A 57,671-nucleotide genomic window follows, 5' to 3' on the forward strand; every position below is an offset into this window, starting at 1 on the left:
CCTCGGAGACGCTCGCCTCCGGAGCCTGCGGCTCTTCGGCAGGCTCCGGCTCGGGCACGGCCTCGGTCGCCGGCTCGGGCACGGCCTCGGGCGCCGACGCGGTCACCGGCTCGGACGCCGGCTCAGTCACCGGCTCGGCAGTCTGCGTACCCTCCGCCGGCTCCTCCTCCGCCTGTGCGGCCTGAGGGAGCGGCTTCGGGGTGGTCCTGCTGCCGGAGACGAGGGCGTCGGCCAGTGCGATGCCGTCCGCGATGCCGCCGCCGCCCGGCGTGCTGAACAGGCTCTGGTACGACGGGGGTTGGGTGCTCTGGCCGGGGCTCGGCCACTGCTCGCCCTGGACCGGGGGCACGCCGTGGGGCGTGGGTGCGTGGCCCGGGAAACCGGGGTGCGGGGTGTGCAGGTCACCCGGCAGCGGCCACTGCACCGCGGCACCGGGCGCACCGGGCGCGTCGCTCATGCCGGGCGCGCCCGACGGCGCCATGCCCTGCGCGGCGGGATGCGGTCCCACGTGGTACGGACCGACGTGCTGCGGAAGGACCTCCCCCGCGCCGCCGGCCTCGCCGCCGTCACCGGACGTCCCGTCCGGCCCGGCCACCGCGTCCGCCGCGCCGCCCGCCGGCGCGCCGAGCCCGGCGTTGAAGTTCCAGTGGCCGGTGGCCTGCGGGACGTCGGCCGGGGGCTGCTGGGCCTGCTGCGGCTGCTGGGCCTGGTCGGGGGCCTCGTACACCGGGTAACCGCCGTGCGGGCCCTGTCGGTCGTCGCCGACCAGGTACTCGCCGGACTCCTCCAGCACCTCGTCACCGGCGGTGGGGATCGTCCACCGGCCCGCGCCCGCGCCCGCCGCGCCCGCGACCGGCCACTCCACGGTGTCCGGTCCGTCGCTGTCCTTGTCACCGGCACCGCCGTGGCCCGCGGCACCGCCATGGTCCGCGGCACCGCCGTGCCCCGCGGGGCCACCGTGCTCGGCGACGCCGCCGTACGGCATCGCCGCCGGCGCGTCCGCCGCCGGGTCCATGAACGGCATGGTCCACTGCCCGGTCGCCGCGGGGTCCACGCCCGCGCCGACCGTCGGAGCGGCGGCGTACGGCGAGGCCGCCGCACCGGCGCCCGCAGCGCTTCCCGCACCCGCGACACCCGCCGCGTCACCCGCGCCCGCGTCACCGGCGCCCGGCACCGCGCCGTCACCCGCGCCCGGGAAGTGATCCGGCGGGATGTACCCGTGGCCGGGAGCCGCGAGCGGGTCGGCACCCACCTCGCCCTCCGGACCCGCGCCGTACCCGCCGTAACCACCGTGCGCGTCCCCGGCACCATCGGCGGCCTCGGCGCCGCCCTGGGCACCCGCCGCCCCGTGCGCACCGTGCGCGCCCTGCGTCCCGTAGATGGCCGCGCCGTACGCCCCGGAGGCGTAGCCGCCCGCTCCGTAAGCCCCCGACCCGTAGGCCCCGTTCAGCCCGTACGCCTCGAGGTCGTCGGGCAGCTGGACGAAGGCCGTGGCCTCCTGGTCGTACTCGCCCTGCGGCAGCGGCTCCCAGCCCTGTCCGTGCTGGGGCTGACGCGGGGTGTCCCCGTCACTCATGCGCCGGCCTCGCTTCGCTCGGCTCGCTCGGCGGGCACGCATGCCGCATGCGCGCGCCTCTTGTCGGTTCGCTCGCTGCGCTCACTCACGAGAGCGCCCTCCCAAGTGCTCGGCGCGCCAGTGCTGCCACCGTACGGCGCAGGTGCAGGGCGGCGGGGGGCAGGGTGGCCGCCTCCGTACCGTCCTCCGGAGGCGCGGGGTCCGGGATGCAGGCGGCGGCCACGTAGTCCCCGAAGGCGGTCAGCGCTTCGGGGGCCAGGCCGCGGTCGTTGTCCCAGTCGATGAGCGAGGCCACCCACTGCTCGGCGTCCAGCGGGCGCAGCGGCATCATCGCGACCGCGCCGACCGCGCACCGCACGCCCCGGCGTGCGGGATCGAGGACCAGCGCGACGGATGCGGCCGCGCGCCCCGGCCCCGTCCGCCCGGTGGCCTTCAGGAACGTCTGCGGCGCGTGCAGCAGCGGTACCCGTACGAAGCCGACGATCTCGCCGGGGCGCAGCATCTCCATGCCCGCGAGCAGGTGGCTCACCGGGACCTCGCGGCGGGCGCCGCCCGGGCCCGCGATGATCACGGTGGCTTCGAGGGCCGCCAGTACCGGCAGGGTGTCGCCGGTCGGCGCGGCCGTGACGATGTTGCCGCCGAGCGTCCCGGCGTTGCGGATCTGCGGCGGCCCGGCGGCGCGCGCCGCCGCGGCGAGGCCCGGGATCAGGGCCGCGAAGTCGGGGCGCCCCATGCGGGCGAGGGTGAGGCCGGCGCCGAGCAGCGCGTGGCCGTCCTGATACTGCCAGCCGCGGATCTCGCTGATGCGGTTCAGGCCGACCAGCGCCGCCGGGCGCAGCAGCCCGGAATTGACGGCGGCCATCAGATCGGTGCCGCCGGCCACAGGCACGGCGGCGGGCATGGCGGCCAGCGCCGCCACGGCCTCGTCGAGCGAGGCCGGCAACGTCACGGAATGCGACGCCTGCGGTGCGTGCGTGGTCAACCCAGCTGCCCCTTCCCCGGTGTCCCGGCTGTGCTGTTCCGCCTCGCCGTACGGTACGTGCTCACAGCCCGGACGTGGCAACTCTGGCACATCTTCGCAGGCCCACGATGCGAGGGTCCATGAAGGCAGGTTCCGTCACCGACCTGCGCGTTGGCCCTGGTCGGTACCGGCACGTCCCGGACCTCCGAAGAGAGCGTATTGCCACCTTTCTCAAGCTTTCTCGAGCTTTCTCAAGCACCGTGCGTTACCGCACTTACCGCACATGCCGCGCGCTTGACGCCACTTGACGTCTTATGACCGCCCGCAGGCAGGTTCTGCGCGGGTGTTCGACATGCCGAGACGACATACCGGGTCGACATACCGGACCGGCGTACTGGATCGGCATGCCCGCGCCACGGCGTGGGTACACGGTGCCAGGGTCCCGGCCGCACCGCGCCCGCCTTTCGGGGGGCTCACACGTTTGGGGGCGGTCCGTCGATCGGGCGTCCGATGCGCCGCCGCGCGCCGACCTGCCGCAACCCCTGGCTGTGACCTGCCGCGACACCCGGCTGCCACCTGCCGTATCTCCCGACTGCGACCCGCCGTAACTCCTGGCCGCGCAGGCACGGTTACGCACGGCAGTCATCCGCGGCAGCGGCACGCCCCGCCGAGGCCGGCCGCCCGACACGCCACCTGCGGACCACAATCAGCCGCGCGGCACCCCTGCAGGGCTATCCATGAGGCGAGATGTCCGTCTCACCCAACTTTCAGCCCATCGTAAGGAATCCGCCATGCGCGAGAGACGCGTCCGTGCCGTCCTGCTCTCCGTCGCCGCCCTCGGCCTGCTGCCCCTCTCGGCGGCTACGGCGCCGGCCGCCGCCGCACCCCAGCGGGCGCCGGTCGGCGAGGCGAGCATCGTCATCCACCAGGGCACGAGCACCGGCGGCAAGGTGATCGCCGCCGCGAACCTGCACTGCTTCCCCACCGGGGGCAACCACCCGCGCCCCTACGCGGCCTGCCGCGCCCTGACGCGGGCGCACGGCGACTTCCGGGCGCTGGAGCCGGTCCGCCGCGCCTGCCCGATGATCTACCGGCCGGTGACGGTCGTCGCGAAGAGCATCTGGCAGGGCAGCGCCTCGTTCGTCGTACGCGGCTACTCCAACCTCTGCGCGGCCGGCGCCGACAGCGCCGGGGTCTTCGACCTCAGCCGGCGCGCGGACGGCTGACGGCTGACGGCTGACGGCTGACGGCTGACGAAGACGCGCGTACGGCCGACGCGAAGACCGGAACGCCAGAACGCCCGGCCCCTCCCCCATGGGGAGCGGGCCGGGCGTCACCGTACGAAGTGCGGGGCCGGAGGCTACTTCTTGCCGCCGTCCTTGCCGCCCTTGTCCTTGTCGCCACCGGCGCTCATGGACTCGTAGATCTCCTTGCACATGGGGCAGACCGGGTACTTCTTCGGGTCGCGGCCCGGGACCCAGACCTTGCCGCAGAGCGCGACGACGGGCGTGCCGTCCAGCGCGCTCGCCATGATCTTGTCCTTCTGGACGTAATGGGCGAAGCGCTCGTGGTCACCGTCGCCGTTCGACACCTGCGGTGTCGGCTCCACGAGGGTGCCTGTACCTGCCCCGCGCTCGGGCTCAAGAGTGCTCATAACTGCCAAGGGTACTCACGCGCGCGCCGTACCGGGCGCGGCGGCCCGCCCGGACCCCCGGAGGAGGGCCCCGGCGCCGACCGAGGTCACCGCGGCCGCCAACGCCAGACCCGCGTACCCGGCCCGGCGCGTCCGGTAGGCGGAGCACTCGTCGCTGAACTCGATGCGGCGCTCGCCGACGGTCGCGGCGGGCGAGAGGACGGAGCCGCAAGCGTACGTGTAGTCATCGAAGCCGGGGTGGTCGTCCCGGTCGCCCCGTACCTGCGCGGAGGCGAAGCCGACCGGCGCGAAGAGGGCCACCGCGGCCCCCACGCCCAGCAGGATGCCGAGGACCGCGCAGATGCGGTGCGGCGCCATGCGGGTCGAGCGGACGAGGTCCGCCTTCAGCTCGGCCTCGGAGCGGTGCTCCGGGACGTACGGCTCCCGCTGCGGCCTTCCGTGGTGGTACGTCGCCATCGGACTCCCCCGTCGTCGGTCCCCCGCGCGTCGGTGCGGAGCGCCTCATCAGTGCAGTTCAGTGCTGTTCAGTGCAGTTCAGTGCAGTGCAGTTCAGTTCAGTGAAGGGTCGTCCGGATAGGTCGCCACCATCGCCAGTTCGTTGCGCTGGCGGCGGAGGACGGCGCGCCAGAGGTGCTCGGGGGACGGGGAGGAGACGTCGCCCGGCTCGGATTCGACGACGTACCAGGCGCCTTCGACCAGCTCCTCCTCCAGCTGGCCCGGGCCCCAGCCCGCATAGCCGGCGAAGATGCGCAGCGAGCCGAGCTCGGCGGAGAGCAGCTCGGGCGGCGCCTCCAGGTCGACCAGGCCGATCGCGCCGTGCACGCGGCGCCAGCCCAGAGGGCCGTCGCCGTCCGTGTCGGCCCCCTCGACCGCGTCGCCGCCCGCCACCGGGGCGTCGGCGTGCTCACCCGCCTCGCCCGGGACCACCGCGACGCCGAGCGCCGAGTCCAGCGAGACGGGGCCGCCCTGGAAGACCACGCCGGGCTCGCCGGCCAGCTCGGCCCAGGGCTGGAGGATGTCCGCCACGCCGACGGGCGTGGGGCGGTTCAGTACGACGCCGAGCGAGCCCTCCTCGTCGTGGTCGAGGAGCAGCACCACGGCCCGGTCGAAGTTCGGGTCGGCGAGCGCCGGCGTCGCGACGAGCAGCCGGCCGGTGAGCGAGGACACCTCGGTCATGGCGACATGATCCCGCACTTCGGGCCGGCGCGGGGAGGCAATTGCCGCACCCGTATGCACGCACTCCGGCCGGAAGGGATGCGGAGGGGATGCGGAGGGGACGCAGTGCGACCGACCCGGCATCCGGGCCCTCTTTCACATCACGGTGCGTTCCGCCCGATAAACCGTACGTGTTGTGACAAAGCTATTACACGCGCCAGGGCCGCTCGACCCTACGGACTACCCCCGTACCGCCCTTACCATTTCAGCTTGGTCCCTGTCCGTCTCCAGGAACGCGAGATCCATGACCGACGACGTTTTGCTTGTCCACGGCGGCACACCGCTGGAGGGCGAGATCAAGGTCCGCGGCGCGAAGAACCTCGTGCCCAAGGCCATGGTCGCCGCGCTGCTCGGCAGTGAGCCGAGCCGACTGCGCAATGTGCCCGACATCCGCGACGTGCGCGTCGTGCGCGGCCTGCTGCAGCTGCACGGCGTGACCGTACGCCCGGGCGATGAGTCCGGGGAGCTGATCCTCGACCCGTCGCACGTGGAGAGCGCCAACGTCGCGGACATCGACGCCCACGCCGGGTCCTCCCGGATCCCGATCCTCTTCTGCGGCCCGCTGCTGCACCGCCTCGGGCACGCCTTCATCCCGGGCCTGGGCGGCTGCGACATCGGCGGCCGGCCGGTCGACTTCCACTTCGACGTGCTGCGCCAGTTCGGCGCGGTCATCGAGAAGCGGGACGACGGCCAGTACCTGGAGGCCCCGCAGCGGCTGCGCGGCACCAAGATCCGGCTGCCGTACCCGTCCGTCGGCTCGACCGAGCAGGTGCTGCTGACCGCCGTACTGGCGGAGGGCGTCACCGAGCTGTCGAACGCCGCCGTGGAGCCCGAGATCGAGGACCTCATCTGCGTGCTGCAGAAGATGGGCGCGATCATCTCCATGGACACCGACCGGACCATCCGGATCACCGGTGTCGACAAGCTCGGCGGCTACAACCACCGCGCGCTCCCGGACCGCCTGGAGGCGGCCTCGTGGGCGTCGGCGGCGCTGGCCACCGAGGGCAGCGTGTACGTACGCGGCGCCTCGCAGCGCGAGATGATGACCTTCCTGAACACCTACCGCCGGGTCGGTGGCGCGTTCGAGGTCGACGACGCGGGCATCCGCTTCTGGCACCCGGGCGGCCCGCTGAACGCCATCGCCCTGGAGACCGACGTGCACCCCGGTTTCCAGACCGACTGGCAGCAGCCCCTGGTGGTCGCGCTGACCCAGGCGTCCGGCCTGTCCATCGTCCACGAGACGGTGTACGAGTCGCGCCTCGGCTTCACCTCCGCGCTGAACCAGATGGGCGCGCACATCCAGCTCTACCGCGAGTGCCTGGGCGGCTCGGCCTGCCGCTTCGGCCAGCGCAACTTCCTGCACTCGGCGGTCGTCAGCGGCCCCACCAAGCTGCAGGGCGCCGACCTGGTCATCCCCGACCTGCGCGGCGGCTTCTCGTACCTGATCGCGGCGCTGGCGGCACAGGGCACGTCCCGCGTGCACGGCATCGACCTGATCAACCGCGGCTACGAGAACTTCATGGACAAGCTGGTCTCGCTCGGCGCGAACGTCGAGCTGCCGAACGGCTCACTGAGCGCCTGACCGTGGCGTCGGGCCGGTGAACGGCTTCAGTAACGGCTGAAGCGCCTGACGCCGAAGGGCGGGCACCCTTGCCGGGGTGCCCGCCCTTCGGCGTTCTCAGGGCCGTACACGGGCCCTGCCGCGGTACGCACCAGTGCTCGGCACGCACGCGGCGGCCCGTACCCATGCGAAAGGCAGCCATCCGGCCGGGATGGCTGCCTCTCCTGGGATGCGGACCGTGCTCCGTCGTCCCGGGAGCACGGTGCCGGATCACTTGCCCTTGGCGGCTTCCTTGAGCTTGGAGCCCGCGGAGACCTTCACGCTGTAGCCGGCCGGGATCTGGATCGGGTCGCCGGTCTGCGGGTTGCGCGCGGTGCGAGCGGCACGGTGGGTGCGCTCGAAGGTGAGGAAGCCGGGGATGGTGACCTTCTCGTCACCCTTGGCAACGATCTCACCGACGGTCTCGGCGAGCGCGGCCAGAACGGCGTCGGCGTCCTTGCGGGTCACCTCGGCACGGTCGGCCAGAGCGGCCACCAGCTCACTGCGGTTCATGTATTACTCCCGTGTTCTTCTTGCCAATGGGCGTGCCACGCGGCGGAGCCGCATCAGGCACAGCGAAGCCGATGCTGCCAGGGCCCTCGGACAGTCCCCGGACCCGGGTCTGTGGTTCAGACCCTCGCGCCCGGTAACGCATCCTGCCCCCACCTGCGGCGGTAAAGCCAATCCGGCGCCCTGGAGGGTCACACGAAGAGCGCCATCGCTCCGGAAAGGTGACACTCCGGTGACGCTCCGCACCATGTCTCGGGCCCGATCACCGAGTGGCGGCCAGCCATGCGCTGCCCGCCACCCTATGGGGGCCCTGAGGGCCACGTGTCGTGCGACGCGCCGTGCTCAGGCCGTCGTGCCGCCCGTCACGGCCGTGGCGGCGGCGTTCGCGGCGTCCCGGACGGCGCCGGCGACCGCGCCCGCGACCTTGTCGTTGAAGACGCTGGGGATGATGTAGTTCGCGTTCAGCTCGTCCTCCAGGACGACGTCCGCGAGCGCGCCGGCCGCGGCCAGCATCATCTCCTCGTTGACCGTACGCGACTGCGCGTCCAGCAGGCCGCGGAAGACGCCCGGGAAGACCAGCACGTTGTTGATCTGGTTCGGGAAGTCCGAGCGGCCCGTGGCGACGACGGCGGCGGTCTGCCGGGCCTCCGCCGGGTCGACCTCCGGGTCGGGGTTGGCGAGTGCGAAGACGATCGCGCCGTCGGCCATGCGGGACACGTCCTCGGCGGCCAGCACGTTCGGCGCCGAGACGCCGATGAACACGTCGGCGCCGACCACGGCCTGCTTGAGGGTGCCGGTGACGCCCTCGGGGTTGGTGTTGTCGGCGATCCAGCGCAGCGCCGAGTCGGGGTCGGCCGAAACCAGGTCGTCGCGGCCCGCGTGCACCACGCCGTGGATGTCGGCGACGACGGCGTGCTTGACGCCGGCCGCGATCAGCAGCTTGAGGATGGCCGTACCGGCGGCGCCCGCGCCGGACATCACCACGCGCACGTCGCCGATGGCCTTGCCGACCACGCGCAGCGCGTTGGTCAGGGCGGCGAGCACGACGATGGCGGTGCCGTGCTGGTCGTCGTGGAAGACCGGGATGTCCAGGGCCTCGCGCAGCCGCGCCTCGATCTCGAAGCAGCGGGGCGCGGAGATGTCTTCGAGGTTGATGCCCGCGAAGCCGGGGGCGATGGCCTTGACGATCTCCACGATCGCGTCGGAGTCCTGGGTGTCCAGGCAGATCGGCCAGGCGTCGATGCCGGCGAAGCGCTTGAAGAGGGCCGCCTTGCCCTCCATGACCGGCAGCGCGGCCTTCGGGCCGATGTTGCCGAGGCCCAGGACGGCGGAGCCGTCGGTGACCACCGCGACGCTGTTGCGCTTGATGGTCAGGCGGCGGGCGTCCTCGGGGTTGTCGGCGATGGCCTGGCAGACGCGGGCGACGCCGGGCGTGTAGACCATCGAGAGGTCGTCACGGTTGCGGATCGGGTGCTTCGACGACATCTCGATCTTGCCGCCGAGGTGCATCAGGAACGTACGGTCGGAGACCTTGCCGAGCGAGACGCCCTCGATCTCCCGCAGCTTCTGGACGATCTCGTCCGCGTGCGCGGTGGACGTCGCGGCGATGGTGACGTCGATCCGGAGTTTTTCGTGGCCGGAGGCGGTCACGTCGAGGCCGGTGACCGACCCGCCGGAGGACTCCACGGCCGTGGTGAGCTGGCTGACGGCGGTGCCGCTCGCGGGAACTTCCAGTCGCACCGTCATCGAATACGAGACGCTAGGCGCCGTTGCCATGGCCGACTTCCTCTGCTTTCCCTTGTTTCCCTATGCGCTGTCCCAGGAGCTCGGATGCCCTGCGCATCGTTCGATCGTCCCACCTACCAGCCAGTACACGGTAACCAGCCACAAGTTTCGGAAAGACACTTCCACAATACGAGAGCTAGTCAGCTCGGCGGAACCCCCCACTCCTTCGCTTGAAAAACGGCCTGAATAGGGAGGAAATCTGGCGTACCGCCCTTAGTATCTGGCGCGCAGCACCCCAAGACACGCAAGGACGGGCGATATGGCTCAGGGCACCGTGAAGTGGTTCAACTCCGAGAAGGGTTACGGATTCATCGCGCAGGAGGACGGAGGACCGGACGTCTTCGTCCACTACAGCTCGATCAGTGGCGACGGCTTCCGCAATCTGGAGGACACCCAGCGGGTGGAGTTCGAGATCGCCCAGGGCCGCAAGGGACCGCAGGCGGAACAGGTCCGCGTGATCGGCTGAACGCGGAGAAGGCGCCACGGAATTCTCCGCGACGCCTTCTGGTGAAGCCTTAGGTGGCACCGACCCGCCATGCTCGCCTCGCGGCAAGTGGTCGCTCTAAGCGACTATGGTTGGGCCCGGGGGCTTGGATCGGGCCGGTGCCACATACAGGCTAACAAACCTTCTCTGTAAGCGATTCCCGTCGCGGGAGTCCGCCGGAGGTTTGTCGGCCCTCAGTCCCGCAGCAGGTCCGGCACCCCGTCCGCGTCCGGCTCGTCGCGGGCGCCGGAGACCACCGTCAGCCGCTGCGTGGCCCGGGTCAGCGCCACGTACAGCACCCGCAGCCCGGCCGGCGACTCGTCCGCGATCTCGGCGGGCGAGACCACCAGCGTCGCGTCGTACTCCAGCCCCTTGGCCTCCAGCGAGCCCAGCGCCACCACGCGGTCGTCCAGGTCCGCGAGCCAGCCGCGGGCCTCCTCCCGGCGGTCCATCGCGACCACCACGCCGACCGTGCCGTCGACCTCGTCCAGCAGCCGGCGCGCCTCCTCCCGTACGGAATCCCCCAGCCGGTCCCCCGCGACGGCGAACCGCGGCCGCAGGCCCGTGGAGCGCACCGCCTCCGGCGCGACCATGCCCGGCATGGCCAGCGCCAGCACCCGGGCCGCCAGCTCGGCGACCTCGGCGGGATTGCGGTAGTTCACGGTGAGGGTGAAGCGGCGGCGCGGGCGGGTGCCCAGCGCCTCGTCCCGCGCCTCGCCGGCCTCGTCCGGGTCCGGCCACGAGGACTGCGCCGGGTCGCCCACCACCGTCCACGTCGCGTGCCGGCCGCGGCGGCCGACCATCCGCCACTGCATGGGCGTGAGGTCCTGCGCCTCGTCGACGATGACGTGCGCGTAGTCCGTACGCTCCTCCGCGAGCCGCTCGCGGCGGCTGCGCCCCGAGGAATTACGGTCCGCAAAGGTGGTCAGCTCCTCCAGGCCGGTGAGCTGGTCCAGCGGGTCGGCCTCGCGGGGCCGGGCGGGGCGTGCCGGGGCGCCGAGGATCGTCTGCAGCTCGTCCAGGAGCGCGACGTCGTGGACGGACAGCGGGCCCCGGCCCTGCGCGTCCAGGCGGCTCAGCGAGCGGGCCAGCTTCCGTGCCTCGCGGTTCTGGAGCACCCGGCGCGACCAGCGGCCCAGCAGCTTCTCGTCGGTCATCGCGGCCAGCACCCGGCGCGGGGTCAGCTCCGGCCACCAGGCGTTGAGGAAGTCGGCGAAGTCCTGCTCGGTGGTGATGTCCTCGTCGAAGCCGGACCGGGCCTCGGCGGCCAGTTCCGGGTCGCTGTAGCGGCGGTCCCCGCCGGTCTTCGCCCACAGCGCGTCCAGGATCAGCCGGCGGGCCCTCGGGCGCAGCAGGTTGACCGGCGCGGTGCCGCCGAGCACGGCCTGCCGGATGCGGCGCAGCTCGGCGGCGTCCAGCTCGACGCGGGCACCGAAGGCGACGACGCGGAGGCGGTCGGTGGGTACGGCCGGGGCCGCCTCCTCCTCGTCGCCGAAGGCACCGAAGTCACCGAAGGCGAGCTGGCCGTCCGCTTCCCCGGAGGGCGCGCCCTCCGCGGTGAGCTCCAGCGCGCCACGGGCCGCCTTGCGCAGTACCTTCACCATCCGCGAGGAGCCCTTGATGCGGGCCACCTCGGGCGGGTCGTACGCGGTGGCCTCCGCGCCCTCCACCAGCGAGCCCAGCGCGCGGATGGCCACCTGGCCCTCCTCGCCGAGCGAGGGCAGCACGCCCTCGGTGTAGGCGACCAGCAGCGGGGTGGGCGAGACGATGAGGATGCCGCCCGCGTAGCGGCGCCGGTCCTGGTAGAGCAGGTAGGCGGCGCGGTGCAGGGCGACCGCTGTCTTGCCCGTACCGGGGCCGCCCTCGACCTCGGTGACGGAGGCGGCGGGCGCGCGGATCACCAGGTCCTGCTCGGCCTGGATGGAGGCGACGATGTCGCGCATGGAGTGGCTGCGGGCCCGGCCGAGGGCCGCCATCAGCGCGCCGTCGCCGATCGCCGGCAGCTCCTCGCCGTCCAGGGTGGCGGTGACCTCCGGGCGCATCAGGTCGTCCTCGACGCCCAGGACGCGGCGACCCTTGGAGCGGATGACGCGGCGGCGCACCACGCGGCCCGGGGAGACGGGCGTGGCCCGGTAGAACGGCGCGGCGGCCGGCGCCCGCCAGTCGATGACCAGCGGCGTGTAGTCCGCGTCCAGCACGCCGAGGCGGCCGATGTGCAGCGTCTCGGCGATCTCCGCGCGGTGGTCGGCGCCGATCGCGCCGTCGGCGGGCTCGACGGAGGTGTACGCGCCGTCCGGGCCCCGCTTGCCGTCCTTGCCCAGGAGCAGGTCGATGCGGCCGAAGAGGAAGTCCTCGTACTCGGAATTGAGGCGGTGCAGGTGGACGCCGGCCTGGAAGACCTGCGCGTCCCGCTCGGCGAGCGCGCCGGGCGTGCCGACCTGGCCGCGCTTGGCGGCGTCGGCCATCAGGAACTGCGCCTCGTCGATCTTCTCCTCGAGGCGCCGGTACACCCGGTCCAGGTGCGTCTGCTCGCCCGCGATCTCCCGGTCGCGGACGGAGTCGCCGTCCGCGACCGGGTCGCCGTCGGGTACGGAATCCGGCGCGTGCGTGGAATTCTCCGGCGCGTGCGTGGCGTTCTGCGCGGCCACCCAGGCCCCCTTCTGCTGTGCGTAGGGCAGCCGTCAACCGTACGCGAAGCAGGTCGCGGGCGCACCTGCCGGGCGCGTCCGGGAGCCGGTCACACGTCGACGGCGGCCAGCCGCTCGCCGTCGAGGGTGCGGATTTCGAAGCGGTCGATGTCGGCGCTGTGCATGGCGGCGCCGCCGTTGGTGTACAGGGGCTGCCGGCTCCACTTCGTACTGCCGCCCTTGATGCCGTACCCGCCGTACGGCACCGCCCACGTCGTGACGGTCTGCTGTGCGCCGTCCTTGCCGACCGCGACGAGGGAGCAGCGCAGCGGGCCCTTGACGTTGCCGAGGCGGAGGGCGACGGAGGTGCCCCAGGGGCGGTCGGCCATCGTCACGCCGGCGGTGACCTTGGTGACCGGGTCGACCGCGGTGTGCTTGTGGCCGCCGCTGTCGTACATCTGCTCGGCCGGGCTCGCGGTCTGCCGCGGCGGCTGCGGCTCGTCCCCGGTGACGGCCAGGGTGGCGAACGGCCCGCCGACGATCAGCGCGACGGCGGCCGCGACGAGCGCGAGGCGCCGTCCGCGCCTGCGCCGCCGGGCCGCGGCGACCTCGCCGAGCAGGCCGCTCAGGACGCGCCGGGAGGGCGTCGGGACGAGCGTGGCGGCGTCCGGCGGGGCGCCCGTGCCGTCGTCGGCGAGGCCCGCCAGCATCGGCTCCAGGCCGAGCAGGCCGTCCAGCTCGGCGGCGCAGCGGTCGCAGCCCGCGAGGTGTTCCTCGAAGCGGGCGGCGTCGGCGGCGTCCAGGACGCCGAGCGCGTAGGCGCCGGCGTCGGTGTGGGCCGCCGGCTCGGCGGGCGGGTGGGGCCGGTTCACGCCGTCACTCCTCGTTCTTCCAGCGAGAGCTTCAGGGAGCGCAGCGCGTAGAAGACCCGCGACCGTACGGTCCCGGGCGGTACCCGCAGCACCTCCGCCGCCTCGTTGACCGTACGTCCCTTGAAGTACGTCTCGATCAGGGCCTCCCGGTGCGCCGGGCTGAGGTCGGCCAGCGCCTCGGAGATCGTCATCAGGCGCAGCGCGCGGTCGATCTCGTCGGCGGCGGGCAGCGTCTCCAGGGGCGCGGCGTCCACCTCCTGGGGCCGGGCCTGGCGGCTGCGGTGCCCGTCGATGACGATCCGGCGGGCCACGGTGACCAGCCAGGGGCGTACGGAGCCGGTCGCGCGCTGCAGCTGGTCGGCGTTGCGCCAGGCGCGCAGCAGGGTCTCCTGCACCACGTCCTCGGCGCGGTGCCGGTCGCCCGCCACCAGCCGCAGGACGAACGCGAGGAGCGGTCCCGCGTGCTCCTCGTACAGGGCCCGCATGAGCTCTTCGTCGGGCGTCGTCCGGTCGGCCACGACGGCATCCTTGCGCAACGCCACTCCCGGGTCGAGGGGACGGACAGCCTTCCGTACGGGCTGGTCCAGGGGAGTACGGACGCGGGGACTCCGGCGTTCAGCCGGTGACGCGGGAGGTGTTCAGCCGGTGACGCGGGAGGCCGGGCCGAGGGTGGCGCGGCGGCGGTGGCGGGCCACCCGCTCGCGGTTGCCGCACACCTCGCTGGAGCACCAGCGCCGCCGGCGCCCGCGCGAGGTGTCCAGGTAGATCCGCGAGCACGCCTCGCCCTCGCACTGCCGCAGCTGGCCGCGGGCCACCGCGTCGGTCAGCATCCCGACGGCGTCGCGGGCGACCGCGGACATCAGCCCGGCACAGTCCGGCGGGCGCGCCGGGCGGCGCTCCAGTACGCCGTCCGCGCCGCGTACGGCGCGTTCGGGCGGGGGCGGGGCCTCGGCGGTGGCGTTGAGCAGCGCCAGGTCGCGGTCGGCCGCCCGGCCGCGGATCTCGTCGTGCACGATGCGCCGCAGCAGTTCGCGCAGCGCCCGGAAGCGCGCGACCCAGCTGCCGTCGACGGCGTCGAGTGCGCTGCTGCGCGGGACGACGCCCGCGCCGACGAGCCAGGCGCGCAAGTGGTCGGGGCCGAGGAGCCGTTCGGCCGGCGGCTCGCCGGTCGTGGCCACCAGGTCCAGGCAGATCCGCCCGCAGTCGAACCGCAGGTCGTAAGGCGCCGCCATGTGCCTGTCACTCCTTCGGGGACAACGTCTCCCTCCAGAGTGCCCGGCCCGGTGCACGGGCGGAACCCTCGGCACCGTGCCGGCGTGCGAGCCGTCCCCGGCCCGGCCGGGGGCCAACGCCCTTACGCGTCCGCGTACTTCGTCTCCGCGTGCGGGTCCAGGGACAGTCGGTAGCCGCGCTTGACCACCGTCTGGATCAGCTTCGGGGCGCCCAGCGCCACCCGCAGCCGGGCCATCGCCGTCTCCACCGCGTGCTCGTCGCGGCCCGCTCCCGGCAGCGCGCGCAGCAGGTCGCCGCGCGAGACGACCCAGCCGGGCCGCTTCGCCAGCGCACGCAGCAGAGACATGCCGGCGGGCGGCACGGGCCGCAGCTCGCCGTCGATGAGGACCGCGTGCCCGCGGATCTCCACGCGGCGCCCGGCCACCGGCAACGGGCGTACCCTGCCCGGCAGTTCGTGGCAGAGCAGCTGCACCAGCGGGCCCAGCCGGAAGCGCTCCGGCTGGACCGTGGCGATCTCGTGGTTCTCCAGGGGCAGCGCGGTCACCGGGCCGACGCACGCGGGCAGTACGTCGTGCCGCAGCGCGTCCAGCACCTCGCCGTGGACGCCCCGCTCCTCGGCGCGGCGCAGCAGCGACGCGGCGGCCGGTGCGCTGGTGAACGTCACCGCGTCCACCGTGCGCGCCAGGATGGCGTCCAGGAGGCGGTCGACCGGGCCGATGTCCTGCGGCGGCATCCAGCGGTAGACCGGGACGCCGACCACCTCGGCGCCCGCGGCGCGCAGCGACTCCACGAAGCCGGGCAGCGGCTCGCCGTGCAGCTGTACCGCGATCCGCTTGCCGTCCACGCCCTCCTCCAGCAGCCGGTCCAGCACCTCGGCCATGGACTCCGAGGCGGGCGACCACTCCTCGGTGAGGCCGGCCGCGCGGATCGCGCCGCGCACCTTCGGGCCGCGGGCGAGCAGCTCCACGCCGCCCAGCCGCTCCAGCAGCGCCGTGCCCAGGCCCCAGCCCTCGGCGGCCTCCACCCAGCCGCGGAAGCCGATGGCGGTGGTGGCCACGACGATGTCCGGCGCGTCGTCGATGAGCTGCTTGGTGGCGGCCAGCAGCTCCGCGTCGTCGGTGAGCGGCACGATGCGCAGCGCGGGCGCGTGTACGACCTCGGCGCCGCGGCGCTCCAGCAGCGTGCCCAGCTCGGCGGCGCGGCGGGCCGCGGTCACCCCGACCGTGAACCCGGCCAGCGGCAGCCCGCCGCCCCGCTCGGCGCCCTGCTGACGCTGACCGCTGTCGTCCTGTGGGTCGTTTCGCTGTCCCTCGTGCATGTTGGCTCTCGTCCCGCTTCGCAATGTTGTGCGCCGGCTCAACGGCGGCCTGGCCTCACCGGGCTCCGGGGCGCCCGTCCCAGGGCGGGCCCACAGACCGGATGGGTTCCTGATGCTGCCAAGGGTCCGTGACGACCCGGGTTCACCGTTATTTCTCCAGTGTTACGCCCGAGAGGCCCCGGACGTTCCCGCCGGGGCCACTCCTCGGGTACGACCGGTCACACTTCCGCGTATGCCGGGCGCTGCGCTTCTTCGGTGCGCAGGTCCGGCTGCGCCACCGGGCGCCGGAGGTATACGGCCCAGGTCACGGCCAGGCACAGGGCGTAGAAGACGAGGAAGGACACGAAGGCGGGGGTGCCGGAGCCCGCGGTCATGAACGCCTGCCGGAACGCCAGGTTGATGCCCAGCCCGCCGAGCGCGCCGACCGCGCCGATCAGTCCCATCGCCGCGCCCGAGAGGCGCCGCCCGTACGCCGCAGCCGCCTCGTCCGCCAGTCCGCGCGAGACCGCCTTGGCCTGGAAGATCGCCGGGATCATCTTGTACGTGGAGCCGTTGCCGAGCCCGGTCAGCACGAAGAGCGCGATGAATCCGACGAGGAAGACCGGCAGCGACTTCTGTACCGAGGCGACGATCACGACGGCCGTCGCCGCGCCCATGGCGGCGAAGTTCCACAGGGTGATCCGCGCGCCCCCGAAGCGGTCCGCGAGCTTTCCGCCGACCGGCCTGATCAGCGAGCCGAGCAGCGGCCCGATGAAGGTCAGCGAGGCCGCCTGCAGCGGGGTCTGCGCGAACTGGTTCTGCAGCACGAGCCCGAAGGCGAAGCTGTAGCCGATGAAGGACCCGAAGGTGCCGATGTACAGCAGCGACATGATCCAGGTGTGCGGGTCGCGCGCCGCCTCCTTGGCCGCGCCCGTGTCGTTGGTGACCGGCGCCAGGTTGTCCATGAACAGCGCGGCGCACACCGCGGCGAGCACGATCAGCGGGATGTAGACGGCGAGCACGATGCGCGGGTGCGCGGCGCCCGCCGTACCGATGATCAGCAGGCCCAGCAGCTGGATGACGGGCACGCCGATGTTGCCGCCGCCCGCGTTCAGGCCGAGTGCCCAGCCCTTCTTGCGCAGCGGGTAGAAGGAGTTGATGTTGGTCATCGAGGAGGCGAAGTTGCCGCCGCCGACCCCGGTGAGCGCCGCGACCACCATGAAGGTGGTGTACGACGTGCCCGGCGTCATCACGAAGGCCGCGACGACGCTCGGCACCAGGAGCAGCGTCGCGCTCATGATGGTCCAGTTCCGCCCTCCGAAGCGCGCCACGGCGAACGTGTACGGCACCCGGAGCACCCCGCCGACCAGCGTCGGCATCGCGACCAGGAAGAACTTCCCGGCCGGGTCCACGCCGTACTCGGGCCCCATGAAGAGCACCATCACCGACCACAGGCTCCACACGGAGAACCCGATGTGCTCGGACAGCACGGAGAACCACAGGTTCCGCCGCGCGATCCGCTCACCCCCGCTCTGCCAGAACGCCTCGTCCTCGGGGTCCCACTCCTCGATCCACCGCTTGCCCTTGCGTACCGCCGTCATCGCGCCTCCCAGCTCTCGGGGTCTCCCGGTCCGACGCTAGGGACGGCGCGTTTCGCCGCGGTGCCGCCAGGTGTCACCGACGCAATATCGCGCTCACCCGGGACGGCGCGCCACGGTGAGTATCGGCCGGGGCACCCTCCGCGGCGCTCACGCCGCCATCAGTCGGGCGTCCTCGGGCGGCAGCCAGGCGCCCTCGGGGCGGGCCAGCCAGCCGCCGGCCGCGCCCAGCTCACGCGCCGCGGCCAGCAGCGCGTCCAGCCCGGGGTGGCGCAGCCCCCGGCGCCAGACGACCGACACCGGGGACAGCGGTACGGGGTCCACGAGGGGCCGCAGCACCATCCCCGGCGCTTCGATGAACTCGACACTGGCCAGCACGGACCAGCCGCGCTTCCGTACGACGCGGAGGAATTCGGCCGGGCCGTCGATCTCCGGGTACGGCGCCGCCGCCCGGATGCCGCGCCCTTCGAAGAGGCGTGCCGCCAGGCCGGTCCACTCCGCCGTGTGCGCGTTGCCCGCCCCCGTGTACAGCGTCTCCCCCGCGAGCGCGTCCAGGGGCACGGCCGCGCGTGCGGCCAGCGGGTGCTCCTCGGGCAGCAGAACGGCCATCGGCTCGTACCGCACCGGGTGGTGGGCCAGCCGGGACCGCACGCCGCGCGGCAGGCCCGCGATCCGCCCGAAGGACACGTCCAGGCCGCCCGTCAGCAGCCCTTCGGCGGCGCCGGTCAGGCCGCTGTGGAAGCGGGCTGCGAACTCCAGGCCGGGCGCCGCCGCCCGGGCCCGCTCCAGCACCCGGTGCGCGGTGCCCACGGGCGCGCCGACGTCGACGAGCAGCGGGCGCTCGTGGCCGCCGCCTCCGTGGAACGCCGCGGCCAGCTCGTCGTGCGCGGCCAGCACGCGCTGCGCATACGGGAGCAGCCGCTCGCCTTCGGGGGTGAGGCGCACCTGACGAGTGGTGCGCAGGAACAGCACGGTGCCGAGGTCGCGCTCCAGACGGCGGATGTCGCGGCTGAGGGCCTGCTGAGCCACGTACAGGCGGGCGGCGGCACGGGTGAAGTGGAGCTCGTCGGCGACGGCCGTGAAGGCCCGCAGCAGTCGCGGCTCTATGTCGTGAGGCACGCACCCATGGTGACAAAGACGAAGTGGCTGGATGGAGACCGTCCGGCCAACGGATTGACAACGAGAGACGGTGAATGCGTGGTGAAGAGGTGTTGGACGGTCCGGGGCGGCCGGCCCGATCGTGAACGGGTGATCCTCTTCCTCGCCTCCCGGCCTGTGACGGCCCCGCCCGTTCCCGTACGGCCGCGCCGCCGCCCGCCGCGCGGCACCCCGCGGCTGCCGTTCCTCCGCCCGTACGCCCGGATCTTCGCCGTGCCCGGCACCCGGGCCTTCACCGCCGCCAACCTCCTGGCGCGGCTCCCCATGGGCATGTTCAGCGTGAGCGCGGTCCTGATGATCGCGGGGTCGCGCGGCTCGTACGCGCTGGCCGGGGCCGTGACCGCCACCGGGCTCGCGGCGACGGCGGTGGCCGGGCCGTGGACCGCGCGGCTGGTCGACCGGTACGGGCAGGCCAGGATCGCGCCGCCCGCCGCCCTGCTCGCGGTGGCCGGGTCGCTGGCCCTCGTGCTGTGCGTACGGCTCGACGCGCCCGCCTGGACGCTCTTCGCGGCGTACCTCTGCACGGCCACCACGCCCAACACCGGCGGCATGTCCCGCGCCCGCTGGGCGCACCTCTTCCGTACCGACGCGCGCGCCCTGCACACCGCGAACTCCTTCGAACAGGCGGCGGACGAGGCGTGCTTCATGCTCGGCCCGGTGCTCGCGGCCTTCCTGTGCACGGCGCTGTTCCCGGAGGCGGGCACGCTCGCCGGGGCCGGGCTGCTGCTGACCGGCGTGCTGCTGTTCGCCGCGCAGCGCCGTACGGAGCCGCCGCTCGCGCCCTGTACGGACCGCACCCGCTCCCCGTTGCGCCGCCCCGGACTGCCGCCGCTCCTGCTGACCTTCCTGTGCACGGGCGCGGTCTTCGGGTCGCTGGAGGTCGTCACCATCGGGTTCGCCGACGGGCACGGCATACGGGCGGCGGCGGGCGGCATCCTGGCGCTGCAGGCGGCCGGGTCGTGCGCCGCGGGCCTGCTGTACGGGCTGCTGCCGCCCGCCGGACGGCCCGCCGCACGCTTCACGGGCTGTGTGGCGGCCATGGCGGTCCTGATGCTGCTGCCGCTCCTCGGGGCGGCGAGCGGCAGCCCTGCGGTGCTGGCGGGCGCCCTGCTGGTGGCCGGGATGGCGACGGCCCCGACCATGGTCACCGGCATGGGCCGGGTGCAGGCCCTGACGCCCGCCGGCCAGGTCAACGAGGGCCTGACGCTCGCCGTGACGGCCCTGCTGGCCGGCATCGCGACCGGCTCGGCGGCGGGCGGCTGGGCCACGGACCAGCTGGGCCCGGACGGCTCCGGATACGCCGTGCCGGTGGCCGCCGCGGCCCTCGCCCTGACCGTGACGCTCCTGGGCCGCCGCGCCGGGGCGGGGCTCAGCGGTCCAGGCCCCAGCCCCTGCCCATCTCGTACGCGGCGCAGAGATTGACGTCGAGCATGTACGCGCCGGCCGTGCCGCACTGCGCGGGGCCCGTACCGGGGTCCAACGGCTGTCCGTGCCCCATGCCGGTGATCGAGTACGTCTCGGCGGCGACCGCGCCGCCCGCGTCCCGGTACACCGCATGCGGATAGCCGCCCACGGTGTCCGTGCTCTCCGGGGTCTGGTCGGTGCCGCGCACGTTCGTCCACTGCTCGACGAGGTCGGCCATGTTCACCGGCTTCACGGTCGTGTCGGCCGTCCCCTGGAAGACCGTGAGCCGGGGCCAGGGGCCGGTGTAGCCGGGGTTCTGCGCCCGCACCCGGTCGCCCCACTGCGCGGGCGTCTGGGTCGCGCCCACGTACATGCACACGTACGGCGAGCCGGCTGCCTGCGCGCAGCCGTACGGGAGGCCCGCGACGACGCCGCCCGCGGCGTACGTCTCCGGGTACGCGGCCATCATCACCGCCGTCATCCCGCCGCCGGCCGAGAGCCCGGTGACGTACGCCTTGGAGCCGCCCACGTCGGCGAGCTGCCGGGCGGTCATCTGCTGGATGGACGCGGCCTCGCCGTGGCCGCGCTCGATGTCGCCCGCCTGGAACCAGTTGAAGCAGGAGTTGAGGTTGTTGGCGCCGGTCTGGCCCGGGAAGACCACGGAGAAGCCCCAGCGGTCGGCGAGCTCGGTCCAGCCGCTCTGCTTGCCGTAGGCGGTGGCGTTCTGCGTACAGCCGTGCAGCGCGACGACCACGGGGCGGCCGGCGGGCAGCCCCTGCGGGGCGTAGCGGTACATCCGCAGCGCCCCCGGGTTGCTGCCGAAGCCGGTGACTTCCTCGATGGCGCCGGGGGCCGCGTGTGCCGTCGTCGGCGACGGCGGGAAGAGGGCGGCCAGCAGGGCCGCGACCAGGACGCTCAGCGTGCGCTTGGTTGTCTTGTACATGCCCGAGGACGGTAGGAGCGCAGGGCGGCGCCCGATATGGCGCGGGACGCCACATCCGGCGTCCGCACCATGGGACCGACATGACAAAAGCCCCGCTGCCTTACGGCGGCGGGGCTCGTGCCCACATGGGATGAGTGGAGATGGCGGGAATCGAACCCGCGTCCAACGGTGCAGAATCAGGGCTTCTCCGTGTGCAGTCCGCTGCGATTTTCTCGGCCCCGGAGATCACGCGGACAAGTCTCCGACGGGCTCAGTCACTGTTTGATGTCTCCACTCAGCCCCGTGACCGGGCTCAGTGGATAAGACCCCTAGCTGATGCCAGGAACCGGGTCGGGATCATCCCCGGGCTGACACTTCGCAGGTCGCTACTTAGGCAGCGAGGGCGAAGGAATCGCGCTTGGTGTTGGCGATTATTGGTTGCGACATATGGTTAACGAGATCATTGCCGCTTCCTCGACACGCTTCCCCTGCTTCGACATCCGCTGTCGAAACCGATCATCCCCATGTTGTTTTTTCAAAGCCGGACGCTCCGTCTCGCGGAGAGCCCCGCACCCCGTCACCTCGGGGTACATGTGCCATCGTACGGGAACAACATGGCACCGTGCCAGCATATTCCCAGGGGCTTTCGCCGGGCCTTCCGCCCAGGTCAGGCCCCCCGCTCCCGGCGGCGCACCGCCGAGATCACCCGGTCCGCCTCGCGGCGGTCCTGCTGCTCACGCAGGGTCTGCCGCTTGTCGTACTCCTTCTTGCCCTTTGCCAGCGCGATCTCGACCTTCGCACGGCCCTTCAGGAAGTACAGCTGGAGCGGGACGATCGTGTGGCTCGTCTCCTGGGACTTCGCCGCCAGCTTGTCGATCTCCTCGCGGTGCAGCAGCAGCTTCCGCTTGCGGCGTGCCGCGTGGTTGGTCCACGTGCCCTGCGCGTACTCGGGGATGTGCACGTTGTGCAGCCACGCCTCGCCGCCGTCGATCTGGACGAAGCCGTCCACCAGCGAAGACCGACCCTGCCGCAGCGACTTCACCTCCGTGCCCGAGAGCACGAGGCCGCACTCGTAGGTGTCGATGATGAGGTAGTCGTGGCGCGCCTTCTTGTTCTGCGCGATGAGCTTGCGCCCGGCCTCCGCGGCCTGCCGCTTCGCCTTCGTTTTCGCGTTCGCCTTAGCCATAGTGCGGCCATTTTCGCACTACGACCCACCTCCGAGGCCACTCATTACTGTTCTGGCCCGGCTCTCCGCCCGGTCGTCGGCGGGGATGTCGGGGGTGATGCCGCGGCCGTCGACGCCGCGGCCGGACGGCGTGCGGTAATGGCCGACGGTCAGCTCGGCGACCGAGCCGTCCGCGAGCTTGCTGGGCATCTGGACCGAGCCCTTGCCGAAGGTCGGCGAGCCGATCACCACCGCCCGGCCGCGGTCCTGCAGCGCCCCCGCCAGCAGCTCGCCCGCGCTCATCGTGCCGCCGTCGACCAGCACGGCCAGCGGCGACTTCGTGGCCCGGCCGCGGTCGGCGTACAGCGCGCGCTGGCTGCCGCGCACGTCATACGTGGCGACCAGGCCGCCGTCGAGGAACGCGGCGGCCGCGGTGACCGCCTCACCGACCAGGCCGCCGGTGTTGCCGCGCAGGTCCAGCAGAAGGCCCCCGGGCGGCGCCGAGCGGACCGCCTCGCGCACCTCCTCGCCGGTGCCCTTGGCGAACGCCTCGACCTTGATCCGGGTCATGCCCCCGGGCGCCGCGGGCCGCTCGACCGTGACGTTCGCCGTGCGCAGCCGGGCGCGGTGCAGCGTCGCTGACCAGTGCCGGTCCGCGCGCTGGAGCTTCAGCGCGACGGGCGTACCGGGGGCGGCGGCGGCCCGGGTGCGCGGCTCGGCACCGGCGTCGCCGCGCAGCCGCGCCACGACCTCGGTGACCGGGCGGTGCCGGGTGGTGCGGCCGTCGACGGCGAGCAGCGCGTCACCGGGCGCGATGCCGGCCCGGGCCGCGGGGCTGTCGGGGCGGACGCGGGAGACGCGGACATGACCGCCCTCGGCCTGGCGCAGCCACAGGCCGACGCCGACGTACTCGCCGTCGAGCTGCTGTCTGAAGTCCTCGTACTCGCCCGCGGTGTAGACCGTGGACCAGCGGTCGCCGCTGCGGCTGACCACGTCGGCCGCGGCCTGGCTGCCGGACTTGCCGTCCTTGATCGCCTCGCTGGCGGCCCGCTCGACGGCCTCGCGGTCCGCCGTGCCGTCCGCGGCCGACCGGCCGTCGGCGACGGTACGTACCGGTATCCGGTGCTCCGCCCCTTCTCGGCCTTCGCCGCCCCAAGTACCGGCTGCCGCGCCCGTACCGAGCACGCTCGCGAAGACCAACGTCAGGGCCGCCCCGCGGCGGATGCGGCGGGGCCGGACAAAGTGCAATCGGCCCGACATGCCGGTGAGTCTAGGCCAGAAAGAAGCGCCGTACGGGCAGTTGCCCGCACGGCGCTCTTGGCATAACTCACACCTTCAGATACTTGCGGAGCGCGAAAAACGCGGCGAGCGCCGGCATCAGAAGACCGATGAGCAGGACCAATGGGAGCACGGCCACCACGGAGTCCCAGCCGATGAAGTTGATCACCTGGATCTTCTCCGCCAGCCAGTTGTTCACGAGGATGAACTTGCCGCCGACGATCAGGACACAGGCGAACCCGGCGCCGATCAGGCCCGCGATGGCGGCCTCCAGGATGAACGGCATCTGGATGTAGAAGCTGGACGCGCCCACCAGCCGCATGATCCCGGTCTCCCGCCGCCTGCTGAACGCCGACACCCGTACGGTGTTGACGATCAGCAGCAGCGCAACGACCAGCATCAGCCCCATCACGCACAGCGCGGCGATGTTCATGCCGTTGAGCAGGTTGAACAGCGGCTCCACGGTGTCCCGTTGGTCCTGGACCTCCTGGACGCCGGGCCGCTCGCTGAAGGCCGATTTGATGACCGCGAACTTGGTCGGGTCCTTCAGCTTGACCCGGAAGGACTCCGGCAGCTGGTCGGGGGTGACGAGGCCCGCGACGGGCGTGTCGCCGAACTGCTCCTTGTAGTGCTTGTACGCCTGGTCGCTGGACTCGTAACTCACCTTCTCGACGATCGGCAGCCGGTTCAGCTCGGCGCGGATGTCGTTCTTCTGCTGCGTGGTGGCCGCGCCCTTGGCGCAGTTGGCGCCGGAGTCGGCGTCGTTCTTGTTGCAGAAGAAGATGGAGACGTTGACCTTGTCGTACCAGTAGCCCTTCATCGTGCTGACCTGGTCGCGCATCAGCAGCGAGGCGCCGAAGAGGCCGAGCGAGAGAGCCACGGAGACGATGACGGCGAAGGTCATCGTGAGGTTACGGCGGAGACCGACGCCGATCTCCGACAGGACGAACTGGGCGCGCATGGCGTCCTTTCAGTACTGGGGGCCGTACACGCTTAGTGCTGGTAGCCGTACACGCCGCGCGACTGGTCGCGTACGAGCCGGCCCTTTTCTAGTTCCATGACCCGCTTGCGCATCTGGTCGACGATCTGCTGGTCGTGGGTCGCCATGACCACGGTCGTGCCGGTGCGGTTGATCCGGTCCAGCAGCTTCATGATGCCGACGGAGGTCTGCGGGTCGAGGTTGCCGGTCGGCTCGTCGGCGATCAGCAGCATCGGGCGGTTGACGAACGCCCGCGCGATCGCCACGCGCTGCTGCTCACCACCGGACAGCTCGCCCGGCATCCGGTCCTCCTTGCCGCCCAGGCCGACGAGGTCGAGCACCTCGGGGACGGTCTTGCGGATCTGGCCGCGCGGCTTGCCGATGACCTCCAGGGCGAACGCGACGTTCTGCCCGACGGTCTTGTTCGGGAGCAGCCGGAAGTCCTGGAAGACCGTGCCCACCTGGCGCCGCATCTGCGGGACCTTCCAGTTGGACAGCTTTCCGAGGTCCTTGCCCAGTACGTGCACCGCACCGTGGCTGGCCCGCTCCTCGCGCAGGAGCAACCGCAGGAAGGTGGACTTGCCGGAGCCCGACGAGCCCACCAGGAAGACGAACTCGCCTCGTTCGATCTCGAGCGAGACGTCCCTGAGAGCGGGGCGGTTCTGCTTCGGATAAGTCTTGGAGACGTTGTCGAATCGGATCACAGATGCACCACGGTCGACCTGGGTAGGGGCACGGGTTGCCGAGTTGCGGCTCCCGTCGGTGAGCGTGACCATACGCGAACCACGAGGCGCGGCGCAGTCGGCGTCCGGTCTTGGTGCGTTTATTCACGGCACCTACGGGGACAAAACGAACACATTCCGGCTCCCGCCGACGGCCCGCGCGCGGCCTGAACGTGCCGTGCGCTGCGAGGATTCCGGTACGCGCGCCGAGGGGCCGGCGAGCTGGCACAGTAGAAGAGGGAACCAATGCGCCGGCCCGCGCGTTGGAGCTGGTGAGAAGGAGGTCGCATGACGTACGACCGACTGGTGTGCGCCAACTGCGCGGCCCCCGTGAGCGAGGGCCGCTGTCCGGTGTGCCGGGCCAGCAGGGAGCGACTGCAGCAGCAGAGCGGCCTGACCGGGCTCTTCGCGCAGGTCACCCCGGCGACCCTCGTGGTGCTGCTGGTGGCGCTGGTCGCGGTGGGCCTGCTGGCGACGGGTGGGCTGACCCCCGGCTGATCTCGACGAGATCGCATACGGACATCGCATACGGACAGCCGCATACGGACAAGACCGCATACGCAAAGGGGCCCGGCGCGGATTGCGCGCCGGGCCCTTCGCTGTGCGTCATGCCGCTGCGGCACGTTTCACGGTGCCGCGCCGGGGCCTCAGGCCGCGGCGGAACCGCCCTTGTTGATCAGGCGCGGCATCATGCGGAAGCCGATGCCACCGGCGATCATCGTCGCCGCACCGATCAGCAGGAAGGTCGTACCGGACGAACCGGTTTCGGCCAGCTCGCCGCCGGCCTGCTGCTGACCGCCCTTGGGCGTGTCCTGGGCCTGACCGGGCGTGTTGGCGATGTCTTCCTTGGAGTCGCCCGGCTGCTCGATCGGCTTGGTGCCCTCGTTGTCGGTACCGGTGCCGTCGTCGCCGCCGTTGGCGTCGCCGCCAGTGGCGTTGCCGCCGGTGGCGCCGTTGTCGCCGCCGTTGCCGCCGCCGATGCCGTTGTCGCCACCGTTGCCGCCATCGCCGCCGTTGCCGCCACCGATGCCGTTGTCGCCGCCGTTGCCGCCGTTGCCGCCGCCGATGCCGTTGTCGCCACCGTTCTGGCCGCCGTTGTCGTCACCGCCGACCGCGCCACCGTTGTCGTCGCCACCGACCACGCCGCCGTTGTCGTCGCCGCCGACCGCGCCACCGCTGTCGTCACCGCCGATCGCGCCGCCGTCGTCCTCGCCGCCGACCGCGCCACCGCTGTCGTCACCGCCGATCGCGCCGCCGTCGTCCTCGCCGCCGATCAGACCGCCGTCGTCACCACCGGTGTCGCCACCGGCCTGGCCGCCGTCGGACTGGCCACCGTCGGACTGGCCGCCGTCACCGCCGCCGATGAGGCCACCGATGAGACCGCCGATGATGCCGTCGTCCTCCTGGGCCTGAGCGCCCGGCTCGGCGGCCGAAGCGGCGCCCGTCACGGTCAGCGACGCGCCCAGCGCGATCACAGCGCCGGCCGCAACGCGCGCCACGCGCACCCGCGTCTTCTTGGTCATCTGCCTGCTACCCCCAGTAGCTCATGTGTCATTGGGGCATTTCTGTGCGGGGCGACGGCCGATGGGGGTACGCGACTCGCGGCTCCGCTGAGCGGGCGGTTCGCCAGGATCCCCGTTTCACACGCGCCCCAGACATACGCATGCCGCGCTCTACCCTTCCCAGATCCCAACGGACCGTCAAGGTCAAATAAAGAGCGGATGACCGTATTGCAGCGCTTTATGGGGGTCGGCGGCGTACGACTGTAACCAAATCACCACAACAAAAAGCAACCGCCGCCCCACAGGCGACGGTTGCCTCCGATGTCTCGGCCTCGGCCTCGGCCTCGGCTTCGACCTCGGCTTACTTCTCCTGCTCCTGCTGCTTGCGCCAGCGGATGCCGGCCTCCAGGAAGCCGTCGATGTCGCCGTCCAGCACACCCTGCGGGTTGCCGACCTCGAACTCCGTCCGCAGGTCCTTGACCATCTGGTACGGGTGCAGGACGTACGACCGCATCTGGTTGCCCCAGGAGTTGCCGCCGTCGCCCTTGAGCGCGTTCATCTTGGCCTGCTCCTCCTGGCGGCGCCGCTCCAGCAGCTTCGCCTGGAGGACGTTCATGGCGGTGGCCTTGTTCTGGATCTGCGAGCGCTCGTTCTGGCAGGAGACCACGATGCCGGTCGGGAGGTGCGTGAGGCGGACCGCGGAGTCCGTGGTGTTGACGCCCTGGCCGCCGGGGCCCGAGGAGCGGTACACGTCCACCCGCAGGTCGGACTCGTCGATCTCGATGTGGTCGGTCTGCTCGACGACGGGCAGCACCTCGACGCCGGCGAACGACGTCTGGCGGCGGCCCTGGTTGTCGAACGGGGAGATCCGGACCAGGCGGTGCGTGCCCTGCTCCACGGAGAGCGTGCCGTAGGCGTACGGCACGTTGACGGCGAAGGTGGTCGACTTGATGCCGGCCTCTTCGGCGTACGAGGTCTCGTACAGCTCCGTCTTGTAGCCGTGCCGCTCGGCCCAGCGCAGGTACATGCGCTGCAGCTTCTCGGCGAAGTCGGAGGCGTCGACGCCGCCGGCCTCGGCGCGGACGGTGACCACGGCTTCACGGGCGTCGTACTCGCCGGACAGGAGCGTACGCACCTCCAGCTCGTCGACCGCCTTGCGGACCGAGATCAGCTCGGCCTCCGCCTCGGCCTGGGTGTCCTCGTCGGCCTCGTCGGCGGCCAGCTCGAAGAGCACCTCGAGGTCGTCGACGCGGCCTCGCAGGTCCTCGGCCTTGCGCAGCTGCCCCTGGAGGTAGGACAGCCGGCTGGTGACCTTCTGGGCGTTCTCCACGTCGTCCCAGAGGTCGGGGGCCGCTGCCTGCTCCTCGAGCGCAGCGATATCGGCCCTCATCTTGTCGAGGTCCAGGACGGCCTCGATCGACCCCATGGTCGAGGAGAGGGACTTCAGCTCTTCGGATACATCGACGACTGCCACGCCTCCAGCCTAACGGCTGGGTGAGCCGACATGCGCCGGGCCGTCCGAGGCCGGTGGCCCCGTGCGGCGCCGTCGTGGTTGCTCGCGCAGTTCCCCGCGCCCCTTACGGGGCACTCGGCTACGGCACGTCCGGAGCTGTCTGCTCCGTACCGGGGCGGGCGTCGTCGGGGGTGTCGTCGCCGGAAGCCAGCCACGTGCCGATGCCCGCTACGGCCACCAGGCCCGCCGCCGCGAGGCCCAGTCGCACCCGGCGCTTGCGCACCCGGTGCCGGGCCGAGCCCGCACGGCGCTCGCCCGCCGCCCGGGGCGCGCGGGCCGTGCCGTGCGCCCCGCCGGCCAGCTCGTCCGGGCCCGGCACGCGCATGCTCGTGTGCGTCTCCCGGTTGGAGTCCGGGGCCGCGCCGTGGACCAGCGGCACCGCGCCGCGGACCCGGCCGCCCTCCTCGGGCGCCGCCGGGTGGTACGGGCCGTCCTCGCGGACCGCGTCCTGGCCCGCCGCCTCCTCCGCCTCCTCCTCGCTCTCCGGCTCGTCGATGTCCAGCGGCGGGATGCCGGCCAGCGAGGGCTGGATCTCGCGCAGCCGGGCCGCCAGCTCGGGGGCGCGGAGGCGGGAGGCGGGGGCCTTGGCCAGGCACTGGACGAGCAGCTGCCACAGCTCGTCCGGGATGCCGGGCAGCGGCGCGACCCGTTCGGTGACGTGCCGGCGCAGCACCGCGCCGGGGTGCCCGCCGCCGAAGGGGGTGAAGCCGGCGAGCAGCTCGTACAGGACCGTGGCCAGCGCGTACACGTCCACGGACGCGCGGGGCGGGAGGCCCTCGATGATCTCGGGGGCGAGGTAGTCGGGGGTGCCGATGACGCGGGTGGAGCGGGTGCGGCGCGGCGAGTCGACCAGGCGGGCGATGCCGAAGTCGGTGAGCAGGGCGGGGTGCGCGCCGCCCGGGCCGAGCGGGCCCTCCATGTCCAGCAGGACGTTCTCGGGCTTCACGTCGCGGTGCACGATGCGCGCGGCGTGCGCGGCGGCCAGGCCCTCGGCGACGTCGGCCACGATGGCGACCGCGGCCTCCGGGGCCAGCCGGCGCTGGGCGTCCAGCCGGGTGCGCAGATCGGTACCGCGTACGAGGTCCATCACCAGGGCGAGGTCGTTGCCGTCCACGACCAGGTCGCGGACGCCGACCACGCGCGGGTGGTCCAGGCTGAGCAGGGCGGCGCGCTCCTGTACGAAGCGGCCGACCAGCTCCTGGTCGGAGGCGAGGTCTTCGCGCAGCAGCTTGATCGCCACGGCCCCTTCGGGACCGTCGCCCAGCCACACCGTGCCGGCGCTGCCGCGACCGAGGATCTGGTGGGCGGTGTACCGGCTGCCGATCTTCCGTGCCAAGACTGCTCCGACGGGTCTTGTCCGACAGGTGACGGCCCGCGGCGCGGATGCGCGGGGGCCGCGGCCCCGGGGCGCCCCGGGGCCGATGCTGGCGACAAAACTACGCGGACAGCGGCGCTTTCGGCGCCCCGGACGCCGTCAACCGCCACTTCTCCGCCGGAAAAATCTCCCGGATGTCGATAAATCTCCGGCGTCGCCACTCCGGAGGCGGGTGGCGGTTCCCCGGGTCCGTGCGGGAGCGGTGCCTACCGGCCCCCCACCGACTTCGAGGCCTCGCCGATCGTGGACACCCAGTCGGAGACGTCGGACACCCACTGGCTGACCTGGTTCCAGAAGCTGCGGCCCTGGCCGATCCAGTCCTGCAGCGGGGTCAGCTCCCAGATCAGCCAGGCGCCCACCACGATCAGCACGATCATGATCAGACAGCCCTTGAGGCAGCCCAGGCCCGGGATGTGCACCGGGTTGGCGCTGCGCCGGCGCGGCTCGGGCTCGCGGCGGCGCGGCTCCGGGGCGGGCGGCCGCTGCGGTTCGTACCGCTGCGGCGGCGGCTGCCGGCGCTGCGGCTGCTGCTGGTACGGCGGCGGCTGCTGCCGGCCGTACTGCTGCTGCGGGGGCTGCGGCGGCTGCTGCGGCTGCTGCTGGTAGGGCGGGGGCTGCGCGGGCCGCCGCTGGGGGCGGTGGCGCAGCGGGTCGTCTTCCGGGCTCAGGTACTGGACCTGGGTCTGCTCGTTCCGGTCCCGGGCGGCGCGCAGCTGGTTCTCCCAAGGATGCGGACCCTCGGGCTGCTGCGGGTCGCCGCCGGGCGGGCCCGGCGGCACGGGCGGCATGGCGCGCGTCGGGTCGCCGCTGCCCGGGGGCTGCCCGGAGTCGGCGCCGAAACCGGCGGCCGCGGCACCCGCCGCGGCACCGGCAGCGCCCGCAGCCCCGGCCGCGCCCGCGGCGCCTGCTCCCGTGGTCGGCATGACGTTCGTCGCGGCCGACGGGTCGTACTGCCCGCCGCCCGCCCCTGTGGAGGGCAGTACCTGCGTGGGATCGGCGGCGCCGCTGTCGCCGCCGGTCTCGGGGACCGGCGCGGGCGCCGGGTCGGGCGCGAGCAGCGCGGCGACGCCGAGCGCGGCCTCCGCCTCGGCGGGCGAGGCGTGCACACCGATGCCGGCCGCGACCACGCGCAGGCCGCGGGCGAGGTTCTCGGCGCTGGGCCGCTCCTCCGGGCGCTTGCGCAGGCAGCGCTCTATGACGGTCCACAGCGGCTCGGGGACGCTGCCGGGGCGCTGCGGGTCCTCGCTGAGGTGGCGGTGCAGCACTTCGAGCGCGGTCGCGCCGGCGAACGGCGGACGGCCCGTGACCAGCTCGTACAGCAGGATGCCCGCGCCGTAGATGTCGACGGCGGAGGTCTGCGGGCGGCCCTCGGCGGACTCCGGCGCGACGTACGCGGGCGTGCCGACGAACTCCTGCGTGCGGGTCAGGCCCGGGGAGTCCGCGAGGCGGGCGATGCCGAAGTCGGTCAGCATCGGGTGCATCTCGGCGGCGCCCTCGGCCCCGGCGAGCAGTACGTTCGCGGGCTTGAGGTCGCGGTGCACGACGCCGTCGGCGTGGCTGGCGGCCAGCGCGTCGGCGATCTGCGCGGTCAGCAGCGCGGCCGCGACCGGGCTGAACGGGCCGTTCTGCCGCAGATAGCGGTGCAGGTCGGGGCCGTCGACCAGGTCCATGACCAGCGCGAGCAGGTCGCCCTCGACGACCAGGTCGCGGGTGCGGACGATGTTCGGGTGGGTGAGCCGCAGCAGGACGGAGCGCTCGCGCAGGAAGCGCATCACCACGTCGGGGTCGTGCGCCAGCTCCTCCTTGAGGACCTTGATCGCGACCGTCTCGCCGGGCTGTCCGGCCACTGCTGCCTCGGCGCCCGCCGTCTCCCGCTGGCTGGCACGCCAGACGGTGCCCGTGGCGCCGCGTCCGAGCGGCTCCTCGAGCAGGTACTTGCTGCCTACCGGCCGCACGTCATGCGCTCCCTGGTCGTCACTGAGCAGCTGCCTGATCTGCGCTGTCTGTCGGGCTGTGGGGGTTGTGAGGCCGCTCCGGTGGTCCGGGCGGCCCCTTCCGCCCCACCATAGTGCCGTGTTCGGCGGCGGCGGCCGGGCGGATCCCGTGGTCCGGGGCGGTTCCGGCCGGTCGGTCCGGTCGGGACCCGGCGGGGCTCCGGGGGAAGACGCCGGTCGCGCGCGGATGGTTGCCCTCCGGGCCGATCGCTGACCGGTCGCGCGACGATCTTTGGCCGATCATGGGTCGCAAGCAGCCACTTTTGCATACATGAGTGACCGAACAAGATCACTGAAGGACAGTCGCCACGCGTCTTGTCGGTGGCAGGTGCGAGGATGCTCTCCAGCACGGCAGCGGTGGGGACGGGGGCGCTGCGCCGCGGCGTGCGGCGTGCGCATGCACGCGGACTTGGACTTGTACGTGCCGACGTGTCCGGGCGCGGTGGGGGGAGGTACTGGGCCCCGCCGCATTGCCGGGCGGAAGGGACCGTTGACGGCGATGCAGATCCGGCTGACCGTCCTCGGGCCGCGCAGCGGCCACTCCACTCGGGCCTGCGACGTGCTCGTGACGGCCCCTGCCGGGACGGCGCTCGCGGCGGTGGCCAGCGGCCTCGCGGCGGCCGTCGCGGGGGCGGGCGCGGACGTCGGCGGTGGCGGCGCCGGCAGTGGCCCCGTCGTGCTCTACGCGGGCCAGGAGCGGCTGGACGTCCAGCGCGCCGCGCTCGGCGAGCCGCCGCTCATAGACGGTGCGGTCCTCTCCCTCCAGGGCCCCGGCCCGGCCCCGGCGCACGGCCTGCCGGCCGGCCCCGCCCGGCTGCGGGTCGTCTCCGGCCCGGACGCGGGCGGCGTCCATCTGCTGCACGGCGGCCAGATCCGCATCGGCCGCTCCACGGACGCGGACGTGCCGCTGGACGACCCCGACGTCTCCCGGATGCACTGCGCGGTCACGGTGGCGCCGGACGGCGCGGTGACCGTGGCCGACCTCCGCTCGACGAACGGCACCGCCGTCGACGGCGCCGACCTCGACGACCGCCCGGTGCCACTGCCCCCGGGCGCGCTGCTCCGGATCGGCGAGTCGGCGCTCCGCCTGCAGCCCTCCCCCGGCGCCCCCGACCCCGTCCTCGCGGCCAGCCCGGACGGCGAGGGGCATCTGCGCGTCCATCCGGCGGGCGGCGGCGCCGAAGGACAGCGGCCGCCGGCCGCGCACTCCCCGCACGGCGCCCGGGACGCGGCCCCGTCTCCCGCTCCGTACGGCAGCGAGCGGTACGACCACGAAGCGGCCCCCGGGCACGAGCGCGCGGGCGCGGCCGGTGGCGCGCAGCGGGCGGAGTCCGTCAGGCCGGCCGGACAGGAAGCGGCCCCGGCGGGCGACGCGTACGGAGACCGGCCGTCCCCGGCGGCGTACGGCACGGGGGCATACGGCGCCGCGCCGCAGGCCGCCGAGCCCGGCGCGCCGGGCGACTGGCGGGCGACGGGCCCGTATGCCGCCGGGACGCCGGGTGCCGAGGCGTACGCCGCGGGCGCGCGGTCGGCCGAGGTCCACTCCCCCGACGCGCGCGCCACGGGACGGCCCGCGCCGGACCTCCACGCGGCGGAGCAGTACGCGCCGGACCAGTACGCAGCGGACCAGTACGCCTCGGGACACCAGGGCCGGCACCACGGCCGCCAGTACGACCAGGAGTACGACCAGCGGCACGACCAGCCGTACGGCGCCGGAGCGGGCGGCGCGCACGGCCACCCCGCCGACAGCACCGACACCCCGCCCGGCCCGGCGTCCGGCCGCCGCGGCACCCCCGTCCGGGGCACCCCGGCCGCCTTCGCCCCCGTCCCCGATCCCCGTTCCGCCGCCACCCACGGCGGTCAGCAGCCGCTGGCGGCCCCGTACGCACCCGCCGACCGACCGGCCGGGCCCGACGACCTCTCCGCGTCCCGCAAGCCCACCCGCCGCGGCGGGTGGAGTGCGTGGGCGCGGCGGCTGGCCGGCGGGCGCGCCGCCGAGGAGGAGGCGGCGGACGAGGAGGCCGCGCGGCAGGCCGCCGGGTACGCCCCCGGTCCGCGGCCCCCGGCCGATGCGGCCCCCGGCGACCTGCCGGGCGACGGCCGGGCCCCGGCCGCGTACGGCCGCTGGCCGGACGCCGCCACGGTCCTGCTGACCGCGCTCGGCCCCGGCCCCCGCCTGTGGGAGCGCGAGGCCGGGCATCCGGACGCGCTGGCCGTCCGGCTCGGCACCGCCGACCGCGACGGCGGCCGCAGCGCCGTGCCGGTGACCGTCGCGCTGCGCTCGGCCGGCGCGCTCGGCCTGGCCGGGCCGCGCCCCCGGCTCGCCGGGCTGGCCCGGGCCGCGGCCGCCCAGCTCGCGGCGCTGCACGCGCCCGGCACCCTGGAGATCGTGCTGCTCGCCGCCGACCGCGCGCGCGACACGGCGCAGCGCCTGGAGGAGTGGTCCTGGCTCGGCTGGCTGCCGCACGTGCGCCCGGCGCACGGCCAGGACTGCCGGCTGCTGCTGGCGTACGACAAGGACCAGGCGGCGGCGCGCACGGCCGAGCTGGTGCGCCGCCTGGACGACGGGCCGCTCGGCCCCGGCTGGGCGAGCGCCGACCGGTCGGCGGTGGCCGCCGCCGCGGCCCGGCACCACGGCCCGTACACCCTCGTGATCGCCGACGGCGACCCCGGCACGTCCGGGCTGCGGGAGACCGTGGCCCGGCTGGCGGCGGGCGGCCCGTCGGCCGGCATCCATGTGCTCGCGCTGGCCGAGACCCCGGCCGCCTCGCCCGCGTATCCGCTCACGGCGACGTACGAAGCGGCCCGTGCCGCGTCCCCGGCCTTCGGGGAGTGCGGCGCGGTGGCGGTGCTCAGCGGCGACGTGGCCACGGCGCTGCGCGTCGTCCAGCCCGCCGCTCCGCTGACCCCGGCCGGCGGCATCGCCGTCAACGGCGTCCCGCAGAACGGCGCGGGACCGTACGGCGCGGGGGCGAACGGCACGGTCGCGACGGTGGACGCGGTCTCCGCGCCGTGGGCCGAGCGGTTCGCGCGCGCCCTGGCGCCGCTGCGCGAGGCCGACACGGCGCGGGCGGGCCGCAGCACGCGCAGCGCCGCCGTGCCGCTGCCCGACAGCTCCCGGCTGCTGGACGAGCTGGGGCTGGCCCGTGCCACGCCCGCGTCCCTGATGGCCCGCTGGGCGGCCGCCGCCGACAGCGAGGAGCCCGCGGCCGCCGCGGTCCTGGGCGCGGGCCCGCACGGCCCGGTGCACGCGGACCCGGCCGCCGACGGCTGCCACTTCCTGCTGGAGGGCGGCCCGGGCACGGGCAAGACCGAGCTGCTGCGCTCGATCGCCGCCTCGCTGGCCGCCGCCGACCGCCCGGACCTGCTCTCGCTGGTACTGGTCGACGGCGCGGGCACGGAGCGCGGCGACGGCCTGCGGCTGTGCACGGACCTGCCGCACGTCACCGCGCATCTGGCCGCCTCCGACCCGGTGCGGATGCGGGAGTTCGCGCAGGCGCTGGTCTCGGAGCTGAAGCGGCGCGCCGAGATACTGGGCGGTACGGGCTTCGCGGAGTGGCGCGCCAAGCACGTCGCGGCGCCCCGGGTGGTCGGCCCGCGCCGGTCCGCCGAGGGCCGCACGGCAGCGGCCGCGGCCGGTCCCGCAGCGGAGGTCCCCGGCTCCCCCGCTCCCGCCACGCAGGACTCCGGCCTGCTCGACACGCCCGCGACGCACACGCTGCGGCTGCGCCCCCGGGAGCGTACGCAGGGGGCGCCCGGTGCCGAGGGGGCCGAGCGCCCGGCAGCGGCGGGCGACGGGCTCGCGGCCGTACCGCCGATGACCCGGCTGTTCGTGATCGTCGACGACTTCGACGCGCTGGTCGCACCGGCGCTGGGCAGTACGGGGCGGCCTGCGGCCGGGTCGGTCGTGCGGGCGCTGGAGGCGGTCGCCCGGGAGGGCGCCGCGCTCGGCGTGCATCTGATCGCCTCGACCGGCCATCCGGACCGCACGGCGGCCACCGCCACCGCCGAGCGGGCCGGCCTGCGCGCGCGGCTGGGCGCGGAGGGCGACCCGGCCGAGCCGCTGCCCGTCGGGCGCGGGCGGCTGTACCGAGCGGCCGACGGCTCCGCGACCCCGTTCCAGGCCGGCCGGGTCACGGGCCGGATACCCCGGACGTCGACCCTGCGGCCGACAGTCGTGCCCCTGGAATGGCACCGCATGGGCGATCCGCCGGCCCGCCGCCCGCTGCGCGAGCTGGGGAACGGCCCGACCGACCTGGCCCTGCTGGCCAGCGCGCTGCAGAAGGCCGCCCAGTCCCTGCCGTGACCTCGCGTGCGCCGTCGCGTACAACGAATCGGTCGCCGTACGGACAAGGAGAGTCACCCACTGCGATAACGGCCCGGTCACGACGGGGAGTTGTGTTCGAACGCGGTATTGCTCGGGCCTCCCGGCGCCGGTAGGACTGTCGCACGGCGAACGGGAGGGCGACGGATGCGTCACGCAACGCTTCGTACGGCAACGGCACTTGTCGCGGTGGGTGCCCTGGCACTGACCGGCTGCGGTGGCGACAGCGGCAAGAGCGAGGGCAAGGGCGGCGGCGGGAGTGCGCCCACCGTCGAGCTGCCGAAGCTGAACGGGCAGACCCTCCAGGTGACGGCCGTGTGGACCGGACCCGAGCGGGAGAACTTCACCAAGGTCCTCGACGAGTTCGAGAAGCGCACGGGCGCCAAGGTGCAGTTCGTGCCCAGCGGCGACGACATGGCCGGCTTCATCGGCTCCAAGGTCGCCGGCGGCGGCCCGCCGGACGTCGCGATGCTCCAGCAGGTCGGCGTGCTCCAGGAGTTCGCCAAGAAGGGCTGGCTCAAGCCGCTCGGCCCGGCCGCGGAGAAGGAGCTGGGCAAGAACTTCTCCAAGGGCTGGCAGGATCTCGGCAGTTACGGCGGCAAGACCTACGGCGTGTACTACAAGGCCAGCAACAAGTCGCTGGTCTGGTACAACACCCAGGCGTTCGAGAACGCGGGGGTGTCCGAGCCCAAGGACTGGAAGGGCTTCCTGAAGACCGCCAGGACGCTCGCGGACTCCGGCGTCGAGCCGGTCTCGGTCGGCGGCGCCGACGGCTGGACGCTCACCGACTGGTTCGAGAACATCTACCTCTCGCAGGCCGGGCCGGAGAAGTACGACCAGCTCGCCAAGCACGAGATCAAGTGGACCGATCCGTCGGTGAAGCAGGCGCTGACCACGCTCGGCTCGCTCTTCGGCGCCAAGGGGCTGCTCGCGGGCGGCAACGGGGGCGCGCTGCAGACGGCGTTCCCGCAGTCGGTGACGCAGACGTTCAAGGAGCAGCCGAAGGCCGCGATGGTCTCCTCGGCCGACTTCGCCGCCGCCAACATCGGCCAGACCAAGGCGAAGGTCGGTACGGACGCCAAGGTCTTCCCGTTCCCTGCGGTCGGCGCGGGGCACAAGTCGCCGGTGGTGACCGGCGGCGACGTGGCGGTGGCGCTGAAGGACAACAAGGCGTCGCAGGCGCTGCTGACCTTCCTGGCGTCCACGGACGCCGCCCGGATCTGGGCGGCGCAGGGCGGCTTCGTCTCCGCCAACGAGAAGCTGGACCCTGCCGTCTACCCGAACACCGTGTTCCGGGAGATCGCCAAGGCGCTGGTCGCGGCCGGTGACGACTTCCGCTTCGACATGTCCGACCAGGCCCCGGCGTCCTTCGGCGGCAAGCCGGGGCAGGGCGAGTGGAAGGCCCTGCAGGACTTCCTGAAGAACCCGAAGGACGTCGCGGGGACCCAGGCGCAGCTGGAGAAGGACGCCGCCAAGTCGTTCGGGAACTGATGCCATGACCTCCGGAGGCACCGCGGCCGCCGCGCAGGCGTCCGGCAAGGGCGCGAAGAAGCCCGGCAAGAGCGTGACGGGGACGCGCCCGTGGATCGCGGGCGCGTTCCTCCTCCCGGCGCTGCTGCTGCTCGGCGCGCTGGTGGTCTATCCGATCGGGTACTCGGTCTGGCGCAGCTTCTTCGACGCGCCGGGCAGCGGCTTCGTGGGGCTGGACAACTACGCCGAGCTGTTCTCCGACGACCGCATCCGCACGGCGCTGAAGAACAACATCATCTGGGTGGTGGTCGCGCCGACCGTGGCCACGGCGCTGGGCCTGATCTTCGCCGTGCTGACCGAGCGGGTGCGCTGGGGCACCGCGTTCAAGCTGGTCGTCTTCATGCCGATGGCGATCTCCATGCTGGCCGCGGGCATCATCTTCCGGCTGGTGTACGAGCAGGACCCGGAGCGCGGGGTCGCCAACGCGGTGTGGGTGGGCGTGCACGACACCTTCGCCGAGCCCTCGCCGTACCCGGGGGCCAATCCGCGGCCCAACGCGGATCTGCGGCCCGCTGGCGGCGGCGCGTTCATGACGAAGGCGGCGGCCAGGAGCGGCAGTGCCGTGGGCCTGCCGCTGGTGGCCGTGCAGCCGGACGACCTCAAGGGCGCGCAGCGCGCGAAGCCGGCGACGCCGCGTCCCGGGCAGATCACCGGCACCGCGTGGCTGGACTTCACGCGCGGGGGCGGCGGCACCCCGAACAGGATCGACAAGCAGGAGAAGGCGCTGGCCGGCCTGAAGATCGAGGCGGTCAGGGGCGGCAGGGTGGTGGCCACGGCGACCACCGCGGCGGACGGGACGTACGCGCTGCCCGCGCGCGCCGACGGGGCGAAGCTGCGGCTCCCGGCGGCGAACTTCGCCGAGGCGTACAACGGCGTCGACTGGCTCGGCCCGACGCTGGTGACGCCCGCGATCATCGGCAGTTACGTGTGGATGTGGGCGGGCTTCGCGATGGTGCTGATCGCGGCGGGCCTGGCGAGCGTGCCGCGGGAGCTGCTGGAGGCGGCCCGGGTGGACGGCGCGAACGAGTGGCAGGTCTTCCGCCGGGTGACGGTGCCGCTGCTGGCGCCGGTCCTGGTGGTCGTCCTCGTCACGCTGATGATCAACGTACTGAAGATCTTCGACCTCGTGTACATCATCGCGCCGGGCGCCAGCCAGGACGAGGCGAACGTGCTCGCCCTCCAGCTGTACCAGTCGTCCTTCGGCACGGACGTGAACCAGGGCATCGGCAGCGCCATCGCGGTGTTCCTGCTGCTGCTCGTCTCGCCCGTGCTGATCGTCAACATCCGGCGCCTGCGGAAGGAGCGGCAGCGATGACGGCGGTGGCCGACGGCGCGGTACGCGCCCGGCAGTCCCTGGCCGCGCGGATCGCGGCCCGTACCGGCGGCGGCGCGCTGCGGGTCTTCCTGATCCTGGTCGGGCTGTTCTGGCTGATGCCGACGGTCGGGCTGCTGATCTCCTCGCTGCGCGACCCGGCGGACGTCGCGGAGAGCGGCTGGTGGCAGGTGTTCGCCAAGCCGGCGCAGCTGACCTGGTCGGCGTACGGCAATCTGCTGGGCAACGCCAAGATCATGGACTCGCTGTGGACCACCGCGCTGATCACGGTGCCCGCGACGGTCCTGGTGGTGGTCATCGGGTCGCTGGCGGGCTACGCGTTCGCCTGGATGGACTTCCCCGGGCGGGACGTCTGGTTCATGGTCGTGGTGGGGCTGCTGGTCGTCCCGGTGCAGGTCGCGCTGATCCCGGTGGCGAAGCTCTTCGGCGCGGTCGGGCTGTTCGAGACGACGGCCGGGGTGGTGCTCTTCCATACGGCCTTCGGCCTGCCGTTCGCCGTCTTCCTGCTGCGGAACTTCTTCGCCGAGATCCCGCGCGAGCTGCTGGAGGCGGCCCGGCTGGACGGAGCGAGCGAACTGCGGCTGTTCACGCGGGTGGTCATGCCGCTGGGCGGCCCGGCCATCGCGTCGCTGGGCATCTTCCAGTTCCTGTGGGTGTGGAACGACATGCTGATCGCGCTGATCTTCGCGGACAGCGGCAATCCGCCGATCACCGTGGCGCTCCAGCAGGAGGTGCGCCAGTTCGGCAACAACATCGACGTGCTGGCGCCCGGCGCCTTCGTCTCGATGGTCATCCCCCTGGTGGTCTTCTTCGCCTTCCAGCGGCAGTTCGTGTCCGGCGTGATGGCGGGCGCGGTGAAGTAGGAGCGGGAGCCGGCGGCGGCTCACTCGTACGGGTGCGTCTCGTCTGCCACCCGGGGGTAACCGGCCGCCGCGCCGCATGAGGGCGCGGCGGGGCCGGGAACGATCGCTGACCGACAGCGCAGCCGGCCGCCGACTCATGGAAGTGCCCTTGCCACGGTTCAGCGTCATCGTTCCCGCTTATCAGGTCCAGGCGTACCTGCCGGAATGCCTGGAGTCCGTCCTCGGCCAGGAGTGGACGGACTTCGAGCTGATCGCGGTCGACGACGGGTCGCCGGACGGCTGCGGTGCCCTCATCCGCGACGCCGCCCGCCGCGATCACCGGGTACGGCCCGTGCACCTGCCGGCCAACACCGGCCTCGGCCCGGCCCGCAACGCTGGCATCGCCCACGCGCGCGGCGACTACCTCCTCTTCCTCGACGGCGACGACACCCTCACGCCCGGCGCCCTGCGGGCCGTCGCCGACCGGCTGGCCGCGACCGGCGACCCGGACGTGCTGGTCTACGACTACGCCCGCACCACCTGGTCCGGCACCGCGGCCCGCAACCAGTACGCCCACCTGCTCGCCGAGCACGGCCCGCCGGCCTTCCGGCTGGCCGACCGGCCCGCCCTGCTGCGGCTGCTGATGGTGGTGTGGAACAAGGCGTACCGCAGGGACTTCGTGCAGCGGCAGGGGCTCACCTTCCCGCCGGGCTACTACGAGGACACACCCTGGACGTTCCCGGCGCTGGCGACGGCGGAGTCGATCGCGGTACTGGACCGGGTCTGCGTGCACTACCGGCAGCGCCGCCGGGGCTCCATCCTCGGCACCACGGGGCGCGGCCACTTCGACATCTTCGACCAGTACGACCGGGTCTTCGCGTTCCTCGACTCCCGTCCGGAGCTGGCCCGTTGGCGCCCGCTGATGGTGCGCCGGATGACCGACCACCTCACGGCCGTCTACACGGCGCGCGGGCGGCTGCCGCGCGACAGCCGCGCCGAGTTCTTCCGGCGGGCAGCGGCGCACTGCCGCCGGTACCGCTGCGCCGTCCCCGTCGGCGTGGACGGCGCCCCGCCGCGGCTCGCCGTGCGGGTCCGGCACGGCCTGGTACGGCTCGGCTGGCACCGCCCGTTCCGGCTGCTGGCGAGCGCGCAGCGGCTGCGCCGGGCGGTCGCACACCACGCCCGGTGGCTGCTGCGGCGGACGCGGCGCGCCGCGCTCGGGCTCCACTACCGGCTCCAGCGGCGGCTGCCGGTGCGGCCCGACCACGCGGTCTTCACCGCGCACTGGCACCGCGGCTACGCGGGCGATCCCGCCGCCATCGAGGCCAAGCTGCGCGAGCTGTGCCCGGGTATGCGCACGGCGTGGGTGGCGGCGCCCGGGTACGAGGACAGCGTGCCGCCGGGCGTGCGGTGGCTGCGGCCCGGCACCGCCGCGTACTGGACCGCGCTGGCCCGCTCGAAGTACCTGGTCAACAACGTGCACTTCGACGGGCGGCTGACCAAGCGGCCCGGCCAGGTACTGCTCCAGACGCATCGCGGCACCCCCCTCAAGCACATGGGCCTGGACCTCCAGGAGCGCCCTGCCGCGGCCCGCGACACCGACTTCGCGCGGCTGCTGCGCGGCGTGGACAGCTGGGACTACAGCCTCTCCGCCAACCGGCACGCCACCCTGACCTGGGAGCGGGTCTACCCCGCCGGCTACACCACGCTGGAGTACGGGCAGCCGCGCACCGACCGGTTCCTGCGCGCCACCGCGCAGGACGTGCTGCGCATCCGTACCGAGCTGGGCATCCCGCCGTCCGCCACCGCGATCCTGTACGCGCCGACCCACCGCGACTACCGGCGCTCCCGGCGCCCCGCGCTGGACCCGCACCGGCTGCTGCGGGAGCTCGGCCCCGGCTTCGTGGTGCTGGTGCGCCCGCACTTCTCCTCGCTGGAGGGCCCGCCGTACGCCGCCGACGTGCCGCCGGCGCCGCCCGGCGACGGGGTGATCGACGTGAGCGGGCACCCGTGCGTGGAGGACCTCTGCCTGGCCTCGGACGCGCTGGTCACCGACTACTCCTCGCTCATGTTCGACTACGTGAACCTCGACCGGCCCGTGGTGGTCCTCACCGACGACTGGGAGGCGTACCGGGCGTCCCGCGGCACCTATTTCGACCTGCTCAGGCACCCGCCGGGGCCCGTGGCCCGCAGTGAGGACGAGCTCATCGACATCTTCGCGAGTCCCGCATGGCGCGGTCCCCGTTCGGCCGCTCTGCGGGCCACTTTCCGTTCACTTTTCTGCCCCTACGATGACGGCCACGCCGCGGAACGCGTGGTACGCCGTGTGTTTCTCGGGGACGAGGGGTCACCTCCCGACGCCGTACCCCTCCACGAGCGCCGGCCCGCGCCTTCTCCCGAGCGGGCCCGCCGGCTCGCGGTGCCGCAGCCGGTGCCCGGGCCGCCCACAACAGCACACGCGTCGCATGTCGCCATCGAATCCCCCGACCGTCTGGAGACGGACCGCACATGACTGCCCTCACCGCAGACCAGAGTGCCGAACAGCTCCCACGACCTACCCGCCTGTCCGACGTCAAGGGCTGGTTCTTCACCGCCGACCAGCTCATGTTCGACTGGTTCCTGGCCCGCCAGGACCGCCGCAAGGAACCGGGCGACCTGCTGGAGCTCGGCGCGTACATGGGGAAGAGCGCCATCTTCATGGGCGCCCGGCTGCGCGCCGGTGACCGCTTCACGGTCTGCGACCTGTTCGATTCCCCCGCCGAGGACGCCTCCAACTCCAAGGAGATGGCGAAGTCCTACGCCACGCTCACCCGCCGCGCCTTCGAGGCCAACTACCTCTCCTTCCACGACGAGCTGCCGCACCTCGTGCAGGGCCTGTCCTCGGTGATCCGCGCGCACGTCGCGGACGACAGCTGCCGCTTCGCGCACATCGACGCCTCGCACCTGTACGAGCACGTGCACGGCGACATCCTGGCCGTGCGGGAGCTGCTGCGCCCGCACGGCGTGGTGGTGCTGGACGACTACCGCGCCGAGCACTGTCCCGGCGTGGCCGCGGCCACCTGGCAGGCGGTGACCACGGGCGGGCTGAAGCCGCTGTGCATCACCGGCACCAAGTTCTACGGCACCTGGGGCGACGCGGAGCCGGTCCGCGCCGAGCTGCGGGAGTGGCTCGCCGGACGCGATGATCTGTGGCACGAGGTGCAGCAGGTGGCCGGACAGCCGTTGATTCGCCTGTCGGCGAAGGGGGCGAAGGAACCGGCGCATCCGGTGTCCCGGCACCGGTCGGCGGTCCCGTCGCAGCCGGGCGGCATCGCCGGGCTCGGCGGCGGGCGGTCGGCGGGCGGCGGCCGGCGCGCGCTGCGGCGCTTCGCGGTGAACGTGTTGCCGCCGGTCGTCACCAAGGCGATCGTCGGTGCCCGTCAGCGGGCGCGCTGAGCCACTACGGGCAGTTTCCCGGCCGCGGCGCCGTTGTGGCCGGTCGCGCAGTTCCCCGCGCCCCTTACGGGGCGCTTTGCCTCACTCCTGTGCCCAGAGCTCGGCCCCTTACGGGGCCGGGGCTACGGTCCGTTCGGCGAGCGGGACCACCGGCAGTAGCTCCTCCTCGCCGAGGAAGACGCGGCGGACTACGCGTTCGGCGGCCAGGCCGTCGTCGTATGGGCAGAAGCGGTCCCGGAATGCGGCCCGCAGTTCCGTGGAGTGGGCGTCCGCCCAGCGGCCGGAGCGGAACAGGGCGGCGATCTCCTGTTCGTCGCCCGCCACGTGGCCCGGGGTGTCGCCGGGCTCGCCGGAGAGCAGGTCGAAGTAGACGCCGCGGGCGTGCCGGTACGCCTCCCAGTCCGAGGAGTGCACGACGACCGGCCGGTCGAGCCCCGCGTAGTCGAACATCAGCGACGAGAAGTCGCAGAGCAGCGCGTCGGAGGCCAGCGCCAGGTCCTCCACGGACGGGTGCCGGGAGACGTCCAGGATGCGGCCCGCCTCCTCCAGCGCGGCGAGCCGCGAGTCCGCGCCGTAGAAGTAGTGCGTGCGGACCAGGAGTTGGTAGCCCTCGCCGAGGTCGTCGGCGAGGCGCTCCAGGTCCAGCGGCGGGTTGAAGCCGCGCTCGTAGTCGCGGTGGGTGGGCGCGTAGAGGATCGCGGTGGTGCCCGGCGCGATGCCCAGCCCGGCGCGGATCCTGCGGACGTCGTCGGCGGTGGCGGTGAAGTACCGGTCGTTGCGCGGGTAGCCGGTCGGCAGCGTCTCGTAGTCGCTGGGGTAGACGCGCTGCCACACCTCGGTGGAGTGCGGGTTGGAGGACAGGCAGTAGTCCCACTGGTCGGCGTGGTCGAGCATCCGCAGGAAGCTGACGCCGTGCGCGGCGGCCGGGTGGCGGCGCAGGTCCATGCCCATCTTCTTCAGCGGGGTGCCGTGGTGGGTCTGGAGGTAGACCTGCTCGGGGCGCTTGTGGACGGTGCCGGAGAAGTTGGCGTTGTTGACGAGGTACTTGGCTCGGGCCAGCACCTCCCAGTACCGGCGCGAGTTCACCAGTACGGTCTCCACGCCCGGCGGCACGTCCTCGCGGTGCTTGCGGTCCACCACCCACACGCCGCGCAGGTGCGGCGCCAGCTCGCGGGCCTTCGCGTGGATCGCGGCGGGATTGCACAGCACGCCGCGGTTCCAGTAGGCGGCGTAGACCACGAGGTTCTCGTCGACGGGGCGGCGCAGCTGGAGGCCGTAGTAGCGGCGGTAGACGCTGCGCGCGGTGCGGTGCTTGCGGGCGCGCAGCGTCTTGGCGGTGCGGTGCCGAAGCGTTCCGGCACGCTGCAGGGAGCGGTAGACGGCGTAGGAGTTCAGGTGACCGGGCAGCTCGGCGGCGGCCGGGCGGTGCCGGCGCAGCAGGCGGACCAGCTCCCGGTAGAAGTCGGGCCGGTCCGCGGCGCGCACCCGGCCGTCGTCCTCCATGATCCGCAGCAGCCGGCCTGCGGCGTGCGTGAACAGCACGCCGCGGGCCGCCTCGGTGCCGCCGCCCAGCCCGGTGCCGGTCAGCGCGCGGAACAGCGCGTCGTACCGGCCGATGACCGCGAAGTGGTGCCGTCCGGGGACGGTGGAGGCGCTGCCCCGGCGGCGCTTGCGCCAGGTCACGCACACCTGGTCCAGGCAGGCGATGCGGGACGCGGCCAGCAGTACCCCGAAGACCACGGGCACGTCGTCGTACGGGCCGTCGGCGAACGCGAAGCGGTGCGCCTCCCACAGGTCACGGCGGACCGCGCGGTTCCAGGACGCGGGCAGCACGGCCAGGCACTCCGGCAGGTCCTCGGCGGTGAAGACCGTGTCGGCGTGCTCCTCCAGGAACTCCCGGTCGGCGCTGCCGTGCCGCTTCTCCCAGACGTCGATCCGGTCGTGATCGAAGAGCAGCACATCGGGCTCGCCCGCGGCCCGCAGCCGCGCGTCGATGGCCGCCAGCGCGCCGGGCGCGAGGAAGTCGTCGCCGTCGAGGAAGAGGAGGTACTCGCCGGTGGCGCGGCGGACGCCGGCGTTGCGGGCCGGGCCCACGCCGCCGGGGCGTTCCAGATGCAGCGCGACGACCCGGTGGTCGGCGGCCGCGTACGCGTCGATGATCGCCCCGTCGCCGCCGTCCGAGCAGTCGTCGACGGCGATCAGCTCCACCCCTTCGAAGGACTGCGTGAGGACGGAGTCCAGGCAGTGGCGCAGGAAACCCTGCACGCCGCGGGCGGGGACGATGACGCTGAAGCGGGGCATGGCCATCCAGGGGTCGGTACGCACGGTGCAGCGCCAGCGTAGGCGGACGATCACGCTCCGTCCCGTTCTTCCGCCGGGGCCGGTCACTCGAACAGCGCAGGAAATGTGACGGGTGAGACCGCACGGGGTTGGACTGGTGTCCCGTGCGTCCCCTGGAAAAGGTCTGGTCTGCTCCATGGATCCCCGGCTCACCGTCGTCATCCCGATCTACAACGTGGAGGAGTACCTCCACGAATGCCTCGCGTCCGTGGCCGCCCAGACCCTGCGGGAGCTGGACGTGGTGATGGTCGACGACGGCTCCACCGACTCCGGACCCGAACTGGCCCGCGAGTTCGCCGCGCGCGATCCGCGCTTCCGGCTGGTGACGCAGGAGAACGGGGGCCTGGGGCACGCCCGTAACACCGGCGCCCGGCACGCCGACCCGCGCACCGCCTATCTGACCTTCATGGACAGCGACGACGTGCTGCCGCCGCGCGCGTACGAGGGCCTGGTTTCGCTGCTGGACGAGTCCGGCTCGGACTTCGCGACCGGCAACGTCTACCGGCTGACCGCCGAGGGCCGCAGCCAGGCGTGGCAGCACAAGACGATGACCCGCACGGTCCTGGGCACCCACATCAGCCGGGACCTGACCCTGCTGGCCGACCGGGTGGCCTGGAACAAGGTCTTCCGGCGGAGCTTCTGGGACCGGCACGGGCTGGCCTTCCCCGAGGGCGTGCTCTACGAGGACACGCCGGTCACCATCCCCGCGCACTTCCTCGCCGAGGCCGTCGACGTCCTCCACGAGCACGTCTACTACTGGCGCATCCGCGAGGGCTCGATCACCCGCCGCCGCACCGACGTGAAGGGCGTACGGGACCGGCTCGCCGCCGTCGACGGCGTCAGCCGCTTCCTCGCCGACCCGGACCGCACCCGCTGGACCCGGCACAAGCGCGACTACGACCGGTCCGTCCTGGTCGACGACCTGCAGTACTTCATCGACGCGCTGCCCATGGCGGGCGAGGAGTACCACCGGGTCTTCATGGACGGGGCGCGGGACTTCCTCAGCCGGATCGACCCCACGCTGTACGCCGAGCTCCCCGTCGAGCAGCGCATGAAGTGGGCGCTGATCCGGGAGGGCCGCCTCGACGACCTGCTGCGGCTGCTGGAGTACCAGCAGCGCAACAACTCCGGCTTCCACGTGGCCGGTCCGCCGCTGCGCAAGCGCGCGGTGCTCGCGGTCGGCGGCGGCCGGCCGATCCCGCTGCCGCCCGCCGTCACCCGGCTCACCGCCAAGGACCTGCCGGTACGGGCGCGGCTGCGGGAGGCGGTGTGGCGGGACGGCAAGCTGGTGCTGCGCGGCTACGCCTACATCCGCAACATCGCGGCGCCCGGCCGGCTGCGCTGCCTGAAGGCCGCGGTGCTGATGTCGGGCCGGCGCCGGATCGTGCTGCCGGTGCGGTCCGTGCCCGCGCCGGACGCCACCCACAACTCCCGCCAGGAGCAGCACTGTTACGACTGGTCCGGCTTCGAGATCACGGTGGATCCCAAGCGGCTGGCCAAGGGCGGCCGGTTCCGGCCCGGCCAGTGGAAGGCGGGCATCGTGGTGGCCGGGGCGGGGGTGGTGCGGCCGGCCGCGCTGCGCGCCCTGGACACCGGCTCCGGCGCGTCCCCGCTGCCGCACGAGGTGGCCGACGGGATGCGGGTGGTGCCCTGGTACAAGGACGGGCGGCTGCATCTGTCGGTGGAGCGGACCGTGCGGCGGCTGGCCGGGCAGCGCACGGTGGGCGACGGCGCGGCCGAGCTGACCGTGACGGACGCCTCGGCCAACGCGCCGGTGGCGCTGCGGCTGACCCACCGCGGCACGGACGAACGCCTCGAACTGCCGCTCACGGAAGCGGACATCACCGCCGAGGGCACCGGCCACCGCCTCACCCTGCGCATCGACCCGGCCGCGCTGGCCGAGGCGGCCACCGGCGAGGCCGCCACGGGTGCCGGGCGCGGGACCGCCGCCACGGGTGCCGGGAACGGGACCGCCGCCACCTGGGACCCCGTACTGGTCTACGCGGACGGCAAGACCGCCCGGATCGCGGCCGACCCGACCACCCCGGCCGGGCGGCAGGTCGACAGCGGCGGCCGGGAGCTGGTGGTCACCGCCACCGCGGCCGGCAACCTCGTCCTGCACACCCGCGCCCCCGAGCCGTTCGCCGACCGGCTGGCGTGGCGCCCCGACGGGTCGCTGGAGGTGGCGGGGCGGCTGCCGGGCGCGGCCGGGGGCGCGGCGCCGCTCGCGGCCGTGCTGCGGCACAGCCGGTTCGCCGCCGAGGCGGTCTTCCCCGCCACCCGGGACGGCGAGCGGTTCACGGCCGTACTGCGGCCCGCCGCGGTCCCCTCCTGCGGCGGCGCACGGCCGCTGCGCGAGGGCCGCTGGTACCTCTTCCTGCGCACGGCGGACGCCGACGGCGCGGTCGGGCCCGGCGCCGAGTACGACGCGGGTGCGGCGGACGACGAGGCCGCCGAAGCGGTCGCCCCGGACCCCGGCGGCGACCGGCACGGCGCCGGTGACCTGCCCGTACGGCTGTGCCCCACGCTCTTCGCCGCGCTGCCCGCGACCTGCCCGGCGGCGACCGGGCGGCTCACCGTGGACCGCCGCTTCCACGACCGGGTCTTCGTCGAGGCGGGCCCCGCGGTACCGGACGCGGACCGCGGCCCGTACCGGCAGCGGCTGCTGCGCGAGGAGCACTACCCGCGGCGCCGCTCCCGCCCGCTGCGCGAGACGGTCCTCTACAACAGCTTCGACGGGCGCTGCGGCGGCGACTCACCACGCGCGGTGCACCGGGAGCTGGCCCGCCGCGAGCCGCGCGCCGACCACCTCTGGGTGGTCCGCGACACCCACGCCCACATCCCTCCCGGCACCCGTCCAGTACTCCTGGGCAGCACCGAGTGGCACGAGGCACTGGCCCGCAGCCGTCGCATCGTCACCAACACCCACCTACCGGAGTGGTTCGTCCGCCGCCCCGGCCAGCGGGTCCTGCAGACCTGGCACGGCACCCCGGTCAAGCGCATCGGCACCGACCTGGCCGGCACGCTCTGCGCCGACCTGGTCCACCTGTGGCCGCAGCCGCGCCGCGGCCACCAGTGGAGCGTGCTGCTCTCCCCCAACGCGCACAGCACGTCCCTGCTGGGCCGGTCCCTGGGCTACGACGGCGCCATCCACGAGACCGGCCTGCCCCGCACCGACGCCCTGCTCTCCGAAGACCGCGACAAACAGGCCCTGCGCGTACGGGAGCGCCTCGGCATCCCCCCGGACAAGAAGGTGGTCCTCTACGCGCCGACCCAGCGGGACGACAAGGCGTACGACGCGGACCACTACCAGCTGCACCTGCCGCTGGACGTCGCACACGCCAGGGCGGCGCTCGGCGAGGACCACGTCCTGCTGCTGCGCAGCCACCCCCTGGTCGCCGACCGGGTGCCGACCCGGCCCGACGGCTTCCTCCGCGACGTGACCGACCACCCCGACGCGATGGAACTCCTGCTGGCCGCCGACGTACTGGTCACGGACTACTCCTCCCTGGCGGTGGACTTCGCCAACACCGGCCGCCCGATCCTGTTCCTGACGCCGGACCTGGAGCACTTCCGCGACACCGTGCGCGGCTTCACCTTCGACTTCGAGGCCGAGGCCCCGGGACCACTCCTGACGAACACCGGGGAGTTGGTGGACGCGCTGCGCGACCTGGACGGGGTCGCGCGCCGCAGCGCGCACGCGTACGCACGCTTCCGCGCGGCGTACTGCCCACGGGACGACGGCCGGGCGGCGGCACGGGCGGCGGATCTGCTGCTGGACTGAGGCCGCGGCCCGGGAATCAGCGGCGCCGCAGCCTGCGGAGGGCCTTGGTGAGGAAGGGGGGCAGGAGTTGGAGGGCTGCGCGGCGGGCGCGGGCCTTTGGGCGGCGGGCGGTGGCTCGGTGTTGTGCTGCCTCGGCCTCGGCGGCGGCTGCCGCGGCGCGTGCGTCGGTCTCCTCGCGGCGGCGCCGGATCTCCTCGGCCGCGCGTTCCTCGGCGCGCAGCGCTTCGTAGTGCCGGGACCGCGGTGGCTCGGGCACGGCCAGGCCCTGCCCGCTGACCAGGCGCACCACCCGGTGCCCCGCGATGGTCTGGAGGTCGGCGTGGCAGTCGGCGCGGCCGACGATCTCCAGGATGAGCGCCTCCTGCCAGGGCGCCGGGTCGCCCCAGGTGCCGTAGAACTTGCAGCGGCTCAGGCAGATGGGCCGCAGCCCCTCCGTGAACAGCGCCTCCCAGGCGGCGGCCGAGACGCCCGGCGTGTGCTCGGAGCGGTAGTCGTCCAGCACGACCACTCCTTCGGGTGACAGCACGCGACGCGCGGCCAGGATGTCGTCGCGTACGTGGTCGTAGAGGTGCGAGGCGTCGATGTGGACGAAGCGGCAGCTGCCGGGAGCCACCTTCTCGGGAACGAGGGAGGTGGGGCCCTGGATGATGGCGGGCAGCTCGTCGTGGAAGGAGAGGTAATTCGCCTCGAACGCGCGGCGGCTGAGCGTCGCGTAAGAGCGCTGCATTTCCTCGTCGTTGGCCGCGTCCCCGGCCGGGGAATCGAAGAGGTCACAGACCGTGAATTCCTCCCCCGAGTGGCGGTAACGGCCCAGGAAAACGGCGCTCTTTCCCAGGTACGCGCCCATTTCCAGCAGGTCGCCGCGCACGCCGGAGCGGGCCTGGTGGGTCAGTAGCCAGTCGAAGAGCAGCTGGTCCTGGTCGAAGAACCAGCCCTTGACGTCCGCGAGCGTGCCGGGGCGCGGCAGCGCCGCTCCGGCGGGCGCGGCGAGGGTCTCGGTGTGCAGTGGGGTCATGTCCTGTGCCCGGCCTCTCGACGGAAATCGCGGTGCCGGACACTAGCCGCCGGCCGCCCGGAATTCCGGAATACGGGCGGTGGTCGGCGCGTACGAGGTATTCCGCCGCGCTCAGTTCCGTCGTACGAAGAGAGCGACATTGCCGCCGGGGCCGTTCAGCCAGTACCGCTGTGCGAAGAGCGTGTGCAGCAGCCGCCATTTGGCCATTTCGTGGTCGTTGTGGCGGAACCAGTGGGTGCGGTCCACGCCGTCGGCGGCGACCAGCCAGACCCGGCCGGTGCGGGCCAGCCGCGCCCGGATCTCCGCGAGCGGCGCGTCCCGGCCGTAGAGCGTGCCCGACGCCGCGCCCGTGGCGCCGAGCGTGAGGTCCGTCAGGCCGGCGAACCGCTCCGGGTAGGCGAGTCCTACCCGGCGTTCGTAGGTGGGCGCGAAGAAGACGCCGTCCCCGGGCGCGGCGCGGCGCGCGACGGCCGCCGCCACCGCCGCGAGATCGTCCGGGCGGCCGGTGCGCAGCCGTTCGCGCTGCTGGGCGGGCAGCTGGCACAGGAACGCCGCGGCGACCGCGGCCGCGCCCACCGCCGCCACCAGGCGCGGCGGCAGCCGCCGGGACCGCCGTACGGCCGCCGCGATCACCAGCCGCTCGGCCCCGGCCGCCGCGGCCAGTGCCACACCCGGCAGCGAGAAGAGCAGGTAGCGGTCGAGGAAGACCGGGTACCGCTGGGAGGCCGCGAAGAGCAGGACGGGCGGCAGCAGGGCGAGCGGCAGCGCGACGGCGGACAGGCCGAGCGGGCCCCGGCGCGGCAGCGGGCGCCAGGCGGCCACCGCCAGCAGGAGGCACACGGCCACGACGACCGGCACGGACGGCCCGGCGAACGACCGCAGCAGCAGCCAGGCGGCGCGCAGCCCGGGCGGATACAGCCAGTTCAGCTGGTTGCTCTGGCCCCGGGACAGCGCCACGAGGGGCAGCAGCGCGAGGGCCACCGCGCAGGCCGCCGCCGCCCAGCGCCACCACACCGCGCGCGGCACCCGGGAGATCAGCAGCGTCAGCGCGTGCGCGGCGAGCACCAGCACGGCGCATTCGTGGAGCAGCGCGGTGAGCGCCGTGACGGCCGCGTATCCGGTCCAGTCCCGTGCACGGCCGCGCCGTACGGCGGTCGTCAGCAGCAGCGTGGACAGCGCGGCGCCGGCCGTGACCAGCGCGTAGGAGCGGGCCTCCTGCGCGTAATGGCTCGTGGTGGGGAAGGCGGCGAAGAGCAGCCCGGCCCACAGCCCGACGCGCGGCGCGGCCAGCCGGCTGCCGGTCAGCGCCACGAGCCCGACGGCGGCCGTCGCGCCGAGCACGGACGGCAGCCGCAGCGCCTCCTCGCCGTCGCCCAGCAGCGCGCGGACGCCGTGCATCAGCGCGTAGTACAGGCCGTGCACCGCGTCGGCGGTGCCGAGCAGGTGCCACAGCTGCGGCAGCGAGCGGCGGGCGAGCTGCGCGGTGGCCGCCTCGTCCCGCCACAGCGTGCCGCGGTCCAGTCCCCACAGGCCCAGCGCGAGCATGACCGCGCAGGGGACGAGGACGGCGACGGCGGTGGCGCGGCGCCGCGCGCGCGTCCCGCCGCGCACGGTCAGCGGGGCACGGCCGCCCGGCGCCGCGGACGGCGGCCGCTCCTCCTCGGGGTCCGCGACGCCCGGTCCGCTCATGGCTCCGGCAGCTCGTACGGGCTCGGCAGCGGGAAGTACGCCTCCAGGAACGGCCGGAGCAGCGCCAGCTGGGCCGCCAGGTCGGTCTCCTCCGACTGGGTGTCGTTGAGGCAGAAGGCGTCCCGGTCGCGGCGGGCGAGCAGCCGGTCCAGGCGGTTGGCCGCGTTCGGCCGGGAGAGGTCGAGGTAGGAGTAGGCGATGTCGGCGGGCAGCGCGCGGCCGGTGTGGAAGGCGTAGTAGTGGTGCAGCGAGGACGGGATGGAGATGTCGTCCATGCTGCGGAAGCGGTGCGAGGCGGTCGCCCGGTGCTGTGCGCCGAACTCCCGCTCTATCTCGTCCAGGACGCTGCGCCGCAGGGCGTGCGGTACGTGCTTCATCTTCTGCACCGGGGTGGTGCCGAAGCGGGCCTCGATGAGCGCGCGGTTGTTCTTGCCCGCGACGGACACCGGGACGTCGTCGTCGCCGGGCGGCCCGAGCGGTACCAGCGCGGGCGAGGGGAAGTACTTCGTCAGCCCGTTGGCCAGGAAGAAGTCGTGCGGTGACGCCTCCCGGCCGAGGAAGACGTCGTCGTTGAAGTAGAGGAAGTGCTCGGAGAGGCCCTCGATGTGGTGCAGCTGGCTCTCGATGGCGTGCGAGTTGAACGTCGGCAGCGCACTCGTGTCGGTGAATATCTCGCGGTGGCTGACGACCTTCACGCGCGGGTGCGCGGTGTTCAGCCAGGGCGGTACCTGGTCGTCGGTGACGAGGTAGACGTCGCGCACCCAGGGCGCGTACATGTCCAGCGAGCGCAGCGAATAGCGCAGCTCGTCACGGTTGGCGTAGCGCGCGGCGTTGGCCGCCTCGTCGTGGTACGCCTGCCCGGTGCACGCCGCGCGGCGCTCCAGCCAGGCCGGGTCGGCGCCGTCCACCCAGGTGTAGACGACGTCGATGGGGAAGGTGATGTCGCCGGGCAGCGGGACGGTGAAGTCCCGGTAGGTGGCCACCTGCGGGGTGCGGTCGTCGCCCGACCCGTTGGGGCAGGTGAAGAGCGCGGCGGGGACGCTGATCCGGCGCCCCTGCGCCGGCACCCACTCGGTGACGGCGTTCCGCCGCGGGGCGATCAGCCGGTCCTCCTCGCGCGGCCAGAACTCCACGTCGCAGCCGTACGCCTCGTCCAGTACGAGCGAACGCCCTGGGTCGGTACGGAACCAGGTGACCCGGAACAGCCCGGCACGCCCGGCCCGGTGCCAGCCGCCGGAGTCGTAACCGGGCGCGGTGTGCCGGACCTCGTTGCCCGGGGCCAGCAGGGAGACGTAGCCGGGCAGCGCGCGGCACCGGGCGGCCAGCGCGGCGAGCGCCCGCGAGCCGTCCTCCTCGGCCACCGCGACCACGCCCCGGCCGCGCTCCTTGCCGCGTACGCAGAAGTGGTCGACGCCGGCCTGCTCCAGGGTCTCGGTGACGGTGACCAGGTTGTCGCGGCGGGCCCGGGCGGGTGAGAGGTCGTGCTGCACGAGGGCGATGCGCGGGTGCCCGTCGGCCATCGTGACGGCCCGGCCGGGCCCGGCGGCGAGGGCACGGTGCGCGAGCGCCACGCTCCGGGTGCGCAGCCCGTCCAGATGTCGGGCCGTCGCCAGCCAGCTGACCTGCTGCTTGATGCGGCGGCGCAGCTCCGGGGTGGAGCGGGTCGCGATGGCCCGCCGCAGGTGTTCCGGTACCGCCTTGCGGTAGACCGACACCAGGGTCGATGCCTCCGGGTTGATCCGCCGCACCGTCCCTCCGGCGCGGCGCGCACCCGGATGCCGTACGGGCCGGCGGCGTGGCTCGGCGGTCCGCTGTCCCATCTGTGCACTCACTCCGGTCTCCCCCTTCGCGTCTCCCCGCGGTCCGGTCGTTTACCCCTATGGGCGTTTGATGCAACTATGACGCCGTAAGTCCGTGTACACATCCCCTGTGCACCCGGACACCCGCGGGTGCTTCCGCCCCCACAGGGGGAAGCTCACTCAAGGGATGACTCGCCAGGGGACAAAAAGGATGCCCTGCCACGCGCCCAACGGGCGCCGCCCCGCGTCCCACGGAAGGGAGCACCGGCCCGCCATGGATCAGGCCCTGCTGTCCCGAGCGGTGAAAGCCGGCCGCCGCGCCCGCCGCGCGGCGGCCGGCGTACGCCGCCGCATCGAGCGCGTCGACACCGTCCCGGTGCTCGCCGCACGGCTGCGCCCGCGGCCCGTCCTGCGCCCCGTCCACCTCTCCGTACTCGGCGGCCGCACCCTGAACCTCGCGGTGCGTTACCCCCGCCGCGCCCACGGGATCGGCACCGCGCTGCTCCATCTGGACCACCGCGGCCACCGCAGGACCGCCCCGCTGACCCCCGAGCTCCAGCCCGACGGCACGCTGCTGCTCACCGCCACGGCCCCGCTGCTTTTCGCCCCGCACGACGAGCCCGCCGCGTCCGCCGAACCCGGCGCCCTCGCGCTCGGCCCCGGCGTCTGGCGGCTGTCCCTGGCCGTGACCGACACGGCGGGCCGGGAGGTCCTGGCCGGCCTCGGCGCCGCCCCGCACCGCACCGGCGGCGGGCCGACCCTCCCGCGCTCCCCCGACCCCGACAGCGGCGCCCTCTTCCGCCCCGTGCGGTCCGCCGACGGCCACGCGCTGCTCAAGGTGACGGCCCCGGCCCCGCAGGCCGAGCTGGTCGCGCTCGGCCTGCGCTGGGACCGGGTCACCGTGCAGGTGCGGCTGGTCGGCCCGCTGCCCCGGCACGCCGCCTGGACCGCCGAGGCCGTCCGGCAGGGCAGCGGCGGCATCGTGCTGCCGATGGAGCTGGAACAGGGCGCCGGCCACCTCACGGCCGACCTCCCGCTGGCCGCGATGGCCGCCGACGGGCATGTCCAGCACACCTGGGAAGTACGGCTGCGGTCCGGGCGGACCCGCCTGAAGGTCGGCCGCCGGCTGACCGACGTACGCCACCCGAAGCGGGTCTTCCGTACGCCCTACCGCTCCATAGCGCTCGCGGACGGCCAGCTGCTGCGGGTGCACGCCCACTTCTCCGCCGCCGGGACCCTCGCCGTCAGCTGCGCCGCGTACGCCACGCCCGCCCGCGCCCACGAGCCCTCGGAGGACCGGCCATGAGGATCACGTTCCTGCTCACCCTCGGCGACGAGATGGGCGGCACGGAAATGGCCGCGTACACCCAGGCGGCCCACCTCGCCTCGCGCCACGACGTCGAGGTACTGAGCGTCTTCCGCACCCGCGCCGAGCCGTTCTTCCCTTCCGGCCGGGACATCCGACGCCGCTACCTGATCGACCGCACCGGGCCGTACGAGCGGCCGGTGCGCCGCAGCGGCCTGGACGAGGCGGCCTGCCGCACCCTAACCTCGCTCCCCAGCGAGCTGATCGAACCCGCCTGGGAGCACACCTTCAACCGGCTCTCCGACATCGAGCTGAGCGCCGCGCTCGCGGCCCTGGACACCGACGTCCTGGTCACCACCACGCCCGCCCTGATGGCCGCGGCCGCCGAGCTGGTGCAGGGCCGGGTGATCACCGTGCACCAGGAGCACCGCGCCTCCCAGCTGCGCGGCGTCAGCGGCGAGCCGCTGCTGCGGTACGCGCCGCGCATCGACGCGCTGGTGTCGCTGACCGAGCGCACCGCCGAATGGTTCCGCGAGTCCCTCGGCCCGGCGGCGCCCGAGCTCCCCGCCATCCCGAACGCGGTGCCCGACGGCTACCGCCCGCGCTCCGACCTCGCGGGCCGCACGATCGTGGTGGCCGCCCGGATGACCCCCGAGAAGCAGCTCGACCACGCCGTACGGGCCTTCGCACAGGTGGCGGAGGAGCACCCGGACTGGCGGCTGCGGATCTTCGGCGACGGGCCGCACGAGGTCCGGCTGCGCCACCTGATCGAGGGCCTGGCGCTGCACGACCGGGTCGAACTCCTCGGCCGGACGCGGGAGATGGCCGAGGAGTGGGCAAAGGCGAGCCTGTGCCTGCTGCCGTCCCGGAACGAGGCGTTCCCACTCGTACTGCTGGAGGTGTTCGCCGCCGGGGTGCCGGTCGTCGCGTACGACATCGTCACAGGGCCCGCCGAGATCGTCCGGCACGGCGTGGACGGGCTGCTCGTGCCGCCCGGCGACGTCGACGCGCTGGCCGCGGCGCTCGGCGAACTGATGGGTGATCAGGAGCGGCTGCGGGCGTACGGGAGCGCCGCGCGCGCGGGCGTGTACGAGCGCTTCTCCGGCGAGCGGGTCACCGCCGAGTGGGAGCGGCTGTTCGAGAAGCTGGTGGCCCGCCGCGACGGCCCCGACCGGCTCGCGGCCCGCGCCGACCGCACCGCGCTGCGCATCGCGGCCGGCGGCGGCCGGGCGTTCAGCGTGGCGGCCCCGCACGGCGGCCCGCTCGCCGCCTCCGCCGACGCGCAGAAGGCCCGCGAGGTGCTGCTCAAGGCCCAGGACCGGACGGGCCGGCTGGTGCGGTCCGCCGGGCGCCTCGCCGAGCTGCGCGACGACCTCACCGCGCCACAGGTCGCCGACCGCAACCTGGAGCTGGCCACCGACGCGCTCGCGGCGCACGGCATCGGCTACGTCCTGCTGCGCGACGACGCGCTCGCGCACCGGGTCGCGGTGGCCGTGGAGGACCGGGAGCGGGCGCTGGCCGCGCTCGCCGAGGAGCTGGCCGGCGAGCCGGTGTACGGGGAGCTGGTCTCGCCGCGCGGCCACGCGCCGGGTGCGCTGCTGGCCGAGCGGCTGCGGGAGGCCGGCGAGGTCGCGGGGGTGCGCGTCTTCAAGCCGGTGACCAGCGAGAGCCGCACCCTGCGGTACGGCCCGGGGTTCGGCTGCACCGTGGAGTTCTGGGCCCTGGACGAGGACGGCTGGCGGGAGGCCCCGCGCGGTACGACCCTGCTCGGGCCGCGGCTGCCCGGCCTGGAGCCGACGGCCAAGTGGCGGGTCGCCGACCGGGACCACCCCACGCTCGCCGCCTTCACCGACACCCTCATGTGGGACGTCGACTTCCCCGTCGACGTCGTCTACACCTGGGTCGACGACGCCGACCCGGCCTGGCGGGAGCGGCGGGACGCGGCCCGGCGCGCGGCCGGCCTGGCCACCGACCACGTGGACAGCGGCGACGCGCGCTTCCGCAGCCGCGACGAACTGCGCCACTCGCTCCGCTCGCTGGCGATGTACGCCCCCTGGGTCCGCACCGTTCACCTCGTCACCGACGGCCAGGTGCCCGACTGGCTGGACACCGCGCACCCGGGCCTGAAGGTGGTCGACCACCGCGAGCTCTTCGCGGACCCCTCCCTGCTGCCGACCTTCAACTCGCACGCCATCGAGAGCCAGCTGCACCGCATCGAGGGCCTGTCCGAGCAGTTCCTGTACTTCAACGACGACGTGTTCCTGGGCCGTCCGGTGCCGCCGTCGGCGTTCTTCCACAGCAACGGCACGGCCCACTTCTTCCGCTCGCCCACCGCCGTACCGCCCGGCGAGGTCACCGAGGACGACGAGGGCTACTTCGCCGCCGCCAAGAACAACCGGGCTTTGCTGAAGCGGGAGTTCGGCCGGGTCGCCACGCACAGCTTCCTGCACGCCCCGCACCCGCTGCGGCGCAGCGTCCTCGCCGAGATCGCCGACCGCTTCCCCGAGGAGGTGGCGGCGACGGCGGGGAGCCGCTTCCGGGCGCGTACCGATCTCTCCATCGCCTCGTCCCTGCACCACTACTACGGATACCTGACCGGGAAGTCGACGCCCGCGACCATTTCCTGCTCCTTCGCGAACGCCGGCCGCTACGACCACCACACTGTCCTCAGCCGCCTGCTCGCCACCCGCAGCCACAGCGTCTTCTGCATCGGGGACTCCGCCGACGCCGAGGTGCCGGCCGCCGAGCAGGACCGGGTGGTGCGTGCCTTCCTGGGCGCGTACTTCCCCGTACCGTCGCCGTACGAGCGCGGCTGACCCGGAGCAGAAGGAGCGAGGAGCGAGATGACCT

At 73.6% G+C, this 57,671-nt stretch carries 42 protein-coding genes and 1 other RNA gene (2 of these 43 only partly in view); 15 read left to right on the plus strand and 28 right to left on the minus strand.

Annotated elements, in window-relative coordinates:
• Window positions 1-1,576 carry the start of a (2Fe-2S)-binding protein gene (locus ACZ4MH_RS07540; protein ID WP_467754389.1) on the minus strand. It extends 1,814 nt beyond the left edge of the window, so 1,576 of the gene's 3,390 nt are visible here — the first part of the coding sequence; the start codon lies at window positions 1,574-1,576; its stop codon lies off the left edge, out of view.
• Between the two features lie 85 nt (window positions 1,577-1,661).
• A complete protein-coding gene (locus ACZ4MH_RS07545; protein ID WP_351599235.1) occupies window positions 1,662-2,558 on the minus strand; it encodes an FAD binding domain-containing protein in 897 nt (298 codons plus the stop codon).
• Window positions 2,559-3,328: 770 nt separating this feature from the next.
• Between ACZ4MH_RS07545 and ACZ4MH_RS07550 the strand changes: the two genes are divergently transcribed.
• Entirely contained in the window at window positions 3,329-3,763 is a 435-nt protein-coding gene (locus ACZ4MH_RS07550; RefSeq protein ID WP_351599236.1) for an SSI family serine proteinase inhibitor, read from the plus strand.
• 134 nt (window positions 3,764-3,897) lie between these two features.
• On the opposite strand, the gene ACZ4MH_RS07555 is transcribed toward ACZ4MH_RS07550, so the two are convergent.
• From ACZ4MH_RS07555 to ACZ4MH_RS07565, 3 genes are all read right to left on the minus strand, one after another.
• Window positions 3,898-4,191, minus strand: a complete 294-nt coding sequence (locus ACZ4MH_RS07555) for a DUF3039 domain-containing protein (protein ID WP_351599237.1) — start codon at window positions 4,189-4,191, stop codon at window positions 3,898-3,900.
• A 15-nt stretch (window positions 4,192-4,206) separates the two neighbouring features.
• Window positions 4,207-4,647, minus strand: a complete 441-nt coding sequence (locus ACZ4MH_RS07560; RefSeq protein ID WP_351599238.1) for a hypothetical protein — start codon at window positions 4,645-4,647, stop codon at window positions 4,207-4,209.
• Between the two features lie 93 nt (window positions 4,648-4,740).
• A complete protein-coding gene (locus tag ACZ4MH_RS07565; protein WP_351599239.1) occupies window positions 4,741-5,367 on the minus strand; it encodes a YqgE/AlgH family protein in 627 nt (208 codons plus the stop codon).
• 283 nt (window positions 5,368-5,650) lie between these two features.
• On the opposite strand from ACZ4MH_RS07565, the gene murA reads away from it, so the two are divergent.
• Window positions 5,651-6,988 carry a UDP-N-acetylglucosamine 1-carboxyvinyltransferase gene (gene murA / locus ACZ4MH_RS07570; RefSeq protein ID WP_351599240.1) on the plus strand — a complete coding sequence of 446 codons (1,338 nt, stop codon included), beginning with the start codon at window positions 5,651-5,653 and terminating at the stop codon, window positions 6,986-6,988.
• Between the two features lie 249 nt (window positions 6,989-7,237).
• Here murA and ACZ4MH_RS07575 read toward each other — a convergent pair whose 3' ends face one another.
• Window positions 7,238-7,519, minus strand: a complete 282-nt coding sequence (locus ACZ4MH_RS07575; RefSeq protein ID WP_003954777.1) for an HU family DNA-binding protein — start codon at window positions 7,517-7,519, stop codon at window positions 7,238-7,240.
• Window positions 7,520-7,858: 339 nt separating this feature from the next.
• Window positions 7,859-9,292, minus strand: coding sequence for an NAD-dependent malic enzyme (locus ACZ4MH_RS07580; RefSeq protein ID WP_351599241.1), 1,434 nt, complete (start codon window positions 9,290-9,292; stop codon window positions 7,859-7,861).
• A 268-nt stretch (window positions 9,293-9,560) separates the two neighbouring features.
• On the opposite strand from ACZ4MH_RS07580, the gene ACZ4MH_RS07585 reads away from it, so the two are divergent.
• On the plus strand, window positions 9,561-9,767 hold the full coding sequence (locus tag ACZ4MH_RS07585; RefSeq protein WP_030250355.1) for a cold-shock protein: 207 nt from the start codon (window positions 9,561-9,563) through the stop codon (window positions 9,765-9,767).
• 212 nt (window positions 9,768-9,979) lie between these two features.
• Here ACZ4MH_RS07585 and ACZ4MH_RS07590 read toward each other — a convergent pair whose 3' ends face one another.
• The 7 genes from ACZ4MH_RS07590 to ACZ4MH_RS07620 form a co-directional block, all read right to left on the minus strand.
• Window positions 9,980-12,433 (minus strand): HelD family protein, encoded by a 2,454-nt coding sequence (locus ACZ4MH_RS07590; RefSeq protein WP_351599242.1) that lies wholly within the window; start codon window positions 12,431-12,433, stop codon window positions 9,980-9,982.
• 89 nt (window positions 12,434-12,522) lie between these two features.
• Window positions 12,523-13,284, minus strand: a complete 762-nt coding sequence (locus ACZ4MH_RS07595) for an anti-sigma factor family protein (protein ID WP_351599243.1) — start codon at window positions 13,282-13,284, stop codon at window positions 12,523-12,525.
• Window positions 13,281-13,769, minus strand: a complete 489-nt coding sequence (locus ACZ4MH_RS07600; RefSeq protein WP_051862555.1) for a sigma-70 family RNA polymerase sigma factor — start codon at window positions 13,767-13,769, stop codon at window positions 13,281-13,283. The genes ACZ4MH_RS07595 and ACZ4MH_RS07600 overlap by 4 nt, the downstream gene beginning before the upstream one ends.
• A gap of 153 nt (window positions 13,770-13,922) precedes the next feature.
• Complete coding sequence (locus ACZ4MH_RS07605) at window positions 13,923-14,516, minus strand: CGNR zinc finger domain-containing protein (protein WP_351599244.1); 594 nt, start codon at window positions 14,514-14,516, stop codon at window positions 13,923-13,925.
• A 122-nt stretch (window positions 14,517-14,638) separates the two neighbouring features.
• Window positions 14,639-15,835, minus strand: a complete 1,197-nt coding sequence (locus ACZ4MH_RS07610) for a uroporphyrinogen-III synthase (RefSeq protein WP_351599245.1) — start codon at window positions 15,833-15,835, stop codon at window positions 14,639-14,641.
• 218 nt (window positions 15,836-16,053) lie between these two features.
• Window positions 16,054-17,415 (minus strand): nitrate/nitrite transporter, encoded by a 1,362-nt coding sequence (locus tag ACZ4MH_RS07615; protein ID WP_351599246.1) that lies wholly within the window; start codon window positions 17,413-17,415, stop codon window positions 16,054-16,056.
• A gap of 147 nt (window positions 17,416-17,562) precedes the next feature.
• Window positions 17,563-18,531: a LysR family transcriptional regulator gene (locus ACZ4MH_RS07620; protein ID WP_351599247.1), complete on the minus strand. Its 969-nt coding sequence runs from the start codon at window positions 18,529-18,531 to the stop codon at window positions 17,563-17,565.
• Between the two features lie 156 nt (window positions 18,532-18,687).
• Between ACZ4MH_RS07620 and ACZ4MH_RS07625 the strand changes: the two genes are divergently transcribed.
• Entirely contained in the window at window positions 18,688-19,992 is a 1,305-nt protein-coding gene (locus ACZ4MH_RS07625; protein ID WP_467754406.1) for an MFS transporter, read from the plus strand.
• On the opposite strand, the gene ACZ4MH_RS07630 is transcribed toward ACZ4MH_RS07625, so the two are convergent.
• The 6 genes from ACZ4MH_RS07630 to ftsE all read right to left on the minus strand — a co-directional run bounded on the left by ACZ4MH_RS07630 (window position 19,940) and on the right by ftsE (window position 25,022).
• A complete protein-coding gene (locus ACZ4MH_RS07630) occupies window positions 19,940-20,917 on the minus strand; it encodes an extracellular catalytic domain type 1 short-chain-length polyhydroxyalkanoate depolymerase (protein ID WP_351599248.1) in 978 nt (325 codons plus the stop codon). The two genes, ACZ4MH_RS07625 and ACZ4MH_RS07630, sit on opposite strands and share 53 nt — an antisense overlap.
• A gap of 132 nt (window positions 20,918-21,049) precedes the next feature.
• Window positions 21,050-21,420: a transfer-messenger RNA gene (gene ssrA, locus ACZ4MH_RS07635) on the minus strand.
• Between the two features lie 143 nt (window positions 21,421-21,563).
• On the minus strand, window positions 21,564-22,082 hold the full coding sequence (gene smpB, locus ACZ4MH_RS07640) for an SsrA-binding protein SmpB (protein ID WP_351599249.1): 519 nt from the start codon (window positions 22,080-22,082) through the stop codon (window positions 21,564-21,566).
• 18 nt (window positions 22,083-22,100) lie between these two features.
• Window positions 22,101-23,321, minus strand: coding sequence for a S41 family peptidase (locus ACZ4MH_RS07645; protein ID WP_467754390.1), 1,221 nt, complete (start codon window positions 23,319-23,321; stop codon window positions 22,101-22,103).
• 67 nt (window positions 23,322-23,388) lie between these two features.
• Entirely contained in the window at window positions 23,389-24,300 is a 912-nt protein-coding gene (ftsX, locus tag ACZ4MH_RS07650) for a permease-like cell division protein FtsX (protein WP_351601804.1), read from the minus strand.
• Between the two features lie 32 nt (window positions 24,301-24,332).
• Complete coding sequence (ftsE, locus tag ACZ4MH_RS07655; RefSeq protein ID WP_030250386.1) at window positions 24,333-25,022, minus strand: cell division ATP-binding protein FtsE; 690 nt, start codon at window positions 25,020-25,022, stop codon at window positions 24,333-24,335.
• A 306-nt stretch (window positions 25,023-25,328) separates the two neighbouring features.
• On the opposite strand from ftsE, the gene ACZ4MH_RS07660 reads away from it, so the two are divergent.
• The gene (locus ACZ4MH_RS07660) at window positions 25,329-25,538 is read left to right on the plus strand and encodes a hypothetical protein (RefSeq protein WP_351601800.1); all 210 of its coding nucleotides are present in this window, start codon (window positions 25,329-25,331) and stop codon (window positions 25,536-25,538) included.
• Window positions 25,539-25,687: 149 nt separating this feature from the next.
• Here the strand turns inward: ACZ4MH_RS07660 and ACZ4MH_RS07665 are convergent, their stop codons facing one another.
• From ACZ4MH_RS07665 to ACZ4MH_RS07680, 4 genes are all read right to left on the minus strand, one after another.
• Window positions 25,688-26,563 carry a hypothetical protein gene (locus tag ACZ4MH_RS07665; RefSeq protein ID WP_467754391.1) on the minus strand — a complete coding sequence of 292 codons (876 nt, stop codon included), beginning with the start codon at window positions 26,561-26,563 and terminating at the stop codon, window positions 25,688-25,690.
• Window positions 26,564-26,903: 340 nt separating this feature from the next.
• Window positions 26,904-28,016, minus strand: a complete 1,113-nt coding sequence (gene prfB / locus ACZ4MH_RS07670; RefSeq protein WP_351601794.1) for a peptide chain release factor 2 — start codon at window positions 28,014-28,016, stop codon at window positions 26,904-26,906.
• A gap of 118 nt (window positions 28,017-28,134) precedes the next feature.
• Window positions 28,135-29,391, minus strand: a complete 1,257-nt coding sequence (locus ACZ4MH_RS07675; RefSeq protein ID WP_467754392.1) for a serine/threonine-protein kinase — start codon at window positions 29,389-29,391, stop codon at window positions 28,135-28,137.
• A gap of 245 nt (window positions 29,392-29,636) precedes the next feature.
• Entirely contained in the window at window positions 29,637-31,385 is a 1,749-nt protein-coding gene (locus ACZ4MH_RS07680) for a serine/threonine-protein kinase (RefSeq protein WP_467754393.1), read from the minus strand.
• A 538-nt stretch (window positions 31,386-31,923) separates the two neighbouring features.
• Here ACZ4MH_RS07680 and ACZ4MH_RS07685 point away from each other — a divergent pair.
• The 6 genes from ACZ4MH_RS07685 (at window position 31,924) to ACZ4MH_RS07710 (ending at window position 42,888) form a co-directional block, all read left to right on the plus strand.
• Window positions 31,924-35,730, plus strand: coding sequence for an FHA domain-containing protein (locus ACZ4MH_RS07685; RefSeq protein WP_467754407.1), 3,807 nt, complete (start codon window positions 31,924-31,926; stop codon window positions 35,728-35,730).
• Window positions 35,731-35,895: 165 nt separating this feature from the next.
• Window positions 35,896-37,239 carry an ABC transporter substrate-binding protein gene (locus tag ACZ4MH_RS07690; protein ID WP_351600691.1) on the plus strand — a complete coding sequence of 448 codons (1,344 nt, stop codon included), beginning with the start codon at window positions 35,896-35,898 and terminating at the stop codon, window positions 37,237-37,239.
• Between the two features lie 4 nt (window positions 37,240-37,243).
• Window positions 37,244-38,593: a carbohydrate ABC transporter permease gene (locus ACZ4MH_RS07695; protein WP_351600688.1), complete on the plus strand. Its 1,350-nt coding sequence runs from the start codon at window positions 37,244-37,246 to the stop codon at window positions 38,591-38,593.
• Window positions 38,590-39,474, plus strand: a complete 885-nt coding sequence (locus ACZ4MH_RS07700) for a carbohydrate ABC transporter permease (protein WP_351600685.1) — start codon at window positions 38,590-38,592, stop codon at window positions 39,472-39,474. The genes ACZ4MH_RS07695 and ACZ4MH_RS07700 overlap by 4 nt, the downstream gene beginning before the upstream one ends.
• Before the next feature lie 148 nt (window positions 39,475-39,622).
• Window positions 39,623-41,965 (plus strand): bifunctional glycosyltransferase/CDP-glycerol:glycerophosphate glycerophosphotransferase, encoded by a 2,343-nt coding sequence (locus tag ACZ4MH_RS07705; RefSeq protein ID WP_351600683.1) that lies wholly within the window; start codon window positions 39,623-39,625, stop codon window positions 41,963-41,965.
• The gene (locus tag ACZ4MH_RS07710; RefSeq protein ID WP_351600680.1) at window positions 41,962-42,888 is read left to right on the plus strand and encodes a class I SAM-dependent methyltransferase; all 927 of its coding nucleotides are present in this window, start codon (window positions 41,962-41,964) and stop codon (window positions 42,886-42,888) included. Before ACZ4MH_RS07705 ends, ACZ4MH_RS07710 begins: the two co-directional genes overlap by 4 nt.
• 108 nt (window positions 42,889-42,996) lie before the next feature.
• Here the strand turns inward: ACZ4MH_RS07710 and ACZ4MH_RS07715 are convergent, their stop codons facing one another.
• The gene (locus ACZ4MH_RS07715) at window positions 42,997-45,195 is read right to left on the minus strand and encodes a bifunctional glycosyltransferase/CDP-glycerol:glycerophosphate glycerophosphotransferase (protein WP_351600677.1); all 2,199 of its coding nucleotides are present in this window, start codon (window positions 45,193-45,195) and stop codon (window positions 42,997-42,999) included.
• 169 nt (window positions 45,196-45,364) lie between these two features.
• Here ACZ4MH_RS07715 and ACZ4MH_RS07720 point away from each other — a divergent pair, with 169 nt between their 5' ends.
• Complete coding sequence (locus tag ACZ4MH_RS07720; protein WP_467754394.1) at window positions 45,365-49,012, plus strand: bifunctional glycosyltransferase/CDP-glycerol:glycerophosphate glycerophosphotransferase; 3,648 nt, start codon at window positions 45,365-45,367, stop codon at window positions 49,010-49,012.
• Window positions 49,013-49,028: 16 nt separating this feature from the next.
• Here the strand turns inward: ACZ4MH_RS07720 and ACZ4MH_RS07725 are convergent, their stop codons facing one another.
• The 3 genes from ACZ4MH_RS07725 to ACZ4MH_RS07735 all read right to left on the minus strand — a co-directional run bounded on the left by ACZ4MH_RS07725 (window position 49,029) and on the right by ACZ4MH_RS07735 (window position 53,536).
• Window positions 49,029-50,027 carry a class I SAM-dependent methyltransferase gene (locus ACZ4MH_RS07725; RefSeq protein ID WP_351602164.1) on the minus strand — a complete coding sequence of 333 codons (999 nt, stop codon included), beginning with the start codon at window positions 50,025-50,027 and terminating at the stop codon, window positions 49,029-49,031.
• Between the two features lie 111 nt (window positions 50,028-50,138).
• A complete protein-coding gene (locus ACZ4MH_RS07730) occupies window positions 50,139-51,716 on the minus strand; it encodes a glycosyltransferase family 39 protein (RefSeq protein WP_467754395.1) in 1,578 nt (525 codons plus the stop codon).
• Window positions 51,713-53,536 (minus strand): stealth family protein, encoded by a 1,824-nt coding sequence (locus tag ACZ4MH_RS07735; protein WP_467754408.1) that lies wholly within the window; start codon window positions 53,534-53,536, stop codon window positions 51,713-51,715. Before ACZ4MH_RS07735 ends, ACZ4MH_RS07730 begins: the two co-directional genes overlap by 4 nt.
• A 253-nt stretch (window positions 53,537-53,789) precedes the next feature.
• On the opposite strand from ACZ4MH_RS07735, the gene ACZ4MH_RS07740 reads away from it, so the two are divergent.
• The 3 genes in view from ACZ4MH_RS07740 to galE are tightly spaced (at most 27 nt apart) and all read left to right on the plus strand, a layout consistent with a single transcriptional unit that may run on beyond the window.
• A complete protein-coding gene (locus ACZ4MH_RS07740) occupies window positions 53,790-54,821 on the plus strand; it encodes a hypothetical protein (protein WP_351601829.1) in 1,032 nt (343 codons plus the stop codon).
• Window positions 54,818-57,637, plus strand: a complete 2,820-nt coding sequence (locus ACZ4MH_RS07745; RefSeq protein ID WP_467754396.1) for a stealth conserved region 3 domain-containing protein — start codon at window positions 54,818-54,820, stop codon at window positions 57,635-57,637. The genes ACZ4MH_RS07740 and ACZ4MH_RS07745 overlap by 4 nt, the downstream gene beginning before the upstream one ends.
• Before the next feature lie 27 nt (window positions 57,638-57,664).
• A protein-coding gene (galE, locus tag ACZ4MH_RS07750; protein WP_351600014.1) for a UDP-glucose 4-epimerase GalE crosses the window boundary here: on the plus strand, window positions 57,665-57,671 show its beginning. It continues 1,004 nt past the right edge of the window; the window shows 7 of its 1,011 coding nt (coding positions 1-7); its start codon is at window positions 57,665-57,667; its stop codon lies off the right edge, out of view.

Source organism: Streptomyces sp. NPDC026301 (assembly GCF_055567935.1).

What these genes read in the sequence shown, in the direction of transcription:
- ACZ4MH_RS07610 (WP_351599245.1), bottom strand. Translation starts at nt 15,835, where the DNA reads ATGCACGAGGGACAGCGAAACGACCCACAGGACGACAGCGGTCAGCGT.
- ACZ4MH_RS07685 (WP_467754407.1), top strand. Translation starts at nt 31,924, where the DNA reads ATGCAGATCCGGCTGACCGTCCTCGGGCCGCGCAGCGGCCACTCCACT.
- ACZ4MH_RS07555 (WP_351599237.1), bottom strand. Translation starts at nt 4,191, where the DNA reads ATGAGCACTCTTGAGCCCGAGCGCGGGGCAGGTACAGGCACCCTCGTG.
- ACZ4MH_RS07715 (WP_351600677.1), bottom strand. Translation starts at nt 45,195, where the DNA reads ATGGCCATGCCCCGCTTCAGCGTCATCGTCCCCGCCCGCGGCGTGCAG.
- ACZ4MH_RS07575 (WP_003954777.1), bottom strand. Translation starts at nt 7,519, where the DNA reads ATGAACCGCAGTGAGCTGGTGGCCGCTCTGGCCGACCGTGCCGAGGTG.
- ACZ4MH_RS07700 (WP_351600685.1), top strand. Translation starts at nt 38,590, where the DNA reads ATGACGGCGGTGGCCGACGGCGCGGTACGCGCCCGGCAGTCCCTGGCC.
- ACZ4MH_RS07665 (WP_467754391.1), bottom strand. Translation starts at nt 26,563, where the DNA reads ATGACCAAGAAGACGCGGGTGCGCGTGGCGCGCGTTGCGGCCGGCGCT.
- ACZ4MH_RS07745 (WP_467754396.1), top strand. Translation starts at nt 54,818, where the DNA reads ATGAGGATCACGTTCCTGCTCACCCTCGGCGACGAGATGGGCGGCACG.
- ACZ4MH_RS07565 (WP_351599239.1), bottom strand. Translation starts at nt 5,367, where the DNA reads ATGACCGAGGTGTCCTCGCTCACCGGCCGGCTGCTCGTCGCGACGCCG.
- ACZ4MH_RS07560 (WP_351599238.1), bottom strand. Translation starts at nt 4,647, where the DNA reads ATGGCGACGTACCACCACGGAAGGCCGCAGCGGGAGCCGTACGTCCCG.
- murA (WP_351599240.1), top strand. Translation starts at nt 5,651, where the DNA reads ATGACCGACGACGTTTTGCTTGTCCACGGCGGCACACCGCTGGAGGGC.
- ACZ4MH_RS07720 (WP_467754394.1), top strand. Translation starts at nt 45,365, where the DNA reads ATGGATCCCCGGCTCACCGTCGTCATCCCGATCTACAACGTGGAGGAG.
- ACZ4MH_RS07725 (WP_351602164.1), bottom strand. Translation starts at nt 50,027, where the DNA reads ATGACCCCACTGCACACCGAGACCCTCGCCGCGCCCGCCGGAGCGGCG.
- ftsX (WP_351601804.1), bottom strand. Translation starts at nt 24,300, where the DNA reads ATGCGCGCCCAGTTCGTCCTGTCGGAGATCGGCGTCGGTCTCCGCCGT.
- ACZ4MH_RS07600 (WP_051862555.1), bottom strand. Translation starts at nt 13,769, where the DNA reads ATGCGGGCCCTGTACGAGGAGCACGCGGGACCGCTCCTCGCGTTCGTC.
- ACZ4MH_RS07630 (WP_351599248.1), bottom strand. Translation starts at nt 20,917, where the DNA reads ATGTACAAGACAACCAAGCGCACGCTGAGCGTCCTGGTCGCGGCCCTG.
- ACZ4MH_RS07585 (WP_030250355.1), top strand. Translation starts at nt 9,561, where the DNA reads ATGGCTCAGGGCACCGTGAAGTGGTTCAACTCCGAGAAGGGTTACGGA.
- ACZ4MH_RS07660 (WP_351601800.1), top strand. Translation starts at nt 25,329, where the DNA reads ATGACGTACGACCGACTGGTGTGCGCCAACTGCGCGGCCCCCGTGAGC.
- ACZ4MH_RS07580 (WP_351599241.1), bottom strand. Translation starts at nt 9,292, where the DNA reads ATGGCAACGGCGCCTAGCGTCTCGTATTCGATGACGGTGCGACTGGAA.
- ACZ4MH_RS07710 (WP_351600680.1), top strand. Translation starts at nt 41,962, where the DNA reads ATGACTGCCCTCACCGCAGACCAGAGTGCCGAACAGCTCCCACGACCT.
- ACZ4MH_RS07735 (WP_467754408.1), bottom strand. Translation starts at nt 53,536, where the DNA reads ATGGGACAGCGGACCGCCGAGCCACGCCGCCGGCCCGTACGGCATCCG.
- ACZ4MH_RS07690 (WP_351600691.1), top strand. Translation starts at nt 35,896, where the DNA reads ATGCGTCACGCAACGCTTCGTACGGCAACGGCACTTGTCGCGGTGGGT.
- smpB (WP_351599249.1), bottom strand. Translation starts at nt 22,082, where the DNA reads ATGGCTAAGGCGAACGCGAAAACGAAGGCGAAGCGGCAGGCCGCGGAG.
- ACZ4MH_RS07645 (WP_467754390.1), bottom strand. Translation starts at nt 23,321, where the DNA reads ATGTCGGGCCGATTGCACTTTGTCCGGCCCCGCCGCATCCGCCGCGGG.
- ACZ4MH_RS07695 (WP_351600688.1), top strand. Translation starts at nt 37,244, where the DNA reads ATGACCTCCGGAGGCACCGCGGCCGCCGCGCAGGCGTCCGGCAAGGGC.
- ACZ4MH_RS07615 (WP_351599246.1), bottom strand. Translation starts at nt 17,415, where the DNA reads ATGACGGCGGTACGCAAGGGCAAGCGGTGGATCGAGGAGTGGGACCCC.
- ACZ4MH_RS07605 (WP_351599244.1), bottom strand. Translation starts at nt 14,516, where the DNA reads ATGGCGGCGCCTTACGACCTGCGGTTCGACTGCGGGCGGATCTGCCTG.
- ACZ4MH_RS07740 (WP_351601829.1), top strand. Translation starts at nt 53,790, where the DNA reads ATGGATCAGGCCCTGCTGTCCCGAGCGGTGAAAGCCGGCCGCCGCGCC.
- ACZ4MH_RS07550 (WP_351599236.1), top strand. Translation starts at nt 3,329, where the DNA reads ATGCGCGAGAGACGCGTCCGTGCCGTCCTGCTCTCCGTCGCCGCCCTC.
- ACZ4MH_RS07730 (WP_467754395.1), bottom strand. Translation starts at nt 51,716, where the DNA reads ATGAGCGGACCGGGCGTCGCGGACCCCGAGGAGGAGCGGCCGCCGTCC.